49 protein-coding genes (1 of these 49 only partly in view) are annotated in these 41,691 nt (G+C 69.0%); 13 read left to right on the forward strand and 36 right to left on the reverse strand.

Features of this window, described 5'->3' with window-relative positions:
• Together AC07OX_RS28380 and psrA are read right to left on the reverse strand one after the other, a co-directional pair.
• A protein-coding gene (locus tag AC07OX_RS28380; RefSeq protein ID WP_062480079.1) for an MFS transporter crosses the window boundary here: on the reverse strand, positions 1 to 118 show its 5' portion. The gene continues 1,199 nt to the left of window position 1, outside the view; only the first 118 of its 1,317 coding nucleotides appear in the window; its start codon is at positions 116 to 118; its stop codon lies beyond the left edge, outside the window.
• Positions 119 to 232: 114 nt separating this feature from the next.
• The gene (psrA, locus tag AC07OX_RS28385; RefSeq protein WP_307638487.1) at positions 233 to 1,327 is read right to left on the reverse strand and encodes an iron-containing alcohol dehydrogenase PsrA; all 1,095 of its coding nucleotides are present in this window, start codon (positions 1,325 to 1,327) and stop codon (positions 233 to 235) included.
• A gap of 175 nt (positions 1,328 to 1,502) precedes the next feature.
• Between psrA and AC07OX_RS28390 the strand changes: the two genes are divergently transcribed.
• The 6 genes from AC07OX_RS28390 to AC07OX_RS28415 all read left to right on the forward strand — a co-directional run bounded on the left by AC07OX_RS28390 (position 1,503) and on the right by AC07OX_RS28415 (position 7,206).
• On the forward strand, positions 1,503 to 2,387 hold the full coding sequence (locus AC07OX_RS28390; RefSeq protein WP_495262877.1) for a LysR substrate-binding domain-containing protein: 885 nt from the start codon (positions 1,503 to 1,505) through the stop codon (positions 2,385 to 2,387).
• Between the two features lie 86 nt (positions 2,388 to 2,473).
• A complete protein-coding gene (locus tag AC07OX_RS28395; protein WP_495262923.1) occupies positions 2,474 to 4,027 on the forward strand; it encodes a class I adenylate-forming enzyme family protein in 1,554 nt (517 codons plus the stop codon).
• 4 nt (positions 4,028 to 4,031) lie between these two features.
• Positions 4,032 to 5,153 (forward strand): SLC13 family permease, encoded by a 1,122-nt coding sequence (locus tag AC07OX_RS28400; RefSeq protein ID WP_495262876.1) that lies wholly within the window; start codon positions 4,032 to 4,034, stop codon positions 5,151 to 5,153.
• 38 nt (positions 5,154 to 5,191) lie between these two features.
• Positions 5,192 to 5,884, forward strand: a complete 693-nt coding sequence (locus AC07OX_RS28405; protein ID WP_495262875.1) for a helix-turn-helix domain-containing protein — start codon at positions 5,192 to 5,194, stop codon at positions 5,882 to 5,884.
• A gap of 64 nt (positions 5,885 to 5,948) precedes the next feature.
• Positions 5,949 to 6,797, forward strand: coding sequence for a DMT family transporter (locus tag AC07OX_RS28410; RefSeq protein ID WP_495262874.1), 849 nt, complete (start codon positions 5,949 to 5,951; stop codon positions 6,795 to 6,797).
• Between the two features lie 79 nt (positions 6,798 to 6,876).
• On the forward strand, positions 6,877 to 7,206 hold the full coding sequence (locus AC07OX_RS28415) for a hypothetical protein (RefSeq protein ID WP_095747028.1): 330 nt from the start codon (positions 6,877 to 6,879) through the stop codon (positions 7,204 to 7,206).
• Between the two features lie 81 nt (positions 7,207 to 7,287).
• On the opposite strand, the gene AC07OX_RS28420 is transcribed toward AC07OX_RS28415, so the two are convergent.
• Positions 7,288 to 8,352 carry a DUF6708 domain-containing protein gene (locus AC07OX_RS28420; RefSeq protein ID WP_495262873.1) on the reverse strand — a complete coding sequence of 355 codons (1,065 nt, stop codon included), beginning with the start codon at positions 8,350 to 8,352 and terminating at the stop codon, positions 7,288 to 7,290.
• A gap of 268 nt (positions 8,353 to 8,620) precedes the next feature.
• Here AC07OX_RS28420 and AC07OX_RS28425 point away from each other — a divergent pair, with 268 nt between their 5' ends.
• The gene (locus AC07OX_RS28425) at positions 8,621 to 9,493 is read left to right on the forward strand and encodes a hypothetical protein (RefSeq protein WP_495262872.1); all 873 of its coding nucleotides are present in this window, start codon (positions 8,621 to 8,623) and stop codon (positions 9,491 to 9,493) included.
• Between the two features lie 108 nt (positions 9,494 to 9,601).
• On the opposite strand, the gene AC07OX_RS28430 is transcribed toward AC07OX_RS28425, so the two are convergent.
• The 7 genes from AC07OX_RS28430 to AC07OX_RS28460 all read right to left on the reverse strand — a co-directional run bounded on the left by AC07OX_RS28430 (position 9,602) and on the right by AC07OX_RS28460 (position 18,260).
• Positions 9,602 to 10,645, reverse strand: coding sequence for an NADP-dependent oxidoreductase (locus AC07OX_RS28430; protein ID WP_369630451.1), 1,044 nt, complete (start codon positions 10,643 to 10,645; stop codon positions 9,602 to 9,604).
• A gap of 118 nt (positions 10,646 to 10,763) precedes the next feature.
• Positions 10,764 to 11,126, reverse strand: coding sequence for a DUF3325 domain-containing protein (locus tag AC07OX_RS28435; protein ID WP_143599174.1), 363 nt, complete (start codon positions 11,124 to 11,126; stop codon positions 10,764 to 10,766).
• A gap of 31 nt (positions 11,127 to 11,157) precedes the next feature.
• Entirely contained in the window at positions 11,158 to 11,796 is a 639-nt protein-coding gene (locus AC07OX_RS28440) for a DUF4198 domain-containing protein (RefSeq protein WP_495262871.1), read from the reverse strand.
• Between the two features lie 55 nt (positions 11,797 to 11,851).
• Positions 11,852 to 14,032 (reverse strand): TonB-dependent siderophore receptor, encoded by a 2,181-nt coding sequence (locus AC07OX_RS28445; RefSeq protein ID WP_495262870.1) that lies wholly within the window; start codon positions 14,030 to 14,032, stop codon positions 11,852 to 11,854.
• A gap of 171 nt (positions 14,033 to 14,203) precedes the next feature.
• Complete coding sequence (locus tag AC07OX_RS28450) at positions 14,204 to 16,702, reverse strand: TonB-dependent siderophore receptor (protein ID WP_495262869.1); 2,499 nt, start codon at positions 16,700 to 16,702, stop codon at positions 14,204 to 14,206.
• 87 nt (positions 16,703 to 16,789) lie between these two features.
• A complete protein-coding gene (locus AC07OX_RS28455) occupies positions 16,790 to 17,728 on the reverse strand; it encodes a FecR family protein (protein WP_495262868.1) in 939 nt (312 codons plus the stop codon).
• Positions 17,721 to 18,260 carry a sigma-70 family RNA polymerase sigma factor gene (locus tag AC07OX_RS28460; RefSeq protein WP_493196148.1) on the reverse strand — a complete coding sequence of 180 codons (540 nt, stop codon included), beginning with the start codon at positions 18,258 to 18,260 and terminating at the stop codon, positions 17,721 to 17,723. Before AC07OX_RS28460 ends, AC07OX_RS28455 begins: the two co-directional genes overlap by 8 nt.
• 179 nt (positions 18,261 to 18,439) lie before the next feature.
• Between AC07OX_RS28460 and AC07OX_RS28465 the strand changes: the two genes are divergently transcribed.
• The 3 genes from AC07OX_RS28465 to AC07OX_RS28475 are packed head-to-tail and all read left to right on the forward strand — an operon-like array spanning position 18,440 to position 22,988.
• On the forward strand, positions 18,440 to 19,633 hold the full coding sequence (locus tag AC07OX_RS28465; RefSeq protein WP_495262867.1) for an efflux RND transporter periplasmic adaptor subunit: 1,194 nt from the start codon (positions 18,440 to 18,442) through the stop codon (positions 19,631 to 19,633).
• On the forward strand, positions 19,630 to 21,606 hold the full coding sequence (locus AC07OX_RS28470; RefSeq protein ID WP_495262866.1) for a MacB family efflux pump subunit: 1,977 nt from the start codon (positions 19,630 to 19,632) through the stop codon (positions 21,604 to 21,606). The genes AC07OX_RS28465 and AC07OX_RS28470 overlap by 4 nt, the downstream gene beginning before the upstream one ends.
• Before the next feature lie 8 nt (positions 21,607 to 21,614).
• Positions 21,615 to 22,988 carry an efflux transporter outer membrane subunit gene (locus AC07OX_RS28475; RefSeq protein ID WP_495262865.1) on the forward strand — a complete coding sequence of 458 codons (1,374 nt, stop codon included), beginning with the start codon at positions 21,615 to 21,617 and terminating at the stop codon, positions 22,986 to 22,988.
• Here the strand turns inward: AC07OX_RS28475 and AC07OX_RS28480 are convergent.
• The 10 genes from AC07OX_RS28480 to AC07OX_RS28525 form a co-directional block, all read right to left on the reverse strand.
• Positions 22,969 to 24,369 (reverse strand): sensor histidine kinase, encoded by a 1,401-nt coding sequence (locus AC07OX_RS28480; RefSeq protein WP_495262864.1) that lies wholly within the window; start codon positions 24,367 to 24,369, stop codon positions 22,969 to 22,971. The genes AC07OX_RS28475 and AC07OX_RS28480 overlap by 20 nt on opposite strands.
• Complete coding sequence (locus tag AC07OX_RS28485) at positions 24,366 to 25,064, reverse strand: response regulator transcription factor (RefSeq protein ID WP_062478915.1); 699 nt, start codon at positions 25,062 to 25,064, stop codon at positions 24,366 to 24,368. Before AC07OX_RS28485 ends, AC07OX_RS28480 begins: the two co-directional genes overlap by 4 nt.
• A 50-nt stretch (positions 25,065 to 25,114) precedes the next feature.
• On the reverse strand, positions 25,115 to 25,474 hold the full coding sequence (locus AC07OX_RS28490; RefSeq protein WP_495262863.1) for a hypothetical protein: 360 nt from the start codon (positions 25,472 to 25,474) through the stop codon (positions 25,115 to 25,117).
• 26 nt (positions 25,475 to 25,500) lie between these two features.
• Positions 25,501 to 25,992, reverse strand: a complete 492-nt coding sequence (locus AC07OX_RS28495; protein ID WP_495262862.1) for a DUF4260 domain-containing protein — start codon at positions 25,990 to 25,992, stop codon at positions 25,501 to 25,503.
• Entirely contained in the window at positions 25,985 to 26,449 is a 465-nt protein-coding gene (locus AC07OX_RS28500; RefSeq protein ID WP_095950136.1) for a Spy/CpxP family protein refolding chaperone, read from the reverse strand. Before AC07OX_RS28500 ends, AC07OX_RS28495 begins: the two co-directional genes overlap by 8 nt.
• 89 nt (positions 26,450 to 26,538) lie before the next feature.
• Complete coding sequence (locus AC07OX_RS28505; RefSeq protein WP_495262861.1) at positions 26,539 to 26,922, reverse strand: DUF4148 domain-containing protein; 384 nt, start codon at positions 26,920 to 26,922, stop codon at positions 26,539 to 26,541.
• A gap of 168 nt (positions 26,923 to 27,090) precedes the next feature.
• Positions 27,091 to 28,896, reverse strand: coding sequence for a phosphoenolpyruvate--protein phosphotransferase (gene ptsP, locus AC07OX_RS28510; RefSeq protein WP_139700413.1), 1,806 nt, complete (start codon positions 28,894 to 28,896; stop codon positions 27,091 to 27,093).
• A 10-nt stretch (positions 28,897 to 28,906) separates the two neighbouring features.
• Positions 28,907 to 29,176 carry an HPr family phosphocarrier protein gene (locus AC07OX_RS28515; protein WP_062478901.1) on the reverse strand — a complete coding sequence of 90 codons (270 nt, stop codon included), beginning with the start codon at positions 29,174 to 29,176 and terminating at the stop codon, positions 28,907 to 28,909.
• Positions 29,145 to 29,600, reverse strand: coding sequence for a PTS sugar transporter subunit IIA (locus AC07OX_RS28520; protein WP_062478898.1), 456 nt, complete (start codon positions 29,598 to 29,600; stop codon positions 29,145 to 29,147). Before AC07OX_RS28520 ends, AC07OX_RS28515 begins: the two co-directional genes overlap by 32 nt.
• Before the next feature lie 188 nt (positions 29,601 to 29,788).
• Positions 29,789 to 30,325: a hypothetical protein gene (locus AC07OX_RS28525; protein ID WP_495262860.1), complete on the reverse strand. Its 537-nt coding sequence runs from the start codon at positions 30,323 to 30,325 to the stop codon at positions 29,789 to 29,791.
• Positions 30,326 to 30,427: 102 nt separating this feature from the next.
• Here AC07OX_RS28525 and AC07OX_RS28530 point away from each other — a divergent pair, with 102 nt between their 5' ends.
• Complete coding sequence (locus AC07OX_RS28530; RefSeq protein ID WP_495262859.1) at positions 30,428 to 30,925, forward strand: TlpA disulfide reductase family protein; 498 nt, start codon at positions 30,428 to 30,430, stop codon at positions 30,923 to 30,925.
• Positions 30,926 to 31,075: 150 nt separating this feature from the next.
• Here AC07OX_RS28530 and AC07OX_RS28535 read toward each other — a convergent pair whose 3' ends face one another.
• On the reverse strand, positions 31,076 to 31,522 hold the full coding sequence (locus AC07OX_RS28535; protein WP_307588257.1) for a c-type cytochrome: 447 nt from the start codon (positions 31,520 to 31,522) through the stop codon (positions 31,076 to 31,078).
• Positions 31,523 to 31,683: 161 nt separating this feature from the next.
• Between AC07OX_RS28535 and AC07OX_RS28540 the strand changes: the two genes are divergently transcribed.
• Entirely contained in the window at positions 31,684 to 32,391 is a 708-nt protein-coding gene (locus tag AC07OX_RS28540) for a cytochrome b/b6 domain-containing protein (protein ID WP_307588259.1), read from the forward strand.
• A complete protein-coding gene (locus tag AC07OX_RS28545) occupies positions 32,388 to 32,978 on the forward strand; it encodes a GNAT family N-acetyltransferase (RefSeq protein WP_307588261.1) in 591 nt (196 codons plus the stop codon). The genes AC07OX_RS28540 and AC07OX_RS28545 overlap by 4 nt, the downstream gene beginning before the upstream one ends.
• 109 nt (positions 32,979 to 33,087) lie before the next feature.
• Here AC07OX_RS28545 and AC07OX_RS28550 read toward each other — a convergent pair whose 3' ends face one another.
• The 15 genes from AC07OX_RS28550 to AC07OX_RS28620 form a co-directional block, all read right to left on the reverse strand.
• Positions 33,088 to 33,594 carry a peroxiredoxin gene (locus AC07OX_RS28550; protein ID WP_070061892.1) on the reverse strand — a complete coding sequence of 169 codons (507 nt, stop codon included), beginning with the start codon at positions 33,592 to 33,594 and terminating at the stop codon, positions 33,088 to 33,090.
• 83 nt (positions 33,595 to 33,677) lie between these two features.
• Positions 33,678 to 33,947 carry a 30S ribosomal protein S17 gene (gene rpsQ / locus AC07OX_RS28555; RefSeq protein ID WP_062478880.1) on the reverse strand — a complete coding sequence of 90 codons (270 nt, stop codon included), beginning with the start codon at positions 33,945 to 33,947 and terminating at the stop codon, positions 33,678 to 33,680.
• A 9-nt stretch (positions 33,948 to 33,956) separates the two neighbouring features.
• Positions 33,957 to 34,166 carry a 50S ribosomal protein L29 gene (gene rpmC / locus AC07OX_RS28560; protein WP_056577224.1) on the reverse strand — a complete coding sequence of 70 codons (210 nt, stop codon included), beginning with the start codon at positions 34,164 to 34,166 and terminating at the stop codon, positions 33,957 to 33,959.
• Positions 34,167 to 34,221: 55 nt separating this feature from the next.
• Positions 34,222 to 34,638: a 50S ribosomal protein L16 gene (rplP, locus tag AC07OX_RS28565; RefSeq protein ID WP_007838137.1), complete on the reverse strand. Its 417-nt coding sequence runs from the start codon at positions 34,636 to 34,638 to the stop codon at positions 34,222 to 34,224.
• A gap of 52 nt (positions 34,639 to 34,690) precedes the next feature.
• Positions 34,691 to 35,602: a 30S ribosomal protein S3 gene (gene rpsC / locus AC07OX_RS28570; protein ID WP_062478877.1), complete on the reverse strand. Its 912-nt coding sequence runs from the start codon at positions 35,600 to 35,602 to the stop codon at positions 34,691 to 34,693.
• Positions 35,603 to 35,619: 17 nt separating this feature from the next.
• Positions 35,620 to 35,952, reverse strand: a complete 333-nt coding sequence (gene rplV, locus AC07OX_RS28575) for a 50S ribosomal protein L22 (protein ID WP_007838134.1) — start codon at positions 35,950 to 35,952, stop codon at positions 35,620 to 35,622.
• Positions 35,953 to 35,961: 9 nt separating this feature from the next.
• Entirely contained in the window at positions 35,962 to 36,240 is a 279-nt protein-coding gene (gene rpsS / locus AC07OX_RS28580; protein WP_062478874.1) for a 30S ribosomal protein S19, read from the reverse strand.
• 10 nt (positions 36,241 to 36,250) lie between these two features.
• Positions 36,251 to 37,075 (reverse strand): 50S ribosomal protein L2, encoded by an 825-nt coding sequence (gene rplB / locus AC07OX_RS28585; RefSeq protein WP_056576555.1) that lies wholly within the window; start codon positions 37,073 to 37,075, stop codon positions 36,251 to 36,253.
• A gap of 2 nt (positions 37,076 to 37,077) precedes the next feature.
• A complete protein-coding gene (gene rplW, locus AC07OX_RS28590; RefSeq protein ID WP_056576559.1) occupies positions 37,078 to 37,413 on the reverse strand; it encodes a 50S ribosomal protein L23 in 336 nt (111 codons plus the stop codon).
• Positions 37,410 to 38,030 carry a 50S ribosomal protein L4 gene (gene rplD / locus AC07OX_RS28595; protein ID WP_062478869.1) on the reverse strand — a complete coding sequence of 207 codons (621 nt, stop codon included), beginning with the start codon at positions 38,028 to 38,030 and terminating at the stop codon, positions 37,410 to 37,412. Before rplD ends, rplW begins: the two co-directional genes overlap by 4 nt.
• Entirely contained in the window at positions 38,030 to 38,710 is a 681-nt protein-coding gene (gene rplC / locus AC07OX_RS28600; RefSeq protein ID WP_062478866.1) for a 50S ribosomal protein L3, read from the reverse strand. Before rplC ends, rplD begins: the two co-directional genes overlap by 1 nt.
• 237 nt (positions 38,711 to 38,947) lie before the next feature.
• Positions 38,948 to 39,502 carry a hypothetical protein gene (locus tag AC07OX_RS28605; RefSeq protein ID WP_495262858.1) on the reverse strand — a complete coding sequence of 185 codons (555 nt, stop codon included), beginning with the start codon at positions 39,500 to 39,502 and terminating at the stop codon, positions 38,948 to 38,950.
• 16 nt (positions 39,503 to 39,518) lie between these two features.
• Positions 39,519 to 41,099 carry a hypothetical protein gene (locus AC07OX_RS28610; RefSeq protein ID WP_495262857.1) on the reverse strand — a complete coding sequence of 527 codons (1,581 nt, stop codon included), beginning with the start codon at positions 41,097 to 41,099 and terminating at the stop codon, positions 39,519 to 39,521.
• Between the two features lie 151 nt (positions 41,100 to 41,250).
• The gene (gene rpsJ, locus AC07OX_RS28615; protein WP_007838118.1) at positions 41,251 to 41,565 is read right to left on the reverse strand and encodes a 30S ribosomal protein S10; all 315 of its coding nucleotides are present in this window, start codon (positions 41,563 to 41,565) and stop codon (positions 41,251 to 41,253) included.
• Between the two features lie 21 nt (positions 41,566 to 41,586).
• On the reverse strand, positions 41,587 to 41,691 hold a 105-nt coding region (locus AC07OX_RS28620), incomplete at its 5' end, for an EF-Tu C-terminal domain-related protein (RefSeq protein ID WP_475539795.1).

Below are 41,691 nucleotides of genomic sequence, written 5' to 3' on the forward strand. Positions count from 1 at the left end.
AGAAGAAGAAGTAGCAGAACATGGCCGCCAGCAGCATCCGCCACTGCGCCTTGCGGAACGAATTGTCGAGCGGGCGTGCGTAGGTGCCCGCCTGCAGAATGGGATTGGCCGCTTGCATGGTATGTCTCCTTGTCTTGACGGGCGTGGGGCCCGTGGGGCCGGCTCGATGGCCGGCATGCTGTCTGTCGTGTCTGGCTGTCTCTGTCTTTTCTCGCTGCGCAGTCCCTGCCTGTCAGGCCAACGCCGCCGCGCCGATGAAGTTCTTGCCGCGCGCCCCGTCCATGGCCCGCGCGATCATGGCCGCCGCTTCGCTGTCCGCCACGCCATAGTCGGCAAACTCGGTCTTCACGCCAAGCCCCTGCAGGAAAGCCCGCAGTCGCTGCGTGGCGGTCGCCAGGTCGGTGCCGAACAGCAGCTGCAGCGTCCGGTCGCGGTCGGGCGAGCGGGCCCAGGCCTTCTCCAGCACCAGGGGCAGCGTGAAAGAGCAGGCGATACCGTGGGCCAGGCCGTGGCGCAGCGTCATCTCGTAGGAAATGGAATGCGCCAGCGCCGTCTTGGTGTTGGAGAACGCCATGCCGGCCTTCAGCGCGGCCAGCGCCATGCGCTCGCGCAGGTCGAGGTTGCCCAGGTCTTTGAGCAGCGCCGGCAGGCAGTCGAAGATGTCGCGCACGGCCGAGACGGCGAAGGTGTCGGAGACCGGGTTGGCATTCACGTTCCAGATCGCTTCGAGCGCGTGCGACAGTGCATCGAGCCCCGTCGACACCGTGGTGCCCGCGGGCACCGAGAGCATGAGCTCGGGGTCGACGATGGCGGCCTCGGGCCAGGTGGCGTCCAGGTGCAGCGAGTATTTCTTCTGGTTGCCGGCGTCCCAGATGGTGGCCCACGGCGTCACCTCGCTGCCGGTGCCGGCGGTGGTCGGCACGGCGATCAGCGGCTTGACGCTGGCGGGCACGAAAGGCTTGCCGGTGGCCAGCAGCGCAACGAGCTCGTCGAACTGCCCGTTGGCCGTGCCCACCATCAGCGCCTTGGCCGTGTCGATGGCGCTGCCGCCGCCGACCGCCACGATGGCGTCGCAGGGCGCGTCCGACTGCCAGAAGGTGTTGTACAGGTCGCGCAGGTGGGCGACATCGGGGTTGGGGCGCACGTCGTCGATCACGGTGACGAGCGCGTCGCCCAGCAGAGCCTGCAGGCGATCGACCAGGCCCAGGCCGCGGGCCTCGGGGAAGGTGACGAGCGCGACGCGGCGGCCCGCCAGCAGCGAGGGCAGCCGTGCGAGGCTGCCTCGCCCGGAATGAATGGACACGGGGTTGCGGTAGGCGTGGGGCATGTTTTTTGTCTCCGGTTTCTGTCTGGGCCGCAGTGTCGAAGCGGCGCACCGGGGCGTCCAATCGCATTTCGCGCGTGCAACCCGTCCAAAACCGATGGATGCCTTCGGGAAAGCCTGCATAGGCGCCGGCGCCGCATCTGAGGGAGGCTCGGCGCACGCCCCTCACGATCGCCCCATGTTTCACCAGTACTACAAGTGGATCCGCTGCTTCCACGCCGTCGCCAAGACCGGCGGCTTCACCACGGCCGCGCGCTACCTGCACATCGGCCAGCCCACCGTGACCGACCAGGTCAAGGCGCTGGAAGAGCGCTTCAACGTCGAGCTGTTCCTGCGCAGCGGGCGCGCCGTGCGGCTCACGGCCGCGGGCGAGCAGCTGTATGCGATCACGCAGGGCCTGTTCGGGCAGGAGGAAGAGGCGATGCAGTTCCTGCAGCGCGCCCACAAGCTGCGCACGGGGCTGGTGCGCGTGGGCGCGGTGTCGCCGCCCATCGCGCTGGAGCTGGCGCGCAGCTTCAAGCGCAGCCACGCCGGGCTCGACCTGACGGTGTCGATCGGCTCCGAGGCCTCCACGCTCGGCGGGCTGCAGGACTTCGACATCGACGTGGGCATCCTCGTCGAGCCGCCCGAGATCGAAGGCCTGCACCAGGTGCCGTACCGCGTGGAGCGCATCGTGGCCGTGGTGCCCGCGAAGCACCCGTGGGCCCGCAAACGCACCATCGCCACGCGCGACATCGCGGGCGAGCCGGTGATCCTGCGCGAGCCCGGCTCCAAGACGCGCCACCGCGTCGAGCGCGCCTGCGCACAGCAGGGGGTGCAGATGCACTGCGTGATGGAGATCAACAGCCGCGAGGCCATCCTGCACGCCGTGGCCAACGGCATGGGCGTGGGCTTCGTCACGCAGATCGAGTGCATTCCGCTGCCCGGCCTGAAGATGGTGGAAATCGATGACGACGAGCTCTCGATCAGCTACTCGCTGTGCTGCCTGGCGGTGCGCAAGGACCGGCCGCTGATCCGCGCGCTGTTCGAGGTGGCGCAGCAGGGCGACGACACCCCCGGCTGATCGGGTTTCGTCGCGGGCGGCACACCCCGCGGCGGGCTTCTTCGCTATCCTGCCGTCTGGCCCCAGACGAAGGATCGACCTTGAACTTGCACCCCGCCCTCCAGGACGCCGCCGCGCGCGACTTCGGCACCCTTGCCGACCTGGTCCGCCTCCACGCCCAGCACACCCCCGAGCGCCCCGCGCTGGCCGATGCCCAGCAGACGCTGGACTACCGCGCACTCGACGCGCTCATGGACCGCATCGCCGCCGCCCTGCAGCGCGACGGTCTGCGCGCCGGCGACGCCATCGCCGTCTGCGCCGCCTCGTCGGTGCCCTACGCCGCCGTGTTCCTGGGCGCGCTGCGCGCGGGCGTGGCGGTGGCCCCGCTGGCCCCCGGCTCGGCGCCCGCCAGCCTGGCGCGCATGATCACCGACGCCGACGCGCGCCTGCTGTTCACCGACGCCTCGGCCGCCGAGGTGGTGGGCGCCGCGCAGGCCACGGGCCTGCCGCACATCGCGCTCGACGGCTCCAACGTCGGCCGCGCGCTCGACGACTGGCTCGCGGCGCCCGGCGCGAAGCCGGAGCCCGTCGAGGTGCAGCCCGACTGGGCCTTCAACATCATCTATTCGTCGGGCACCACCGGCGAGCCCAAGGGCATCGTGCAGGGGCACGGCATGCGCTGGTCGCACATCCAGCGCGGCGCCAAGTACGAGTACGGGCCTGAGACGGTCACGCTGCTGTCGACGCCGCTGTACTCCAACACCACGCTGGTGGTGTTCTTCCCCACCCTCGCCTTCGGCGGCTGCGTGGTGCTGATGCCCAAGTTCGACGCGCTGGGCTACCTGCAGCTGGCCGAGAAGCACCGCGTGACGCACACCATGCTGGTGCCGGTGCAGTACCAGCGCCTGATGGCGCACCCGCGCTTCGACGCGCACGACCTGTCGACCTTCCGCCACAAGTTCAGCACCAGCGCGCCCTTCAACGCGGCGCTCAAGGCCGACGTGCTCAAACGCTGGCCCGGCGGACTGGTCGAGTTCTACGGCATGACCGAAGGCGGCGGCACCTGCATCCTGGAGGCGCACCTGAACCCGACCAAGCTGCACACCGTGGGCCAGCCCGCGCCGGGCAGCGACATCCGCCTGATCGACGAGGAAGGCAACGAGCTGCCGCGCGGCGACACCGAAGTGGCCGGCGAGGTGGTCGGCCACTCGGCCGGCATGATGACCGGCTACCACCGCCAGCCCGCGAAGACGCGCGAGGCCGAGTGGTTCGACGCCACCGGCAAGCGCTTCATCCGCACCGGCGACGTGGGCCGCTTCGACGCCGACGGCTTCCTCACGCTGTTCGACCGCAAGAAGGACATGATCATCAGCGGCGGCTTCAACATCTACCCGAGCGACCTCGAAGGCGTGCTGCGCGGCCATGCGGCGGTGGCCGACGTGGCGGTGGTCGGCGTGCCGTCCGAGCAGTGGGGCGAGACGCCCGTGGCCTTCGTGGTGCGCCGGGAAGGCGACGCCACCACCGAAGAGGCGCTGCTGCAGTGGGCCAACGCACAGGTCGGCAAGACCCAGCGGCTGGCGCGCCTGCGCTTCATCGACGAGCTGCCGCGCAGCGCGATCGGCAAGGTGCTCAAGCGCGAACTGCGCGACCTGAGTGCCTGATCGGGTGACCGCCGCAAGCACCGACACCGCCCCGCCCGAACACGGCGGCGGCAACGGCCTGCTGTGGGTGCTCGTGGCCGTCGCGGTCGTGTTCGCCTTCGTGCGCCCGCGCGCGCCGATGGACTGGCTGCGGCTGGTCGACTGGCAGACCGTGGGCGCGCTCGCAGGCCTGCTCGCCATCACGCAGGGCGTGGAGAAGAGCGGCATGCTGCAGGCCGCCGCGCGGCGCCTGCTGGCCCACACGCACAGCCAGCGCGGGCTGGCGATGGCGCTCACGGCCACGGCCGCGCTGCTGTCGGCACTGGTGACCAACGACGTGAGCCTGTTCCTGCTGGTACCGCTCACGCGCGTGCTGGCCGTGCAGGCGCACCTGCCGCTGGCGCGGCTGGTGGTGCTGCAGGCGCTGGCCGTGAACGCGGGCTCGGCGCTCACGCCCATCGGCAACCCGCAGAACCTGTACCTGTGGCACCGCTCGGGCGAGAGCTTCTTCGGCTTCATGGCCATGATGGGCCCGACCGTGGCGATCATGCTGTTCTGGCTCTTCGTGGCCGTGTGGTGGCTGGTGCCGCGCACGCCCATCGCGCTGCGCGAGGAGACCGAGACCGCGCCCGTGCAGCCGCGCCTGCTGGCGCTGGCCGGCGTGCTGTTCGTCGGCTTCGTGGTCGCGCTCGACCGCCACTGGCTGCTGCCCGGCCTGGGCGCGGTGTTCGGCGTGCTGCTGCTCACCTACCCGCGCGTGCTGCGCGGCATCGACTGGGCCTTGCTGGCGATCATCGCGCTGATGTTCGTCGACCTGCGCCAGGCCGCCGAGCTGCCCGCCATCGCGGCGCTGCTGGGCCATTGGCCGATCGGCGAAGGCTGGCGCGCCTACCTGGCGGCCATTGCGGCCTCGCAGGTCATCAGCAACGTGCCGGCGGCGATCCTGCTCGACCGCTACGTGCACGACCTGCCCGCGCTGGCGGCCGGCGTGAGCGTGGGCGGCTTCGGCTGCGTGCTGGGCTCGCTGGCCAACCTGATCGCGCTGCGGCTGGCGAAGCTGCCGCACGGGCTGCGCGAGTTCCACCGCATCAGCATTCCGTTCCTGCTGGTGTGCGCGGCCTCGGCGCTGCTGCTGCGGCTGGGGTGATGACAGGCGGCGGGGCGGCGCGGACAATCGCTCCCGCCATGCACACGCCCGCCCCCGTCCTCTCGCTGCGCGACTACACCCAATCGCGCGGCAGCCACGCGCACGACCACTTCCAGGTGCTGCTCGGGCTCGACGGCGTGCTCGAGATCGAAGTGGAAGGCCGCGGTTCAGGCATCGGCACGGGCCAGGCCCAGGTGGTCGCGCCCGGCGACCGCCACGACTTCGAGGCCCGGCGCGGCGGCAGCGTCTGCCTCGTGCTCGACACGCCGCATGCCCCGTGGGCGCGCTGCGTCGAACAGCCGCCGGCCGACGCGCCCCGGCTGCACGCGCTGGCCCGCTACCTTGCGCACTGCCTGCAGCAGCCGCAGCACGCGGCGCTCGCCCTTCAGCATGGCCCGGCGTTGCTGCTCGAGGCCTGGGGCGCCGTCGCCCCGTCGGTCGCAGACACGCGCCGCCGCCGCATCGACTGGCCGGCCCTCGCGGCCTGGGCGCAGGCGAACTGGCACCGGCCGCTGGGCGTCGCCGACCTGGCCGAGGTCGCCTGCCTGAGCCCCAGCCAGTTCGCACAGCGCTGCCGCGAGGAACAGGGCCAGAGCGCGATGCTCTGGCTGCGCACGCTGCGGCTGGCCCACGCGCGCGAACTGCGGCTCGAAGGCCTGAGCGTGGCCGAGACGGCGCGCCGCACGGGCTACCGGTCGCCGTCGGCGCTCACGGCCGCGCTGCGCCGCTGACACCGTCGTTGCGCGACGACGCACCGTCGGGCCGCGACGAACGCGGCGCGTAGCCTCGGCGTCCATGCCCGCCACCTTCTACGCCCTGCTCGCCATCGCGCTGTGGGCCACGCTCGCCACCTTCGGCACCGCGCTGTCGCACCTGCCGCCGTTCCTCCTGACCGGGTTGGCGCTGATCGTCGGCAGCGTGCCGAGCTGGCCGCTGGTGCTGCGCGACCGCCGCGCCTGGCGCGTGCCGCCGCGCACGCTGGCGCTCGGGGTGTACGGGCTCTTCGGCTTTCACTTTTTGCTGTTCATCGCGCTGCGACATGCGCCGCCGGTCGAGGCCAACCTCGTGAACTACCTCTGGCCGCTGCTGATGGTGGTGCTGGCGCCGGTGCTGCTGCCGGGCGTGTCGCTGCGCCCGCTGCACGTGGTGGCGGCGCTGCTGGGCTTTGCGGGCGCGGCCATCGCGATCCTCGGTGCACGCGGCGGCAGTGCCCTGCCCGGCGCGCCCGCCACGTACTGGGGCTTCCTGCCGGCGGCCGGCTCGGCCTTCATCTGGGCCAGCTACTCGCTGTGGACGCAGCGCGTCACGCCCTTCCCGACCTCGGCCATCGGCCTGTTCGGGCTGGTGTCGGGCGCGCTCTCGCTGGCCTGCCATGCGCTGCTGGAGCCCGCCGTCGCGCTGTCGGCGAAGGACTGGCTGCTGGTCGCGCTGTGCGGCCTGGGCCCGCTGGGCGCGGCCTTCTTCGTGTGGGACATGGCGCTCAAGCGCGGCGACGCGCGCCAGATCGGCATCCTGAGCTACCTCACGCCGCTGGCCTCCACCGCGCTGCTGCTGGCCGTGACCGGCCGGGCGCTCACGGCCAGCATCGCGCTGGCGGCGGCGCTGATCATCTCGGCCGCGGTGATGGGCACGCGTGCGAAATGAGACAAATCAGGGCGATGCCCGACAGAGCTTGTCGTTTTTTGTGGCTAGAGTGGAGGCTCAGGAAAAAGGAGTCACCCCCATGGATCAGAAGAACAACAAGACCGAGGATTTCGAGATCACGCCCAAGCTGGTGTTCGACATGAACCTGGCGCTGTACCTCGACCTGGTGGCCGCGCTGGAGGGCGCGGGCGCCGTCACCTACCGGCAGATGGCGGCGCGGGTCCTGAACATCAGCATGGACGCCCGCACCGACGGCGACACCAACCTGTCGACCGTGCTCGAAGGCATCGCCCAGGGCTTTGCAGGCCACGGCGACGGCCTCTCGATCGAACTGCTGAAGGCCGCGCGCGGCCTGCGCGAGGACGATGCGATGGGCGACATTCCGATGCGGCCCAATCTGGACGATTGACCCGTCGCCTGCGGCATCGATCTCCGGCGGCCGGTGCGCCGTGCAATCGGCGGGGCAAGGCGACGCTGCCGCTTTCACCGCTCAAGGCGACTTCCTGACGGGCAAAGGCCGCCCCACCCGTTCCAGTACCTCCGGCGGCCAGATGACCTTGCGCATGGTCATGTGGCTGATCCAGTTGCACAGCGCCCACAGGGTGAAGAACGGCAACGTCACAGGAAAAAGGAGCAGAAAAAGAACGGTCGGAAAACGGTTGGTTCTCCACCACCAGCCCAGCTGGGGTCCGAAGGGGCTGACCACGCCCATGCTTTGCCACAAGCTGCGGGGGCGCTCGAAGATTTGAAGCTGCTCGCCCTGCGGAACACCAGGCCCCCCGTCTTCCATGAAGCGCCGGATGTGCTCCCACAGCATCGGCACGGTGTACTCGCCCATGCCCAGGCTGTTGCCCACATCGAATTCATCAAGCAGGCGGCCCTCTTTTTCATTGGGCTTGCGGTAGTCGCGCACCACCAGCGTCAGGCTGTGCAGGCGCGAGAGGGCCTGACCAGTGGATGCCAACGTCACACGGTGTTCGGCCGTGATGCACGCCCAGTCGTATTCCACCGCCTGCAGCGCAACAGGTTTGAGGCGCAGGCGCTGCCACCCGCTGTCGGCAGAACCGTCGAGCGGCGGAAACAGGCGATAGACCTTGCGGTGCTTGCGGTCGAAGACGGTCGGCTCGTCCTCGGGGGCAAAAAGATCCATGCGCAAGAAGAAAAGGTACCAGCGAGGAAAAACGTAGAACGCCAGGAATGCAACGACCACCATCTCCAGCGCCAGGAACGGATGCCGCCAGGACGTGAACACGCTCAATATTCCCGAGGAAACCGCCATCCAGAGGGCCCATGTCTGGACGACAACGCCGGCCGCCACGCTCATCAACGCAAATCCGCGCATCTGTGCGGATGCCCCCGGTTGCTGAAGCGCGATCGCGTCCTTGAACACCGCCACCACATTGTTCATGGCACTGGGCTCGTCGCTGGCGCGCTTGTTCTTTCTGAAACGCTCCAGCACGCCATTGAGCGCCCGGTCGTCTACCGTTTTCGGCGCAGGCTCGACGCCTTGCAGCAACGCGATGGCTGGTGCCACGAACTCACCATGCTTGAGCACGTTCAGCTTCCTCCGGTGCAGCTGTATCGTGCTGCATTTTCTTGAAAATCGCCCCATCAGGGCTCGGTGGGTCTGGGTGCGGAGATTCTGGGCCACAGCCAGTGCATCGGGTCGGCCTTCAGCCCTGCTTGAACGACGGCCCCCAGAGCGTCCAGTATCTTGCTGCGGTCCATGCGCCGTGCAGGTCGTTCACACGACCGGGTCACTGACGAAGCGCGGAGGTTGTCAGAATTTCTCCCTTTCCACACCAACCTGTACCGAGAGCAAGGTGACCTCATTGAATCCCTCCTCGGATGGGGCCCTGTCGGCAGTGCTGCACAAGGTCAGCGACAACATCGTCCTCATCGGACCTGCGCGAAACAGGTTGCAGACGGGCGCAGCATTCGCGTCGTTCTGCTCGATGGTCTTGCTCTGCCTGCTGTGCGCGACCTTCATCGTGGGCGACGACGGGCCCAACGGATGGGCATCTTTCCTTCTCTCGCTTGGCATCGCCATGTTTCTGCTGGTGATGGTCTGCACGCAGTTTTTGTATCCTCGAAGCTTTCTGTTTCAACGTGCGCCGACCTATGCGGTCTTCGATTGCGAAGCGCAGCGGGGCTACTGGGCAAGCGATGGCCAGTTGCGCCCTGTGGCATGGAAGGAAGTTCGTTTCGATGCCTTCGAAACCAGCCGCCGATTGAGCGCTGGACAATGGCTGCACCAGCATTTCCTGCGGATCGAAAGCTCTGGACCGTACGAGGGAAGCAGCGTCGACATACCGGTCATTCAGACCTTTGGCAGCTTGAGCGGCACCCTGGTTGTTTCCAGGCTCAACACTGCCTTGCGTCGCTTCATGGGCAGCTGCCATGCCATGGGCGCTGACATCGCGGACCTTCGCCGGCAGCCTCAAGGGAGCATTCTGCGGTCCATCGGAACGTGGGTCATCCCGCCCCATCAGTCCCTCAAGACGCACCCCTGGAGCGTTCTTTTCGGGGTGTTCGGCTTTCCATGGGTCAGCTTGTTTTTCATCTTCACCGCCTTCTACATGGCGGCGGTCAAAGCCACGAGCACGCCCGCCCGCTGGCCGGATGAACTGCTGTCCAGGATCGGGGAGATTCCGGCAGGGTCCCAGCTGGAAGCCATCATCTCGTCGAAGGTCTGACCGACCGTTGTGCAAGGCCCTCCTGCGCTTGCCAACGGTCCGTCGTTCTCCTGATGCCCCACTGGGGGGCAGCCCCGAACTACGGGGCTGCGGACGCTTTCGGCAGCCTCAGTCTTCGGCGACTTGAAGTACCAGCTTGCCGAAGTTCTCCCCCGCGAACAGCTTGTTCAGCGACTCGGGGAAGGTGTCGAGGCCCTTCACGACGTCTTCCTTGCTCTTCATGCGGCCGTCCTTCAGGTAGCCGGCCATCTCGGCGATCGCGATCGGGTAACGGTCGGCGTAGTCGAACACCACGATGCCTTCCATGCGCGCGCGGTTCACGAGCAGGCTCAGGTAGTTCTTCGGGCCGGCCGCCGGCATGCTGTTGGCGTTGTTGTACTGGCTGATGGCGCCGCAGATGATCACGCGGGCCTTGCGCGCCAGGCGTGCCAGCACGGCGTCCAGGATGTCGCCGCCGACGTTGTCGAAGTAGATGTCCACGCCCTTCGGGCAGTGGGTCTTGAGGCCTTCGCGCACGGCGCCCGCGCCGGCCTTGTAGTCGATGCAGGCGTCGAAGCCCAGCTCCTTCACCACCCAGTCGCACTTGGCGGCGCCGCCGGCGATGCCGACCACGCGGCAGCCCTTGATCTTGGCCAACTGGCCCACGGTCTGGCCCACGGCGCCGGCTGCACCCGAGACGACGACGGTTTCGCCGGCCTGGGGCATGCCCACGTCCATCAGGCCGAAGTAGCCGGTCATGCCGGGCATGCCCAGCACGTTGAGCCACTGGGTGATGGTGCCCACGCGCAGGTCGACCTTCACGAGGCCGTTGCGCTTGATCTGGTCCTGCGGGATCAGCATGTATTCCTGCACGCCCAGCGTGCCGTACACGGTGTCGCCCACGGCGAACTGCGGGTTCTTCGAGGCCACCACGCGGCCGATGCCGCCGGCGCGCATCACCTCGTCGATGGCCACGGGCGGGATGTAGCTCTTGGCGTCGTTGAGCCAGCCGCGCATGGCGGGGTCGAGCGACAGCGACAGCGTCTTGACCAGCACGCCGCCCTCGTCGGGCTGGGCCACGGGCTCGGTGCTGAAGCGCCAGTGCTCGCGCGTGGCCGTGCCCTCGGGGCGCTTGGCAAGACGGACCTGGTGGTTGGTGAGGGCGCTGCTCATGGTGTCTCCTTGATGGGTGAATGTGCCGGGCATCGGCGACGCAGCCGCATCGTAGTCGCGGGCCAAGACCCCGCGCGTAGCGCAGGCGACAGCCCGCCCTGCCCCTCCGGATGCCCTGCTATGGAAGCAGGAGCAGCCCGTACGCCGCCGCCGTGGCGACGCCCAGCACGGAGGCCACGGCGCCGACGCGCCGCGCCCAGCCGGGCCGGTAGCTCACGAGGCCGACCACCACGAGCGCGGCGGCCGTGAGGGCGCCCAGCCACAGCACCCAGCCCATGGCCGGCCCGCGCAGCCGGAGTGCTGCGACCAGCGAGAGGAGAAGCAGCGCCGCACCGCCCAGCTGCTGCCAGGGCCGCGACGGGCCCGGCGTGCGGCCGCGCCCGTGGGCGTCTTCGTAATGCCGGTCCATCGCCAGGCTCAGCGTGACGAAGCCGCCGAGCGCGGACGCGAACAGGGCGCACACCAGCGCGAAGGTGCTCATGGGCAGCACCCCCGCGCCGGAAGCCCCGCCCTCACCGGACGACGAAGCTCAGCGTGGCGACGTGGCGCGTCTGCGTGTAGGGCTTGCCGTCCCAGGTGCCCTTGCCGTCCTTGTCGGTGTGGTTCACCTCGACCACGTACTGGCCGGGCCAGGGCGTCTGCAGCGTGACCTGGCCGGCGTCGTCGGTGGTGAACTTCTTCTCCCACTTGGGCGGGCCGAACACGACCACCTCGGCCTTGGGCAGCGGCTTGCCGGCGAGCAGCAGCGTGAAGCTGTTGCTGTTGGCGGCCTGCGGCACGAGCTCGAGCGTGTGGCGCGCGACGGTTTCGGTGCGGCCGGTGCGCGCCTGGTACAGGCTCGCCACGCCCTTGTCGCTGACGTAGGCACCCACGAGGCGCGCGTCGCCGCTGGCGTCGGCCTTGACCACGAAGTGATCGGCATGGCGCGTGGCGGGCGTCTGCTTTCCGTCGGCGGCGATGCCGCGCGGCGCGCTGACCAGCTTCAGGTGGCCCGCCTCGGTCTCGCGCAGGTCGTCGACCCATTCGCCGAAGTAGGCCTTGGCCTCGCCGCCTGCGGCGGGTTCGAGCCAGACGAAGTGGGCGTGCGCGGCGCCCGAGAAGACGAACGCGACCGCCGCGAGGGTGGCAAGGGAGAACAGGGGTTTCTTCATGGTCGATGCTCCAGGTAGTGATGGCATGGTTGAGACGGAATGGAAGACGGCTTGTTCAGAACTTGGCGCGCAGGGTCAGGCTCACGTTGCGCGGCTCGCCCCAGAACACGCTGTCGTAGAAGCCCACGTTGCGGTAGTACTTCTTGTCGAAGACGTTGCGGATGTTCAGCTGCGCCGTGACGTTCTTGTTGATCTCGTAGCTGGCCATGAGGCTGAAGACCGCGTACGCCTTCTGCGAGATGCGCGGCAGCGGGTCCTTCATGCTGAACAGCGGCGGCTGCCCATACCACGACTCGCCGTAGATGCCGCTTTGCGCCGTCATGTCGCCGCCGACCTTCAGGCCGCGCCAGGCGCCACTGAAGCGGTAGGCGGTCGACAGGCGCAGCAGGTGCCTGGGCTGGTTGGGCACGGCACGCGCGCCCTTGGCGGTCTTGGCATCGAGGTACGTGTAGCCGGCGGCCACGTTCCAATCGGGCGTGATCTGGCCCGACACGTCGAACTCGAGGCCGCGCGCCGTTACGCCGTCGCCGCTGGCCACGTAGGCCTGGCCGCCGTCGGGCAGCCGGAAGCCGGCGGGCACGCTGCGGTCGAGCTCGGCGAGGTTCTTCTTCTTGACCTGGAACACGGCCGCCGACGCATTGAGCGCACCGCCGAAGTACTCGCCCTTCACCCCCAGCTCGGCGCTGGTGCCGGTCTCGGGCGCGAGGTACTGGTCGTTGCGGTCCTTCGAGCTTTGCGGGTTGAACAGCGTGGTGTAGCTGGCATACAGCGAGTGGCGCTTGTCTAGGTCGTAGACCAGGCCGACATACGGCGTGACCTCGTCCTTCGCTTCCGACTTGCCCGTGGTGCGCGTGTACTGCAACGCCGTGTTGTAGGCGTGCGTGTATCTGCGGTAGTTGCTCACGCGCGCGCCGACGATCACGCTCAGCGGGTCGGTGAGGCTGAAGCGGCCCGCCACGTAGCCGCCGTTGAGCTGCGTGAAGCCCACGGTCTTCGAGCCGTCGGCCAGGAAGATCGGGCGCGGGATGTTGCCGGTCCACGTGCGGTAGTCGGGAATGGCCTCGGGGTACGGGATCACCGGCGCGCCGCCCTGCGAGGTGTAGGTCTGGTTGCCGCCGTTCCATCCGGCGATGAAGGTGTGGCGCCGCCCGAACAGGCTGAAGGGGCCGGTGGCGTACAGGTCGAAGTTGTCGTTGACGTACTCGCCCTCGCCCCACACGCCGCTCCACAGCTTCATGCCCTGGCCGGTGAAGCGGTTGGGGTAGCCCGCGCCGCCGTTGGCCACGGTGGTGTTGTTGGTGCTGGTGGTGCGCGCATAGCCCAGGTGCACCTTCCAGTCGTTGTCGAAGCGGTGCTGCAGCGAGACGAAGGCCGTGTGCTGCTTGTTGGCCCAGGTGCTCCACGGCGCGCTCAGGCTGGTGTTGCGCGGCAGGTTGGCGAGCGTGCCGTCGTGGTTCCAGTACGGAATGGCGCCCCAGGTCGCGCCCGAGGGCTTGTTGTCCTGGAAGTCGATGCCGGCGGTGAGCAGCGTGGAGCGCGTGAGGTCGGCCTCGACGATCACCATGCCCACGGTCTTGCGCTCGTGGTACAGGTCCATGTACGAGTCGCGGTCCTGCCAGGCCAGCGCGGTGCGCGCGCGGATGCGGCCGTCGGCCGTGAGCGGCACCGACAGGTCGACCTCGGCGCGCTTGTGGTTCCAGCGCCCGTAGCTGAGCGAGGCGCTGCCCTGGAACTCGCGCGTGGGGCGCTTGCGCACCGAGTTGATGGTGGCCGACGGGTCGCCCGTGCCGCCCATGAGGCCGGTGGCGCCGCGGATGACCTCGATGCGGTCGTACAGCACGGTGTCGGACAGCGGCGAATTCGGGCCGCGCGGCATGCCGTCGATCTGGAAGTTGTTGATCGAGAAGCCGCGCGCCGAGTAGTTCACGCGCTCGCTGTCGGCCTGCCCGACCATGATGCCGGTGGTCTGGCCCAGCACGTCGTCGATGCGGGCGCTGCCCAGGTCGTCCATGCGCTCGCGCGTGATCACGGTCACCGACTGCGGCGTCTCGCGGATCGACAGGTCCATGCGCGTCGCGGTGGAGGCCTGCTCGGCGGTGTAGGAGCGGCTGCCCTCGGTGCGGCCGCTGCGGTCGCCCGAGACGGTGACCTCGGACAGCGCCGCGCCACTGGCGGCGGGCTGTTGCTGCTGCTGCGCGCTGACGACGCCGCAGCAAAGCAGGGCGACAAGGGCCACGGGAGACCGCCGGAAGCGGGCGCGTGAAAACGAATGCTGGTTCATGGCATGAAGAAAGGGGGCGGCCCGACCCGAGAGGTCGGCAACGCCCGTTGGCAGGAGATGGCTAGCGACGCACCCGGCCGCGAAGGGGCCGGCAGCGACCTGGCTGCGGAGAAAAAACGCGGTGCGTCAGTAGGTGCCGCGCAAGGTCACGAGCAGGTGGCGCGGGGCGCCGTAGAAGCTGCTGCTGGTGCTGGTGCGGTAGCGCGTGTCGAAGACGTTGTTCAGCGCCACCGACACGGCAAGGTGCTTGTTGATCGGGTAGCGCGCCATGAGGTCGAGCGTGGTGTAGGCCTGCTGCGTGAAGCGCGCATGGCCCGAGGGACCCAGGCCCGTGCTGTAGGTGTCGCTCTGCCAGTTCAGGCCGCCGCCCACCGTGAGGCCGTTGCCGATGCCGGCGATGCGGTAGCTGGTGAAGAGCTTCAGCAGGTTCTTCGGCACCTGCGTGTTCAGGCGCTGGCCGGCCGCGTCGCGGGCCACGCTGTGCGCAAAGCCGCCGCCGACCTGCCAGCCGGGCAGCAGCTCGCCGGCCACTTCGAATTCGTAGCCGCGCGTGGTCGTGCCCTTGGCGGCGCGGTACGCGGCCGAGCCGTCGGGCGCGAACTCGTTGTCCAGGCGCACGGCGAGGTTGTCCTGCTTCACCTGGAACACGGCGGCGCTGAGGTTGAGTCGGTCGTTGTGGAAGGCGCCCTTCACGCCGGCTTCGTAGGCGTGGCCCTCGAGCGGGTCGAGGTAGGTGCCGCTGCGGTCCTTGCTGGCCTGCGGCTTGAAGATGCTGGTGTAGCTGGCGTAGGCCGACCAGTGCTTGTCGAGGTCGACCACCACGCCCGCGTACGGCGTGACGACGCCCTTCTCGCTGCGCGTGGTGAGGGTGGCGGCGCGCTGCAGGGGGAAGGTGCGCGTCACGTCCTTCCAGTCGCTCGCGCGTGCGCCGACGATCACCGAGAGCGCGTCGGTCGGCCGCAGCCGCACCGTGGCATAGGCGCCCGACTGGCGCGTGGCCGTTTCCTGGCGGCCGGTCACGGGCTGCTGCGGCTGGGCCGGCAGGTCGCCGGTCCAGGTGTTGAAGTTCGCGATCCACGGATCGAAGCCCGCCACGTTCCAGCCCGCGTACAGCGGCGCGTCGCTGTGCGTGCGCGAGGCGTTGTAGCCCAGCACCAGCTCGTGGCGCCGGCCGAGGAGTTCGAAGGGGCCGCTGGCGTACAGGTCGAATGCGTTCTGCACCGGCACCGCGTTCCAGCGGTTCGTCCATAGGCCGAGCCCCGCACCCGTGGCGCGGTTCATGTAGCCGCGCAGCGCGTAGCCGATGACGTCGTCGTAGGCGCGGCGCGAGCGGTTGAAGGCGGCGTGCACGGCCCAGCCGTTGTCGAAGCGGTGGTCGAGCGCGGCGAAGTACTGGCGCTGGTCCTGGTACGAGTGGGCCCAGCGCGCGGCGGCGCTGCGCGAGCGGCCGTAGGTGGCCTCGCTGCCGTCACTGAAGTACAGAGGCAGGCCGGCGCGCGCCACGCCGTCGTTATCGTGCCGCTGCAGTTCGAAGCCGGCACTCAGGCGCGTGCTGCGCGCGAGGTCGGCTTCGACGATGCCGTAGAACAGGCGCTTCTTTTCGTGGTGCCGCTCGATCCACGAGTTGCCGTCCTGCACGGCCGCGACCACGCGCGCGCGCACGCGGCCGTCGGCGGTGACGGGCCCGCCGATGTCGAGCTCGGCGCGCTGCCGGTTCCAGGTGCCCGCGCTGAACGAGGCGCTGGCCTGCAGCGCGTTGCCGGGGCGCTTGCGCACGAGGTTGACGGTGGCCGCCGGCGTGCCCACGCCGTTGAGCAGACCCGTGGCGCCACGCACCACCTCGACGCGGTCGTAGAACGCCAGGTCACCCGTCTGCAGCAACCAGGTGCCGGCCTGCGGGATGCCGTCGACCTGGTAGTTCTCGACCTCGAAGCCGCGCGAGTAGACGGCGTTGGCGTCGGTGCCGGCGTTGCCGCTTTGCACGAAGCTCAGGCCGGGCGCCTGGCGCAGCACGTCGCTGATCTGGCCCAGGCCCTGGTCGTCGATGCGGTCGCGTGTGAGCACGCTGACCGACTGCGGCGTCTCGCGCAAGCTGAGCTCGAGCCGCGTCGCGGTGCCGATCGCGCCGTCGGTGGTGTAGGAGCCCGTGCCTTCGGTGACGGTGCCGGTGTCGCGCCCGCCGGTGACCGTGACCTCGCTGAGCGCACCGCCCGCTGCGGGCGCTTCGGCCTGCGGCTTCGGACCCGGTGGGCGCTGCGCCGCGACGCGCAGTGCGTAGCCGCCCGAAGCACCGCGCACCGCTTCGAGGCCGCTGCCTTCGAGCAGCTGCAGCAGCGCCTCGCGCGCCGTGTAGCGGCCCTGCAGCGCGGGCGCGCGCTTGCCGCGCACGACCTCGGCATCGACGCCGAGCAGCAGCCCCGTGCGCACGGCGAGCGCGGTCAGTGCGCTGCTCAGCGGCTGCGCGGGCTGGTGCCACTCGAAGGCCGCATCGGCAGGCGGCGTTTGCGCGGCGGCCGGCACGGCGAGCAGCACCAGGCTCGCGAGTGCGAAGGCGCGGCGCAGGCGATGCCAGCGCCGCACGCGGGCGTGCGCGGTCTCGGTCGGGTCTGCTGCAGGTCCTGTCATGGTGTGGTGAATCTCTTTTCACCACCTATGACAAGCGGGCACGGGAATCGGGTAGCGGCGCGCGCGGAAAAAAGTGCGGTCGGCCGGTCACGGCGGCGCCGTCGTGGTCACCCGCACCAGCCACGGCGACAGCGTCGACACGCGCAAGTTCGGCAGTGCGCTGGCGAGCAGCGCGAGCGCGGCGTCGCTCTGCTGGATCGGCAGCACGCCGGTGAAGCGCAGCGCACCCAGGGCCTCGTCGTCGGCCAGCAGCAGCCCGGGCCGGTGCCGGCCGAGCTGGCGCAGCACCTCGGCCACCGGCGCGTCGTCGAACACCAGCCGGCCCTGCGGCCAGGCCAGGCCGCCGGGCGCGGCGGGCACGGTGTCGGTGGTGACGCCGCGGCGATCGAAGCGCACCTGCTGCCCCGCCTGCACGTCGACCCAGCGGTCGTCGCCGCCGTCCAGCGGCTGCACGCGCACGCGCGATTCGGTGACGGTGACGAGCGTGTCGCTCGCCTCGCGCCGCACGGCGTAGCGCGTGCCCAGCGCCTGCGCGCTGCCGTCGCGGTCGACCACGGCAAAAGGCTTGTCGCCGTGCGCGACCTCGACGAAGACCTCGCCGCGCAGCAGCTGCACCCGGCGCACGCTGCCGGAGAAATCGATGTCGATGGCCGAGTCGCTGTTCAGCGCGACGCGGCTGCCGTCCTCGAGCGTGAGGTGGCGGACCTCGCCGGTGCCGGTGCGCTCATCCGCCAGCCAGGCCTGCCACGGCATCGCGGCGCCCGCCACGAGCAGGCAGGGCAGCAGCACGAGCGCGCCCAATGCCTGGCGCGACAGGCCGCGCCTCGCAGGTTGCGGCGCAGGCGTGTCGGGCGTCACCGCCTCCCACATGCGGCGCATCTCGGCCAGGAGCCGCGCATGGCGTTCGTCGAGCGCGCACCACGCGGCGCAGGCGGCGCGCGTGGCGTCGTCCACGCTGTCGTCGGCGAGGGTCACGGCCCACAGGGCCGCCTCCTCGCGCAGGCGCTCGGCGGCCGCGTCAGGCATGGGCCGGGGCGTCGGCGCTTTCCGCTTCGGGCACGGCCGCGGCCAGGCGGCCATGGCAATGCGCCAGCACCTTCGCGAGGTACTGCTTCACGCGCGTCTCGGACACGCCCAGTTCGGCCGCGATCTCGCGGTACGAGCGCCCTTCGACGCGCGCCATCAGGAAGGCGGTGCGGCTCTTCACGTCGAGCTCGGTCGCCAGGAGCGCGAGCACCTGGCCCAGCAGCTCGCGTGCGCAGGCCTTGTCCTCGGCGCTCGGCGCGCAGGCGTCCTCGGCCATCAGCGCGACGGTGCGCAGCACCTCGGCCTCGACCTGCATGCGGCGAAAGCGGTTGATCATCAACCGGCTGGCCACCACCTGCAGGAAGGCGCGCGGCTGGCGCAGCACCGGCTGCTGCGGCAACTCGATGAGGTTGAGAAAGGTGTCGTGCGTGAGATCGGCCGCGGTGAAGCCGCAGCGCAGGCGGCCCAGCAACCAGCTGCGCAGCCAGCCCTGGTGGTCGACGTACAGCTGCCGGACTTCCGGATGGGACATGGTGTGAAGGGGCATCGCGGGCAGCGACGCAATTGAGAGTTATTCTCATTATAGATTTGTAAAGTTTGTCCTGTCCCCCGAAACGTCTCATTCCGCATGAGGCACCGCGCGGGCTACCCGTTTCCGCGCCTCGCACGTCTTAGCAGCATGACCCTCGCTTTCTTCTGCAGGGACGCCCGGTGACGGCGCCCGCTTCCCGTTCGCGCGCCGGCACACGCCTGCGCATCGCCGCCTTCGCGGCGCTGGCCCTGGCCGCCGTCGCGGTGGCCTACGTTTGGGCGAGTCCGCGCGACCCCGGCTGGGACACCGCCGTGCTGCGCCGCGGCGACATCGAAAGCAGCGTGACCGCCATCGGCACGCTGCAGCCGCGCCGTTATGTGGACGTGGGCGCGCAGGTGTCGGGCCAGATCCTGCGGCTGCACGTGCAGCCCGGCGACGCGGTGAAGAAGGGCCAGCTGATGGTGGAGATCGACCCCAGCGTGCAGCAGGCCACGGTGGACGCCGGCCGCGCCTCGCTCGCGGGCCTGCGCGCGCAATTGGCCGACCAGCACGCGCAGCACCGCCTGGCGCGCCAGCAGTTCGCACGCCAGCAGCAGATGGCCGCCGAGGGCGCCACGCGCGCCGAAGACGTGCAGACCGCCGAAGCCACGCTGGCCTCGGCCGCCGCGAAGATCGCGCACCTCGAGGCCCAGATCGCCCAGACCCAGGCCACGCTCAAGGCCGACGAGGCGCGCCTGGGCTACACGCGCATCTACGCGCCGATGGCCGGCAGCGTGGTCTCGGTGCAGGCGCGCGAGGGCCAGACGCTCAACGCCACCTACCAGACGCCCGACATCCTGCGCGTGGCCGACCTGTCGAGCATGACGGTGTGGACCGAGGTCTCGGAAGCCGACGTGCGCCGCGTGAAGCGCGACATGGCCGTGTACTTCACCACGCTCGGCGCCGACCGCCGCCGCTGGGAAGGCACCGTGCGCCAGGTGCTGCCCTCGCCGCCCGTGGCCGCAGGCAAGAGCGGCGGCGACGCGCCGCAGGCCCCGGCCGCCAGCAAGGTCGTGCTTTACACGGTGCCGTTCGACGTGGACAACGCCGACGGCGAGCTCATGCCGCAGATGACCGCGCAGGTGAGCTTCGTCGCCGCCTCGGCGCGCAACGTGGTGGTGGCGCCGCTGCCCGCGCTCACGGCCGTAAAGGGCCAGGCCGGGCGCTTCACCGCGCGCGTGCTCGGGCCCGACGGCCAGCCCGCGCCGCGCGAGGTGCGCATCGGCGTGCGCGACCGGCTCTCGGGCGAAGTGCTCGAAGGCCTGGCCGAGGGCGAACGCCTCATCACCGGCGAGCGCGCGGCCGGCGGCGGCACGCGGAAGTTCCAGCTGTGAGTGCGGCCGAGACGAAGACGACCCCGCTGATCGCACTGCACGACCTGCGCAAGTCCTACGGCGGCCACGACGGCGCGCCGGCCGTCGAGGTGCTGCGCGGCATCACGCTGGAGCTGCATGCGGGCGAGTTCGTCGCCATCGTCGGCAGTTCGGGCTCGGGCAAGTCGACGCTGATGAATCTGCTGGGCTGCCTCGACCGCCCGACCGGCGGGCGCTACCTGTTCGCCGGCCAGGACGTGGCCGGCATGGACGCCGACGCGCTCGCGCGGCTGCGGCGCGAGGCCTTCGGCTTCGTGTTCCAGGGCTACCACCTGATCTCCACCGAGTCGGCGCAGGAGAACGTCGAGATGCCCGCCATCTACGCCGGCGCGGCGCCCGCCGAGCGCGCCTCGCGCGCACGCGGGCTGCTCACGCGCCTGGGCCTGGGTGATCGGCTGGGCCACAGGCCGCACCAGCTCTCGGGTGGCCAGCAGCAGCGCGTGTCGATCGCGCGCGCGCTCATGAACGGCGGGCGCATCGTGCTGGCCGACGAGCCCACCGGCGCACTCGACTCGCGCAGCGGCGAAGAGGTGATGGCGCTGCTCGACGAGATGGCCGCCGCCGGCCACACCGTGATCCTCATCACGCACGACCGCGAGGTGGCGCAGCGCGCGCGCCGCGTGATCGAGATCCGCGACGGCTGCATCGTGTCGGACAGCGGGCGTGCACCCGTCGAAGCACCACCAGAGCCACTTCCGCTGCTCTCGCCCTCGCTCACAGCCGACGCCGCAGACACCCCACGCGCCCTGCTCTCCGAGCTGCACGAGGCGCTGCGCGCAGCCTGGCGCGTGATGTGGATCCACCGCTTTCGCACCGGCCTCACGCTGCTGGGCATCGTGATCGGCGTGGCCTCGGTCATCGTGATGCTCGCGGTCGGCACCGGCTCGCAGGAGGCGGTGATGAAGCAGATCTCGCTGTTCGGCGCCGACAAGATGTACGTGGCCGCCATTCCCGACAGCGCGCGCGGGCGCGGCGGCAAGCTCACGCTGGCCGACGTCGACACCATCCGCCGCCTGCCCAACGTGCGCGTGGCCATGCCCTACATCGAGGGCTTCGTGGTGGCGCGGCGCGGCAACGTGGACCACCGCACCGAGGGCGGCGGTGCCACCACCGACTTCGAGCAGGCGCTGAAGTGGCCGACCGCGCGCGGCATCTTCTTCGACGAGAGCGACGAGCAGAGCCTGGCCAAGGTCGCGGTGATCGGCGAGCGCGTGCAGGCCGCGCTGTTCGCCGACGGCACCGACCCGGTGGGCCAGCGCATCCTGCTGGACAACGTGCCCTTCGACGTGCTGGGCGTGCTCGCCGCCAAGGGCGCGGGCGGCGGCCAGGCCAGCGAGGACGAGCGCGTGATCGTGCCCTTCTCCACCGCCGCCGCGCGGCTGTACGGCAGCAACCACCCGACCTGGGTCGCCGTGGCCGTGCACGACGTCGACAAGGCTTCGGAGACCGCCGCCGAAATCGTCGAAGTGCTGGCCGCGCAGCGCCACGTGCGCGACGTGCAGGTGTTCAACCAGACCGAGTCGATCAAGGCGCGCGCGCAGACCCAGCGCACCATGACCGTGATGCTCGGGCTGATCGCGGCGGTGTCGCTGGTGGTCGGGGGCATCGGCGTGATGAACGTGATGCTCATGACCGTGCGCGAGCGCACGCGCGAGATCGGCATCCGCATGGCCACCGGCGCACGCCAGCGCGACATCCTGCGGCAGTTCCTCGTCGAGGCGGTGCTAGTCACCGTGACCGGCGGCGTCGCGGGCGTGGTGGGCGGGTTGCTCGTGGGCGCCGCGCTCATCGTGTGGAGCGTGCCGGTGATCTTTTCCCTCACGGCCATCGCGGGCGCCTTCGGCTGCGCCGTGCTCACCGGCCTGGTGTTCGGCTTCATGCCGGCCCGCAAGGCCGCCGCGCTCGACCCGGTCGCGGCCCTGTCTTCCGAATGACGACTGCCATGACGCGCCTTTTCTTCTCTCCCGCCGCGCTGGCCCTGGCGGCGCTGTTGCTGCTCGCGGGCTGCGCGACGCCATCGGCCGATGCGCCCGCCACTGCAGCCCCCGTCGCAGACCCGTGGTGGGGCGGCTTCGGCAGCACCGAGCTGCCGGCCTTCGTCGCCGCGGTCGATGCCGGCAACCCCGACGGCGACGCCGCCGAAGCCCGCCTGCGCCAGGCCGAGGCGCAGGAGCGCATCACCGGCGCCTCGGCCTGGCCTGAACTTTCAGCCACCGCCGATGTGCAGCGCCAGGGCCGGCTCGGCGGCGATGCGAACGTGAGCGGCAACCGGCGCGCGCTCGGGCTCGACGCGCGCTACGAGGTCGACCTGTGGGGCCGCCTGCGTGCACAGCGCGACAGTGCCGGCGCCTCGCGACGCGCCAGCGCCTTCGATCGCGACGCGGTGCGCCTCGCGCTGCGCGCGGGCGCGGGTGCGGCCTGGCTCGACGCGCTGGGCCTGCGCGAGCGCGCGGCCATCGCGCGCCGCAGCCTGGACGATGCCGAGCGGCTGCTGCAGCTGGTCGAGGCCCGTGCGCGCGCGGGCGCGGCCTCGCCGCTCGAGCTTGCACAGCAGCGCGGCATCGTCGCATCGCAGCGGCGCACGGCCGCCACGCTGCACCAGCAGTCGCGCGCAGCGGACATCCGCATGGCGCGCTGGCTCGGCCAGGCCGGCAGCGAGGTGCGGATCACAGCCACCAGCCTGCAGCAGCTCGCGCTGCCCGCGGTGGACGCCAGCCTGCCGGCCGACCTGCTCGCGCGCCGGCCCGACATCGCACGCGCCGAGGCCGCACTGGCCGCGGCCGATGCGGACGTGGCGGCGGCGCGCGCGGCGATGTTCCCCACGCTCACGCTGAGTGCCGGCCTCGCGGCCGCGGGGCCGCGCTTCGGCACGTTGTTCGACCACCCGGTGTACAGCCTCGCGGCAGCGCTCGCTGCACCGATCTTCGACGGCGGCCGGCGCGCGGCGGCGCGCGACCTGTCGACCGCACGGCGCGAAGAGTTGCTCGCGGCCTACCGCGCCGCCACCGTGGCCGCCTTCACCGACGCGCTGACCGCGCTCGACGCCGTGGCCGCGCTCGACACGCAGCGCGCCGCGCAGGACGAGGAACTGGCACAGGCCGAGCGCGCACGCACGCTCGCCGAGTCGCGCTACCGCGCGGGTGCCGAGACGCTGCTCACGCTGCTCGATGCGCAACGCACGCTGTTCGCCGCGCAGGATGCGCGTGCGCAGTTGCTGCAGGCGCGCTTGCAGGCCAGCGTGGCGCTGTACCACGCGCTCGGCGGTGGTTGGCCTGCCGAATTGGCGGCCACGCGCCTCAGCCGAAGCGCACGCTGATCTGCAGGCCGGGGTGCGCGTTGCGCACCGTGAGCCGCCCGCCGTGGGCTTCGGCGATGAGCCGGCACAGGTACATGCCCAGGCCGACACCGCCGGTGGCGCGCGCCCGCGCGCCGTCGGTGCGGTAGAAGGGCTCGGTCAGGCGTTCAAGCTGCGCATCGTCCACGCCGGGACCGAAGTCGCGCACCTCCAGCTCGGCACCGCCGTCGGCCGGCGCGCGCAAGCTCACGGTCGGCGGCTGCGGTGCGCCGGCGCTGTAGCGCAGCGCGTTGTCCAGCAGGTTGCGCACCATCAGGCGCACGCGCATGCGGTCGACGGGCTGCGGCGGAAGACCGTCTGCGAGATCGAGTTGCACCGCCTGTGCGCCGGGCATCTCAGCGACGATCTCGCGCACCAGCGCCGCTAGGTCGACGGGCTCGCGCTGCAACGCGGCATGCGGGCTCGCGAGGCGTTCGCTTTCGAGCAGGTCGCTGATCAGGTCGCGCATTTCGTTGAGGTCGCGCAGCAGCGCCTCGCGCTCGGCCTCGCCTTCGGGCGTGGCAGGCAGAAGCTCGGCGTTGAGGCGAGCGCGCGTGAGCGGCGAGCGCAGCTCGTGGCTCAGCGCCAGCAGCAGGCCGCGCTTGGCATCGAGCATGGCCTGGATGTCGCTGGCCATGGTGTTGACGCGCTGCGCGAGGTCGCCCAGGTCGTCGTTGCGGCGGATCGGAATGGGCTGCGTGAACTCGCCGCGGCCGAAGCGCTGCGCGCCCTCGCGGATGTCGATGAGCGGACGCAGCAGCCGGCTCACCAGCGCGTAGGCCACCACCACGAGCAGCAGCAGCACGCACAGCGTGGTCCAGCCCGCCGCGCGCGGCGCGAGCTGCCACAGCCGGGGCGCCCAGCCGAAGATGACCTTGTGCCCGTCGGCCGTGGGGCGCACGAACCAGCGCTCGGTGGAGAACATCGACTCCTCGCGGTCGCGGTCGTAGAACCAGCCGCCGCGCGCGTGCATGTCGTTGCCGGGGTTCGACTCCCAGTTCACGCTGGGCCCGGTGATGCGGATGGTGATCGGCAGCCGGTCGACCAGCGCCTGCGCGCGCACCGTGTCGGGCGGCGTGCCGAGTTCGGCGACGAGGCGGTCGGCGTAGTCCATCAGCATCGGCTGCGCGGCCTCGGCCCAGGTGCTGGAGAAGGAGCGCTTCATGCCGCCCACGAACACCGCCGCCATCACGAGCGCGAGCACCACGAACATCATCACGATCCGCACGCGCACCGAACTGCGCCAGCGCTGCTGCATGTGCGCGTGCATGCGCGCGTGCCAGTGCCGACGGCGCTCCTTGCCGGGGCACAGGCCTTCGTTGTCGGCGGGCACGGCGCCTGCGCGCCTGCGGGGAAATCTCATGAAGAAGGCTCGCCCGGCGCCACGGCCAGCGCGTAGCCGGCGTTGCGCAGCGTCTTGATGCAGTCGAGCGGCTCGAGCTTCTTGCGCAGCCGGCTCACCACGATGTCGACCGCGCGCGTGAAGAGCTCGGCCTCGTGGCCGCGCAGCCGGTTGAGGATGTCGTCGCGGCTGAACACCTTGCCGGGCTCGCCGGCCAGCAGCGCGAGCAGGTCGAACTCGGTGCCGGTGAGCTCCACGCGCTCGCCGTGGCGCAGCACCTGGCGCCGGTCGAGGTCGATCGACAGGCCGTCGAACACGCGCAGTTGGGCGTTGGCGGCGGCCGCCGCCGGCGCGCTGCGCTGGCGGCGCAGGATGGTCTGCACGCGCGCCACCAGTTCGCGCGGCTCGAAGGGCTTGGGCACGTAGTCGTCGGCGCCGAGTTCGAGGCCGACCACGCGGTCCATGACCTCGCCGCGCGCGGTGAGCATCACGATGGGGATGTCGCTTTCCTTGCGGATCTCGCGGCACAGTTCGAAGCCGTCCATCTCGGGCAGCATGACGTCGAGGATGGCCGCGTCGTAGTGCCCCGCACGCAGCTTGGCGATGCCTTCGCTCGGGCGCTTGGCGCTGTCGAGCGTGCAGCCGAAGCGTGCGAAGTAGGTGGTCAGCGGCGCGGCGAGGTGTTCGTCGTCGTCGATCAGCAGGATGCGCGGCATGGCGGGATTGTGCCTCCTGGCAAAGAGAGCGCGAATGGCAAGGCTTGCAATCAATCCGGCCGGCATCGCACCGTCCAGACCAGGCCGGCGCTGAGGCCGGCGAGCAAAAGCACGTGGTAGACCACGTCGGGCACCGTGCGCGGGCCGATGCCCGCGACGATGGTGCCAAGGCCGACCAGCGTGCCCAGCAGGGCAAAACCCTGTCCGGCGATCGCCGCCGTGCGGGCATGCGCGGGGCGGCGCCAGGTTTCGAGCGCCGCGAGCACCAGCACGGTGGCGATCACGGCCTCGGCGGTGCGCGCCTGCGGGTGCACGTGGCCGGCCCCGAGCCAGCCGCCATGCACCGCCGATGCGGCGGCGAGCGTGAACGCCTCGCCCAGCATCACGGTACGCGCGAGCGCAGGGCGCATCAAGGGACGCGAACGGGCCACGGCACTCACCACGGATCGGCGCGGCCGATGCGGCCGAGGTGGGTGGAGGCAAAACCGGTCGCGTACTTCAGGCCGAAGCCCAGCGCATGGTCGAGCCCGACGCGGGCCAGCCAGATCAGGCCCCCGGCCACCGCCCACGGCTGCGCCGCGAACACGCCCAGTGCCAGCAGCAGCACCGGTCCGATCAGCGCATGCGCGGCGTTGTACAGCGCCGCGCCGACGCGCGGCCCCGCGAGGTACCCGAGCAGCGAAAGGTCGGGCGCGAACAGCCAGAGCGCGAACACGCCCCAGCCCATGCCGAACTGGGCATAGCCGACCAGCGCAACAGCGAGCACCACCGCGCCCTCGAAACGCAGCACGGTGCGCACGCCGTCTACGGCCGGGGCTTCGGGTTCGCGGGACACCACGGAGGCGACGTGCTGCTGCGGCGCCCGCAGAGCGGGTCGATGCAGCGACACGAAGCGCGCCCAGCCCGGGGGCGAGCCCATTTCAGCCATGGCGCGACCAGCGGCGGCCGCCGCGCTCCATGAAGTCACGCACCTTCTGTTGCTGGGCGGGGTTCAGGTGGTCGAAGAAATCGGCCGCGGCGGCAATCACCTCGGGGCTGCCGGTGCGCACCACGGCGGTCTTCTCTTCGATCAGGCGTGCGGCGCCGGCCTGGTCGAGCGTGTTGCCCGCGAACAGGGCCTTGAACTGCGAGCGCGGATCGCCCGATCCGCCCGCGCCGCGCATGGCCTGGCGCTGCGCCTGCAGCTTCTCGGCCAGCACGGTGAGCTTCTGCTTCTGCGCGGCGTCGAGCTCGAGCTTGCTGCCGACACGTTCGACCATCTTGGCGCGGAACTCGGCGCTGTCGCCGCCCCAGCCGTGGCGATGGCCGGCACAGCCGGCGATGCTGCCGGCGACGACGGCCAGGCCGGCGAATCCGAACAGGGTTCGTTTGATCCAGTGCTTCATGGGGGTGCTCCTTCATGCGCCCCTGCGCGGGGCTGCTTCAGTGATGAACGTGGCGACGGCGGCGCCGCCCGGGGCGCCGCATCGTCGGCTCAGAGACGGTTGCCGCTGTCGCGCGCGGCGGCGGCACGCGCGTCGACGGGGTTCTGCATCGTCGAGATGACCTTGCTGTTCACGCGCGAGCCGGAGGTCACGTTCTGGTCGGGGGCGGCGGCGGTGCGCACGGCTTCGGCAATGACGCGGGCGCGGTCGGTCGACACGGCCACGGTCTCGGGGCCGCGCGAACCGCGCACGACGTTCTGGTCGGGGGCGGCGGCGGCACGCACGGCTTCGGCGTTGACATCGGCGCGGCTCATGGCCGACACGGGGGCGTGAACGCCTTGATAGGTTTCAGCCTTGGCGCCAGCGGCGGCGAGCATGGCGAAGGAACCGACAGCGATGAGCTGGGCGACGGAAAAAGACGACTTGACGATCATGATGCAGGCCTTTCTTTCAGGGGTTGGAAGAGGAGACCTGATGGTGCGCGTCGATGCCCCGAGAGTCCTTTCACCTCGGTATCGCCGTATTTCGGTTTGTTTCATCCGCCCCGCAACCCACCGTTTTCACGGTGCATCACGAAGACAAAGGTATGCGAAAGCGCGGACTCAGCCCGCGAGTGCGGCCGCGGGATCGTCCGCGTCGAGCACGCCCTGCGCCCAGGGCTCGAGCTTGCCGGTGTCGGCGCGCAGCACTTCCTGCTTCACGGCGAGGATGCGCGAGGGGTGCATGGAGAAGCTGCGCAGGCCCAGGCCCAGCAGCAGGCGCGTGAAGGCGACATCGCCGGCCATCTCGCCGCACACCGACACGCCCTTGCCCTGGCGGCGGCACTCGGTGATGGTGTCGGCCACGAGCTTGAGCACCGCGGGGTGCGCGGGGTCGTACAGGTGGGCGACGGCCTCGTCGGCGCGGTCGATGGCCAGCGTGTACTGGATCAGGTCGTTGGTGCCGATCGACAGGAAGTCGAAGTGCTTGAGGAAGGTCTTGAGCGTGAGCGCGGCGGCCGGGATCTCGATCATGGCGCCGAGCTTGACCGGGCCGTACACCGCGCCGCGGTTGTCGAGTTCGGCGCGCGCGAAGTCGATCAGCGACAGCGTCTGGCGGATCTCGCTGGCGTGCGCGAGCATCGGAATGAGCAGGTGGATCTCGCCGTGCGCCGCCGCACGCAGGATGGCGCGCAGCTGCGTGAGGAACATCGCCGGATCGGCCAGGCTCCAGCGGATGGCACGCAGGCCGAGCGCGGGGTTCAGGTGCTCCTGCTTGCTGCCCGATTTACCGTCCAGCGGCTTGTCGGCGCCCACGTCGATGGTGCGGATGGTGACGGGCATGCCCTGCATGCCCTCGACCGCGCGCTTGTAGGCCTGGTACTGCTCTTCCTCGTCGGGCAGGCGCGTCTGGCGCGCCGAGTTCTCGCGGCCCATGAAGAGGAATTCGCTGCGAAAGAGGCCCACGCCCACGGCACCGGCCTTGACGGCGCCGGCCGTGTCCTCGGGCATCTCGATGTTGGCCAGCAGGTCGACGCGCTGGCCGTCGAGCGTGACGGCGGGCTTGTGGCGCAGCCGCGCGAGCCGCCCCCGCTCGAGGTCGCCCTGGCGCTGCTTGAAGCCGTACTCGGCCAGGATGATCGGCGACGGGTCGACGATCATCACGCCGGCCTCGCCGTCGATGATGACCCAGTCGTCCTGGCGCACCAGCTGGCTCGCGGAGCGCGCGCCGACGATGGCCGGGATGTCCATGCTGCGCGCGACGATGGCGGTGTGCGAGGTGCGCCCGCCCACGTCGGTCACGAAGCCCGCGAACACGCTCTTCTTGAACTGCAGCATGTCGGCCGGCGAGAGGTCGTGCGCGATGAGCACCAGCGGCACGTCGAAGCCGTCGCCCGCGGTGGGGTCGTCGTCTTCGTCGTCGTGCGCGGCGGCGGCGCGCTTGCGCCGCGGCGGGCTCGGCGCGAGCACGGCGGCCGTGCCCTTCATGCGATGCAGCATGCGCTCGACCACCTGTTCGAGGTCGGCCTTGCGCTCGCGCAGGTACGGGTCCTCCATCTCGTCGAACTGGCGCGCGATGATCTCGAGCTGCGTGGTCAGCGCCCATTCGGCGTTGTACAGCCGCTCGCTGATCCAGTGCTTCACGCCGCCGCTGAGCACGTCGTCCTGCAGCAGCATCTGGTGCACCTCGAGCAGCGCCGCAAGCTCGTGCGGCGCGTCGTTCGGGCCCATCTGCGCCACGCTGGCCTGCAGCTTGGTGAGCTCGTCGGCCACCGCGTTGCGCGCGGTGCGCACGCGGTCGATCTCGGTCTCGATCTCTTCGGGCTTGATGAAGTAGTGCGCCACGTCGATGCGGCTGGACACCACCAGCACCGCGCGGCCGATGGCAATGCCACGGGCGACAGGGAGACCGTGGACTGCGAAGGTCATGCGCGGGTCCTTATTCGCCTTCGCCGAACTTGTCGTCCATCAGTTGGACGATGGCGTTCATGGCTTCGTCTTCCTGCGGGCCGTTGGTTTCGAGCTCGACGGTCACGCCGAGGCCGGCGGCCAGCATCATGACGCCCATGATGCTCTTGGCGTTGATGCGGCGGTCGCCGCGCGACAGCCACACCTCGCAGGGGAAGCTGCCGGCGAGCTTGGTCAGCTTGGCCGACGCGCGTGCGTGCAGGCCCAGCTTATTGCTGATGGTCACGGATTTCTTGATCACTGTGCTTTCTTTTCGCCTGGTTCTGGGGAGCCGCCACCGCCACCTGCATCACGCCGGCGGTGCCGCCCGCGAGGGCCCGCTGCACCAGGGTGTCGAGCGGTTCGTGGCGGTAGGTGACGGCGCGCAGCAGCATCGGCAGGTTGACACCGGCCACGAGCCGCGAGCGCACGCCGTCCACCAGCTTCTGCGCCACGTTGCAGGGCGTGGCGCCGAACACGTCGGCCAGCACCAGCACCTGCGAGCGCGGGGCATGCAACTGCTGCGCGAGCGTGATGCGCGCGGCGGCCAGCGTTTCCTCGGGCGACACGTTGGGCAGCACGTCGAGGGCCACGACGGCCTGTTCGCAGTCGGGGAACACATGCAGCGCGCACTGCCGCAGCGCCTGTGCGAACGGGGAGTGGGCAATGATGAGGATGCTGTTCATGCGGCTCGGAGGACGACGCGTCGATTATGCGGGGGCGCCCAAAGGAAGTAGAGACATCGAGGACACAACGCGGCAGCCGGGGAAAGCGGCCATGGCGGGCGCGTGACCGGGATGTCGGTTTGCGCCGCGGCAACAGCTATGAAAACGATAGCTGACCCGCGCATCGCGGCCTGTCGGCCGGCCCCTGCTCATGGCAGGCGCAGGCCCTCGAAGAAGGTCTTGGTCGCCTCGGGCGAGGACGGCCGGCCGAGCACGGTGGCCTGGTAGAGCGACACGCTGCCGTCTTTCTGCGACTGCGCGAACCAGAGCACCTGGACCGGCGCCACGCCCTGCTGCGCCGATTGCCCGTCGAGCCGCCACGGTGCGGGAACGGCCGTGGCGCGCGGCAAGGTGGCCGGCCCCTGGATCACCTGCGCGACGCCCAGCTGGCCGTGCGTGGCCGTGCGCCAGGCCGTGAGCCAGGCCTCGGCCTGCGCCGGGCTGGTCGCGGCGGCATGGGCCACGGCGAAGGTCGCGCCGCCGGCTTCGCAGCCGGTCATGTCGACCTGCACCGACTCGGCGCCCAGCGGCACCGCGCGCTGGGCGCGGTCGGCCTTGCAGGGCAGCAGCGCGACCAGGCCGGCGTCGGCGGTCGGCACTTCGCGCCAGTTGAAGGTGGGGCTGCAGGCGCCCAGCGCGGCGGCCAGGGCCAGCACGGGCCAGGAGGGGAAAGGAAGCGAGGGCATCGGAGGACGATTATCGAGCGGCCTTCGGGGAATGAAGCGCGTGCGCCGACGCGTTCCGGCACGCGGAACTAAAATCGCGCCGCCTCTCTCCTTCATGTGCCCATGAAAAAATACATCGCTGCCGCCGCCGTCGTGATCGCCCTGGCCGCCGGCGTGGGCGTGTACCTCGGTTCGGGCAGCACCACCGCCCCGGCCTCGACCTTCGTGCTGCTCGACGGCACCACCAAGAGCACGGCCGACCTGAAGGGCAAGGTCACGCTGGTCAACTTCTGGGCCACCAGCTGCGTGACCTGCGTGGCCGAGATGCCCAAGGTGATCTCGACCTACGACAAGTACAAGGCCAAGGGCTACGACACGCTGGCGGTGGCCATGAGCTACGACCCGCCGAGCTACGTCGTCAACTTCGCCGAAACCCGCAAGCTGCCGTTCAAGGTGGCGATCGACAACACCGGCAGCGTGGCGCAGGCCTGGGGCGACGTGAAGCTCACCCCGACCACCTTCATCGTCAACAAGAAGGGCGAGATCGTGAAGCGCTACGTGGGCGAGCCCGACTTTGCCGAGCTGCACAAGCTGATCGAAAAACTCCTGGCGGATGCTTGACTCGCCCCCAGGCTGCGCGCACTTCGTGTCGCTTCGCCACCCCCCTACCGGGGGCGATACCAGCGGCCCGGCAAAGCCGGTTCCGCGGTATCCCTGGAACGAAAAAGGCGCTCCTTGCGGAGCGCCTTTTTCATTGCGAAAGCCCGCAGCTTACTGGTTGCGGAAGCTGTCGTGGCAGGCCTTGCAGCTCGCGCCGGTCGGGCCGAACTGGGCCTTGAGGGCGTCGATGTTGCCGGCCTTGGCGGCAACCACCAGCTTGCCGGTCTCGGCGATCACCTTGTCCTGGTGCTCCTTGAACTTGGCGGCTTCCTTCCAGAGCTCGGGCTTGGCCTTGCCGCCCTCAGTGCCAGCGCCGAAGCCGGCCCAGGGCAGCTTGGCCATGTCGGCGACGATCTCGGCGTTGGCGGCAGCGGCGGCAGCGTCGTAGGGCACGCGGCCGTTGGCCATGGCGCCGAGGCGGCTGAAGTGCTGGCCCATCACGAACAGCGCGCTCTGGCGGTACTTGATGGCATCTTCGGGCTTGGCGAACTGTGCCGCGGCGGGCAGGGACATCGCAGCGCAGGCGGCTGCAAGGGCGAACGAAGCAAAACGGGTCATCGTGGGTCCTTGTGTGGGGGTTTTGGGCACCGTCGAACGCGGTGCTGCAGGCAGTGTAGGGGCTGCCCGTGTCGGGCGCATAGCAACAACCCGGTGGAACGACCGGGCCGGACTTTGCTAATCTGCGCCTTCCGCAGCCTCGCGCCCCGGCGCCTTTTTCGATGACCGACACCCTCTCGGTGGCCCGCACACGCGTCTGGGACCTGCCGACCCGCCTCTTTCACTGGGCGCTCGCCTTCGCCGTGATCGGCCTGATCGTGACGGGCCTGAACGGCATCATGGAATGGCATTTCCGCCTCGGCTACACCGTGCTGGCGCTGCTGCTGTTCCGGCTGATCTGGGGGGTCGTGGGCGGGCGCTGGTCGCGCTTCGCGGCCTTCATCTATGCGCCGGGCTCGGTCATCGCCTACCTGCGCGGCAAGTCGCACCCCGACCACCTGATCGGCCACACGCCGCTGGGCGCGCTGTCGGTGTTCGCGGTGCTGGCGCTGTTGATCCTGCAGGTCGCCACCGGGTTGATGGCCGACGACGAGATTTCCGCCTCCGGGCCGCTGACCCGCTTCGTGTCGGGCGCCATGGTGAGCCTGGCGACGGGCTGGCACAAGGCGCAGGGCAAGTGGATCGTCATCGCCCTGGTGAGCCTGCATGTGCTGGCGGTGCTGTTCTATGTGCTGGTCAAGCGGCACCGGCTGGTCGGGCCGATGCTGTCGGGCGACAAGCTGGTGGTCGCCGGTGCGGCCGCCAACGGGAACGGCAATGGCAACGGCGTGGCCCCGAGCCGCGACGATGCGGTGTCGCGCACGCTGGCGCTGGTGCTGTTCGCGCTGTGCGCGGGCGTGGCGTTCTGGGTGGCGTCGTTGCGCGTATGAGCGGCTTTTCCGTCTCCCGCCCGCTGCCGCTGTCGGACACGCCGGCCGTGGTGCTGCTCACGCCCGACGAACCACATGAGGTCGACGCCGTGCGCGCGATCTTCCGCGACTACGCGGGTTCGCTGGCCATCGACCTCGACTTCCAGGACTTCGACGGCGAACTGGCCGGACTGCCCGGCGAGTACGCCGAGCCGCGCGGCACCTTGCTGCTGGCGCTGGTCGATCCCGCCCATGTGAACGAAGACGCCGGCCGCGCCGCGCCCACGCTGAAGCGCGCCGACGGCACGCTCGCCCACGTGGCGGGCTGCTGCGCGCTGCGCCCGATCGACAGCACGGACTACGCGAACGCGGCGGAAATGAAACGGCTGTATGTGCGCCCCGGATTCCGGGGGCTCGGGCTCGGCCGGCAACTGGCCGAGGCCATCCTCGATGCGGCCCGCAGCGCAGGCTATGCCTGCGTGCTGCTCGACACCCTCGACGACATGGAGTCAGCGCGCGCCCTCTACGAAGACCTGGGCTTCGCGGAGGTGCCGCCCTACTATCACAACCCCGTCGCCGGGGCTCACTACCTCAAAGTAGAGTTGTAGGCTCGCCCCCAGGCTGCGCGCACTTCGTGTCGCTGCGCCAACCCCCTACCGGGGGCGGGCCGGCCGCTTCGGGCGGCCGTGCGCGGCGGCCCCCCCGAAAGATTCGGTTTCAGCCGCGAGCTTGTGCGAGCAGCGTGTCGGCGTCGCTCACTTCGAACTTGCCCGGGCCTTCGACGTTCAGCGTCGCGACCTTGCCGTCCTTCACGAGCATCGAGTAGCGGTTGCTGCGCAGGCCCATGCCGCGGCCGGTCAGGTCGAGCGTGAGGCCGGTGGCCTTCGCGAAGTCCGCGCTGCCGTCGGCCAGCATGCGCACCTTGGCGCCGGTCTTCTGGTCGCGCGCCCAGGCGCCCATCACGAAGGCGTCGTTCACGCTCACGCACCAGATCTCGTCCACGCCGGCGGCCTTGAAGTCGTCGAAGTGCTGCACGTAGCCCGGCACATGCTTGGCCGAGCAGGTGGGCGTGAAGGCGCCCGGCAGTGCGAACAGCGCGATGGTCTTGCCCGCCGTGGCCTTGGTCACGTCGACCGGGTTCGGGCCGATGCTGCAGCCCTCGCCCTCCACTTCGGAATATTCCTGCAGGGTGGCCGAAGGAAGGGTGTCGCCGACTTTGATCATGTGAATTGCTCCTGAAAAAGAAAAACGGCCCACATTGTGGGCCGTTTCCGGATGGGTTGCCTCGAGGGCGACCGAGTGCCTGATCAGACCAGGACGGCCTTCTCGACCAGACGGGTCACGACCCAGTTCTTGGTCTTCGAGATCGGACGGCTTTCCGTGATCTCGATGGTGTCGCCGAGGTGGTACTCGCCCTTTTCGTCATGGGCGTGGTACTTGCTCGTCTTGGCCACGATCTTGCCGTAGAGCTCGTGCTTCACACGGCGCTCGACCAGCACGGTCACGGTCTTGGCACGCTTGTCGCTTACCACCTTGCCGATCAAGGTGCGCTTGAGGGATTTTTTAGCTTCCGTCATGTTCACTCCTTACTTGGCGGCTTGGGTCTCTTGCTCTTTCTGAGCAAGAATGGTCTTGGCGCGAGCGATGTCGCGACGCGTCACTCGCAGCGTCGTGGTGTTCGACAGCTGTTGCGTGGCCTTCTGCATGCGCAGGCCGAAGTGGGCCTTCTGCAGATCCTTGATTTCGGCTTGCAGGCCTGCGACGTCCTTCGTGCGCAGGGTTGCGGCCTTCGTCACCTTGGCCGAAGCCGCGGTTTCTTTCTTCTTACGTGTTGCCATGGATGTTCTCCTCTCAGGCGCCGAGCTGGCGAGCGACGAACGTCGTGCGCAGCGGAAGCTTGGCGGCGGCCAGGCGGAACGCTTCGCGGGCGAGTTCTTCGGGCACGCCGACGATCTCGAACACGATCTTGCCAGGCTGGATTTCAGCGACGTAGTACTCGGGGTTGCCCTTACCGTTACCCATCCGCACTTCAGCGGGCTTGGTAGAGATCGGCTTGTCCGGGAACACGCGGATCCAGATACGGCCACCGCGCTTCACGTGACGCGAGATCGCGCGACGAGCGGCTTCGATCTGGCGCGCCGTGAGGCGACCGCGGTCGGTGCATTTGAGACCGAAGTCACCGAACGCAACCGAGTTACCCGTGGTTGCGATGCCGGTGTTGCGGCCCTTTTGTTCCTTGCGGAACTTTCTGCGTGCAGGTTGCAGCATGTTTTGTTACTCCGTGAGGGCCCCAGGCACTTGCGTGCCCGGGAGCGACCGATTACTCGGTCTTGGCACCGTCCGCTGCTGCAGCGGGCGCGGCTTTGCGGACGCGCTTAACGGCGGGTTTCGAGTCTGCACCGGCACCGCCGGTTGCTTCTGCGGGCTTGTCGCTGCCATCGGCCGGAGCGGTGTTGCCACCGATCGGACCACGGGCACCGGCACGGGGGCCGGGACCACGACGGTCGCCACCCGGACGGTCGCCAGGGCGACCATCACGGCGGGGACCACGCGGGCGGCGCTCTTCGTCCGGACGCGGCGTTTCGACGGCCGGCAGGTCGTTACGACCCAGCGTGTCGCCCTTGTAGACCCAGACCTTGACGCCGATGACGCCGTAGGTGGTCTTGGCTTCCGAGGTGCCGTAGTCGATGTCGGCGCGCAGGGTGTGAAGCGGCACGCGGCCTTCGCGGTACCACTCGGTACGTGCGATTTCGATGCCGTTCAGGCGGCCAGCCGACATGATCTTGATGCCCAGGGCACCCAGACGCATGGCGTTCTGCATGGCGCGCTTCATGGCGCGGCGGAACATGATCCGCTTTTCGAGCTGCTGCGTGATGCTGTCGGCGATCAGCTGCGCATCGATTTCGGGCTTGCGCACTTCTTCGATGTTGACCGCAACCGGCACGCCGAGCTGCTTGCCCAGTTCGCGCTTGAGGTTCTCGATGTCTTCGCCCTTCTTGCCGATCACGACGCCCGGACGAGCCGAGTAGATCGTGATGCGCGCGTTCTTGGCGGGACGCTCGATCATGACGCGCGACACCGAAGCGTTCTTCAGCTTCTTCTTCAGGTATTCGCGAACCTTGATGTCTTCGGCCAGCATGCCCGCGAAATCGCGGTCGCTTGCGTACCAACGGCTGGACCAGTTACGGGTGACCGCAAGGCGGAACCCGGTTGGGTGGATTTTCTGTCCCATATTTCTTCCAGGCCTTCTTAGTTGCCAACCGTCACGTACACATGGCACGTGGGCTTGCTGATGCGATTGCCGCGACCCTTGGCGCGCGCCGTGAAGCGCTTGAGCGTTGCACCTTGCTCGACGTAGATGGTCTTGACCTTCAGCTCGTCGATGTCGGCACCGTCGTTGTGCTCGGCGTTGGCAATCGCCGACTCGAGCACCTTCTTGATGATCACAGCGGCCTTCTTCTGCGTGAATTGCAGAACGTTGAGCGCTTGATCGACCTTCTTGCCGCGGATCAGGTCCGCGACCAGACGGCCCTTGTCGACCGACAGGCGGACACCGCGGAGGACTGCACGTGTTTCAGACATGGTCGTTCCTTACTTCTTCTGGACTTTTTTGTCCGCGGGGTGCCCCTTGAACGTGCGCGTGAGCGCAAATTCGCCGAGCTTGTGGCCGACCATCTGGTCGGTGATGTACACGGGCACGTGTTGCTTGCCGTTGTGCACAGCGATGGTCAGACCGATGAACTCGGGCAGAACCATCGAGCGGCGCGACCAGGTCTTGATCGGCTTCTTGTCCTTGTTCGTCACGGCCTTGTCGGCCTTGGCCACGAGGTGGTGGTCGACGAAAGGACCCTTTTTGAGAGAGCGAGTCATTGGCTATCCCTTACTTCTTGCGACGCGACACGATGAAGACCTGCGTGCGCTTGTTGTTACGGGTGCGATAGCCCTTGGTCAGATTGCCCCACGGGTCGACAGGATGGCGGCCTTCGCCAGTCTTGCCTTCGCCACCACCGTGCGGGTGGTCGACCGGGTTCATCACCACGCCGCGAACGGTCGGGCGGATACCCATGTGACGCTTCACACCGGCCTTGCCGAGCTGGCGCAGGCTGTGTTCTTCGTTGGCCACTTCACCGATGGTCGCGCGGCATTCGATGTGAATGCGACGGACTTCGCCCGAACGCATGCGGACCTGGGCGTAGACGCCTTCACGGGCCAGCAGCGTGGCCGAGGTACCGGCCGAACGTGCGATCTGCGCGCCCTTGCCGGGTTGCAGTTCGATGCAGTGGATCGTCGAACCCACAGGGATGTTGCGGATCGGCAGGGTGTTGCCGGCGCGGATCGGGGCTTCGGCGCCCGACATCAGGGTTGCACCAGCTTCCAGACCGCGCGGGGCGATGATGTAGCGGCGCTCGCCGTCGGCGTAGCAGACCAGAGCGATGTGGGCGGTGCGGTTCGGGTCGTACTCGATGCGTTCGACCTTGGCCGGGATGCCGTCCTTGTTGCGCACGAAGTCGACAATGCGGTAGTGGTGCTTGGCACCACCGCCACGATGGCGGATCGTGATGTGACCGTTGTTGTTACGGCCGGCCTTCTGGAACTGGGGTTCCAGCAGGGCTGCGTGAGGCGCACCCTTGTGCAGGTGGTCACGCGAAATCTTCACCGCGCCGCGTTGGCCCGGCGAAGTGGGTTTCATCTTGATGACGGCCATGATTAAGCGCCTTCCCCGACGAGGTTGAGCTCTTGACCGGCCTTCAGCGTCACATAAGCCTTGCGCACGTTGTCGCGGCGGCCGATGGACTTGCCAAAGCGCTTGGTCTTGCCCTTGGTGTTGAGCACCGACACGCCCTGGACTTCGACCTTGAACATCAGTTCAACAGCGGCCTTGATCTCGGGCTTGGTGGCGTCTTGCAGCACCTTGAAAGTGACAGCGTTCGACTTCTCGCCGACCATCGTGGCCTTTTCGGACACGATCGGTGCGACCAGCACGTTCATGAGACGGCCTTCGTCGAACTTACGTTGTGCAGGGGTGGGGTTCACGCGGCTCATGCGAACATCTCCTTGAGCTTGTCGACGGCACCCTTGGTGACCAGCACCTTCTTGTAGTGAACCAGCGACACCGGATCGGCGTAACGGGGTTCGACCACGAGGATGTTGACCAGATTGCGCGAGGCAAGGTACAGGTTTTCGTCGACTTCTTCGGCGATCACGAGCACGGACTCGAGATTCATTGCCTTGAAACGGGCTGCCAGCGGCTTCGTCTTGGGCGAATCCACGGTCAGCGAATCGACCACGGCCAGACGGCCTTCGCGAGCGAGCTGCGAGAAGATGGAGGCCATGCCGGCGCGGTACATCTTCTTGTTGATCTTCTGCGAGAAGTTTTCGTCAGGCATGTTCGGGAAGATCCGGCCGCCTCCGCGCCACAGGGGCGAGGACGTCATACCGGCGCGGGCGCGGCCCGTTCCCTTTTGCTTGAAAGGCTTCTTGGTCGAGTGCTTGACCTGTTCGCGGTCCTTCTGGGCGCGCGTGCCTTGACGGGCGTTGGCCTGGAATGCAACGACGATCTGGTGGACCAGGTCTTCGTTGTAGTCACGGCCGAACACGGTCTCGGGGGCGTCGTACTTCGACGCGGCCTGGCCTTGTTCGTTCAGGAGTTCGAGTTGCATTACTTCGCTCCTTCAGCCGCTTGCGGCTTGGCCTTGATGGCGGGACGCACGGTGACGAAGCCACCCTTCGAACCCGGGATCGCGCCCTTGATGAGCAGCAGCTGACGTGCTTCGTCGATGCGGAACACGTCGAGGTTTTGCGTCGTGCGGGTGACGTCGCCGAGGTGGCCCGTCATGCGCTTGCCGGGAAACACGCGACCGGGGTCTTGTGCCATGCCGATCGAGCCGGGCACGTTGTGCGAACGGCTGTTACCGTGCGACGCGCGCTGCGAGCTCATGTTGTGACGCTTGATCGTGCCGGCGTAGCCCTTGCCGATGGTCGTGCCTTGCACGTCCACCTTCTGGCCCACGGAGAACACGCTGCTTGCCGCGATCACGCCGCCAGCCTTGTGCTGACCTGCGGTATCGGCGGTGACGCGGAATTCCTGGATGATCTCGCCAGCTTCGACACCTGCCTTGGCAAGGTGGCCGGCTTGGGGCTTGGTCACGCGCGATGCTTTGCGCGAACCGAACGTCACCTGCAGGGCGACGTAGCCATCGGTCTCTTGGGACTTGATCTGGGTCACACGGTTGTTGGACACATCCACCACCGTGACAGGAACTGCGTCCCCGTCATCGGTGAAGAGACGCATCATCCCCACCTTGCGGCCCAGCAACCCGAGGGAGTTGCTCAGACTCATTTGTTTTCTCCAAAAATGGAAGACTTCCTTCGCCGCTGCCACTTCAATTGGCGACAGCGTTTGGCTGGTTTCCCGGCCTGCGAGAGAAGGTTGATAAATCTCTGCCGAAAGCGGCACCCGAACGGACGCAACAAGGGCAGAGCCAGAGATTATAGCCCGCAGTCGAACCGGGGCGCAAGTGGCCCTTTTCGGGCCGGATTCAGGGGGTTCCGGCTCCGTTTCGGGTGGCTTTCGGGCCTATTTCGCGGGCAGCGAGATGATGTTGTCGCCGCCTGGCAGCGACTTGATCTCGCCGCCGGCCTTCATGGCGGGCGCCGCCGCGCCGGTCTGGATCGGGATGGAAATGGCACTGGTCCGACCAGCCTGCTTGATGAACACATTCAGGTAGGCCAGACCGTCACCCTGGCTGATCACCGTGACGGAAGCGTCGGAGCGCTGCCCCGGCGGCAGACTCAGCGACGCGCTGCCGGACAGCGTCAGGCCCGCATCGACCGTCAGCGCCACGCTGGCGCCCGCGGGGTCGCTGACGCCGTCGAACTGCAGAACGACGACCGTCGGCTTGCCGGCCTGAGGCGCGCCGTCCAGCCGGTACTGCAGCTTGACGCCGGAGTCATTGGGTTTTCTCGAGGCGGTCACCCAGGGGGTGGCCGCATCCTTCGAGGTTGCAGCCGACAGCTTCGCAGTGGTGCGCGCCGGCGGCATGCCGTCGGCTAGGGCGGAGACCGGGAGCGCGGACAGTGCAAGTCCCGCCGCCAACGCGGCAGCCAAAGAGAGGCGAGTGTTTAGGATCATCGCGAGCCTTCCCTTCCTATTGAACAAGCACGCTGAGGCACAGCGGCGAAGCAGAGGAGCTCGTCATTGCGGCGTCCCGCACCGCCAGAACGTACTCACCCGCGCTCAGGCTGACCCGGTTGCCCGACCGGGCGATCTCTCCGCCTCGGAAGACGTCGAAGTCCGGCAGCGTGGCGCCCCCGACCGTGACTTGGTAGTCCCGGTTCGCTGGCGCGGTGAAGCGCAGGTAGGCAATGCTGCCGTGCTTGTTGCCGGTACCCGCCGCATTGGAGACGCAGGCACTGCTCGGCGCCGGACCAACCGTCAAGGCTCCGTACATCGGCAGCGCTCTTGGCACCCCGCCGTCGTTCGATTCGCCCGTGCCGAATGCATCGCTGGAGGTGATGCCCTGCCCAGCCAACAGGCTGTTCAGCGCCGAGGCGTTGCCAGGCGACGTCGCATTGAACGCGGCGGCGAAGGCGTGGATCGACGTGACCGGCGCGCCGCTTCGGAACTGGAAGCCAGTCAAGGTGTCGTGGATGGGCTTGAAGCCGGCTTGCCGGTTGAGGTTCCACAGGATGGCCTGGACCGACAGTTCGCGGAACCAGCCCGGGTTGCCGGTCGGAGGCCCGGCGGACAGATCCAGCCGCCCACCGTCACCCTGTTGCGCACCCGTCGAGTCCACGTAGTTGCTCCGGTTCAGGGCGATGCCCGACCATGCATTGCCCCAGCCTTCGGAAAAAGCGAGCCGCCGGTCGAGACGATCCGTTCCGTCATGCTCGCCCCCCATCGAATCGTCGCGGCTGAACGCCGACTGGTAATAGTGCCCCCACTCATGCGCGATCACCGGTGCGTCGAACTCGTCGGTGTCGACGTTCTCCTTGCCCAGCACATAGATCTGCCGACCGCTGCTTCCGTTGTTGAAGAAGAAGGTCGTGCCGATTTGCCCTGTCGCGAGGTTGATCGACGTGGACGGCGCGTTGTCGGCACTCCAGAAAACCTTCAGTACAGGAAACGCCGAAGCCGGCGCCACCGACAGCACCTTCTGCATGGAGGTGTAGATCGTGTCGAGCACGGCGAACGGCGCCGCGACCCGCGTCCCGCTGTAGCGCGAGCCATCCCAGCCACTGTCCGCGCGCAGGTCGCGCGTCAGCGCCGCGCTGCCCGACGAAAAGCTCGCCGACTGCATCGAGTACAGCGCGTCGCTGCGGGTGTTGTCGCGCACCGTGACATCCCAGGTCGCGCCCGGGCCGGTCCGCGTCAGCTGGGCCCGCACGCGCACGATGATGTTCGTGTTCGCCGGCACCGAAGCCGTGTAATTGCCACCGTCATCCGTGGTGGTCAACGCGAGCTGCGCCGATGTGGTGGCATCGAGCACCTCTACCGTGGCGCCGCGCACGGGCTTGGCTGTGGTGTTCGCGTACAGGAGGGGCCCGCTGTTGTTCGGCACCGAGTCGTAAGTGGCTTTCCCGCTCAGGGCGACCGGGTTCAGCACGATCGGCAGGCCGATGGGAAACCCACCGCCGCCTCCGCCACCACCACCTCCCCCACCGCAACCTGCCAGCAATGCCGCCGCGATGCACGCCGCACCGAATGCAAAAGAGAACTTCTGGCTCATCACGTGTGCTGCCCTCGTTTCAGCCCCGGCGCACTGCGTCCCGCAGGCCGGTGCGCGAGGATGCCACACTTGAGAAACAAACGTGAAGCACAAAAAAGCCCGCCTGCATTTCTGCAGGCGGGCTGTGCTCGGAATGCGACGCGAGGTCGAATTACTGCAGCTTGATCTCGACGTCGACGCCGGCCGGCAGGTCGAGCTTCATCAGCGCGTCCACGGTCTTGTCGGTGGGGTCGACGATGTCCATCAGGCGCTGGTGCGTGCGGATTTCCAGCTGGTCGCGCGACGTCTTGTTGACGTGCGGCGAACGCAGGATGTCGAAACGCTTCATGCGGGTCGGCAGGGGCACGGGGCCCTTGACGATCGCGCCGGTGCGCTTGGCGGTGTCCACGATTTCAGCGGCCGACTGGTCGATCAGCTTGTAGTCGAATGCCTTCAGGCGGATGCGGATCTTTTGCTTGGTAGCCATGGTGATTCCTTTGCGTCCGGCTTAGATGTCGAGGATCTTGGCCACGACACCCGAACCCACGGTACGGCCGCCTTCACGGATGGCGAAGCGCAGGCCTTCTTCCATCGCGATCGGGTTGATCAGCTT

Source organism: Variovorax sp. GW821-FHT09D07, assembly GCF_059416345.1.

What these genes read in the sequence shown, in the direction of transcription:
- psrA (WP_307638487.1), bottom strand. Translation starts at nt 1,327, where the DNA reads ATGCCCCACGCCTACCGCAACCCCGTGTCCATTCATTCCGGGCGAGGC.
- AC07OX_RS28390 (WP_495262877.1), top strand. Translation starts at nt 1,503, where the DNA reads ATGTTTCACCAGTACTACAAGTGGATCCGCTGCTTCCACGCCGTCGCC.
- AC07OX_RS28405 (WP_495262875.1), top strand. Translation starts at nt 5,192, where the DNA reads ATGCACACGCCCGCCCCCGTCCTCTCGCTGCGCGACTACACCCAATCG.
- AC07OX_RS28410 (WP_495262874.1), top strand. Translation starts at nt 5,949, where the DNA reads ATGCCCGCCACCTTCTACGCCCTGCTCGCCATCGCGCTGTGGGCCACG.
- AC07OX_RS28415 (WP_095747028.1), top strand. Translation starts at nt 6,877, where the DNA reads ATGGATCAGAAGAACAACAAGACCGAGGATTTCGAGATCACGCCCAAG.
- AC07OX_RS28430 (WP_369630451.1), bottom strand. Translation starts at nt 10,645, where the DNA reads ATGAGCAGCGCCCTCACCAACCACCAGGTCCGTCTTGCCAAGCGCCCC.
- AC07OX_RS28435 (WP_143599174.1), bottom strand. Translation starts at nt 11,126, where the DNA reads ATGAGCACCTTCGCGCTGGTGTGCGCCCTGTTCGCGTCCGCGCTCGGC.
- AC07OX_RS28440 (WP_495262871.1), bottom strand. Translation starts at nt 11,796, where the DNA reads ATGAAGAAACCCCTGTTCTCCCTTGCCACCCTCGCGGCGGTCGCGTTC.
- AC07OX_RS28450 (WP_495262869.1), bottom strand. Translation starts at nt 16,702, where the DNA reads ATGACAGGACCTGCAGCAGACCCGACCGAGACCGCGCACGCCCGCGTG.
- AC07OX_RS28455 (WP_495262868.1), bottom strand. Translation starts at nt 17,728, where the DNA reads ATGCCTGACGCGGCCGCCGAGCGCCTGCGCGAGGAGGCGGCCCTGTGG.
- AC07OX_RS28460 (WP_493196148.1), bottom strand. Translation starts at nt 18,260, where the DNA reads ATGTCCCATCCGGAAGTCCGGCAGCTGTACGTCGACCACCAGGGCTGG.
- AC07OX_RS28475 (WP_495262865.1), top strand. Translation starts at nt 21,615, where the DNA reads ATGACGCGCCTTTTCTTCTCTCCCGCCGCGCTGGCCCTGGCGGCGCTG.
- AC07OX_RS28480 (WP_495262864.1), bottom strand. Translation starts at nt 24,369, where the DNA reads ATGAGATTTCCCCGCAGGCGCGCAGGCGCCGTGCCCGCCGACAACGAA.
- AC07OX_RS28485 (WP_062478915.1), bottom strand. Translation starts at nt 25,064, where the DNA reads ATGCCGCGCATCCTGCTGATCGACGACGACGAACACCTCGCCGCGCCG.
- AC07OX_RS28490 (WP_495262863.1), bottom strand. Translation starts at nt 25,474, where the DNA reads ATGCGCCCTGCGCTCGCGCGTACCGTGATGCTGGGCGAGGCGTTCACG.
- AC07OX_RS28495 (WP_495262862.1), bottom strand. Translation starts at nt 25,992, where the DNA reads ATGGCTGAAATGGGCTCGCCCCCGGGCTGGGCGCGCTTCGTGTCGCTG.
- AC07OX_RS28500 (WP_095950136.1), bottom strand. Translation starts at nt 26,449, where the DNA reads ATGAAGCACTGGATCAAACGAACCCTGTTCGGATTCGCCGGCCTGGCC.
- AC07OX_RS28505 (WP_495262861.1), bottom strand. Translation starts at nt 26,922, where the DNA reads ATGATCGTCAAGTCGTCTTTTTCCGTCGCCCAGCTCATCGCTGTCGGT.
- ptsP (WP_139700413.1), bottom strand. Translation starts at nt 28,896, where the DNA reads ATGACCTTCGCAGTCCACGGTCTCCCTGTCGCCCGTGGCATTGCCATC.
- AC07OX_RS28520 (WP_062478898.1), bottom strand. Translation starts at nt 29,600, where the DNA reads ATGAACAGCATCCTCATCATTGCCCACTCCCCGTTCGCACAGGCGCTG.
- AC07OX_RS28525 (WP_495262860.1), bottom strand. Translation starts at nt 30,325, where the DNA reads ATGCCCTCGCTTCCTTTCCCCTCCTGGCCCGTGCTGGCCCTGGCCGCC.
- AC07OX_RS28530 (WP_495262859.1), top strand. Translation starts at nt 30,428, where the DNA reads ATGAAAAAATACATCGCTGCCGCCGCCGTCGTGATCGCCCTGGCCGCC.
- AC07OX_RS28535 (WP_307588257.1), bottom strand. Translation starts at nt 31,522, where the DNA reads ATGACCCGTTTTGCTTCGTTCGCCCTTGCAGCCGCCTGCGCTGCGATG.
- AC07OX_RS28540 (WP_307588259.1), top strand. Translation starts at nt 31,684, where the DNA reads ATGACCGACACCCTCTCGGTGGCCCGCACACGCGTCTGGGACCTGCCG.
- AC07OX_RS28545 (WP_307588261.1), top strand. Translation starts at nt 32,388, where the DNA reads ATGAGCGGCTTTTCCGTCTCCCGCCCGCTGCCGCTGTCGGACACGCCG.
- AC07OX_RS28550 (WP_070061892.1), bottom strand. Translation starts at nt 33,594, where the DNA reads ATGATCAAAGTCGGCGACACCCTTCCTTCGGCCACCCTGCAGGAATAT.
- rpsQ (WP_062478880.1), bottom strand. Translation starts at nt 33,947, where the DNA reads ATGACGGAAGCTAAAAAATCCCTCAAGCGCACCTTGATCGGCAAGGTG.
- rplP (WP_007838137.1), bottom strand. Translation starts at nt 34,638, where the DNA reads ATGCTGCAACCTGCACGCAGAAAGTTCCGCAAGGAACAAAAGGGCCGC.
- rpsC (WP_062478877.1), bottom strand. Translation starts at nt 35,602, where the DNA reads ATGGGACAGAAAATCCACCCAACCGGGTTCCGCCTTGCGGTCACCCGT.
- rplV (WP_007838134.1), bottom strand. Translation starts at nt 35,952, where the DNA reads ATGTCTGAAACACGTGCAGTCCTCCGCGGTGTCCGCCTGTCGGTCGAC.
- rpsS (WP_062478874.1), bottom strand. Translation starts at nt 36,240, where the DNA reads ATGACTCGCTCTCTCAAAAAGGGTCCTTTCGTCGACCACCACCTCGTG.
- rplB (WP_056576555.1), bottom strand. Translation starts at nt 37,075, where the DNA reads ATGGCCGTCATCAAGATGAAACCCACTTCGCCGGGCCAACGCGGCGCG.
- rplW (WP_056576559.1), bottom strand. Translation starts at nt 37,413, where the DNA reads ATGAGCCGCGTGAACCCCACCCCTGCACAACGTAAGTTCGACGAAGGC.
- rplD (WP_062478869.1), bottom strand. Translation starts at nt 38,030, where the DNA reads ATGCAACTCGAACTCCTGAACGAACAAGGCCAGGCCGCGTCGAAGTAC.
- rplC (WP_062478866.1), bottom strand. Translation starts at nt 38,710, where the DNA reads ATGAGTCTGAGCAACTCCCTCGGGTTGCTGGGCCGCAAGGTGGGGATG.
- AC07OX_RS28605 (WP_495262858.1), bottom strand. Translation starts at nt 39,502, where the DNA reads ATGATCCTAAACACTCGCCTCTCTTTGGCTGCCGCGTTGGCGGCGGGA.
- AC07OX_RS28610 (WP_495262857.1), bottom strand. Translation starts at nt 41,099, where the DNA reads ATGAGCCAGAAGTTCTCTTTTGCATTCGGTGCGGCGTGCATCGCGGCG.
- rpsJ (WP_007838118.1), bottom strand. Translation starts at nt 41,565, where the DNA reads ATGGCTACCAAGCAAAAGATCCGCATCCGCCTGAAGGCATTCGACTAC.